This is a genomic window from Agreia sp. Leaf283, assembly GCF_001422485.1.
In the GTDB taxonomy this organism is placed as follows: Bacteria; Actinomycetota; Actinomycetes; order Actinomycetales; family Microbacteriaceae; genus Agreia.
The window spans coordinates 1-57671 of record NZ_LMNF01000001.1 but is presented as its reverse complement, the minus strand read 5'-3'; the positions used below and the strand labels follow the sequence as shown (position 1 = coordinate 57671).

General features: G+C 66.0%; 51 protein-coding genes (1 of these 51 running past the window's edge). 29 read left to right on the top strand and 22 right to left on the bottom strand.

Annotated elements, in window-relative coordinates; translation table 11 throughout:
• Together ASF51_RS00255 and ASF51_RS00250 are read left to right on the top strand one after the other, a co-directional pair.
• Positions 1 to 938: the 3' portion of a sensor histidine kinase gene (locus tag ASF51_RS00255; protein WP_157411943.1), read on the top strand. The gene continues 385 nt to the left of window position 1, outside the view; 938 of the gene's 1323 nt are visible here — the last part of the coding sequence; its start codon lies beyond the left edge, outside the window; the stop codon is at positions 936 to 938.
• Positions 935 to 1954 (top strand): hypothetical protein, encoded by a 1020-nt coding sequence (locus ASF51_RS00250; protein WP_055923586.1) that lies wholly within the window; start codon positions 935 to 937, stop codon positions 1952 to 1954. Before ASF51_RS00255 ends, ASF51_RS00250 begins: the two co-directional genes overlap by 4 nt.
• A 270-nt stretch (positions 1955 to 2224) precedes the next feature.
• Here ASF51_RS00250 and ASF51_RS00245 read toward each other — a convergent pair whose 3' ends face one another.
• From ASF51_RS00245 to ASF51_RS00235, 3 genes are all read right to left on the bottom strand, one after another.
• Positions 2225 to 2467, bottom strand: coding sequence for an acyl-CoA carboxylase subunit epsilon (locus tag ASF51_RS00245; RefSeq protein WP_055923583.1), 243 nt, complete (start codon positions 2465 to 2467; stop codon positions 2225 to 2227).
• 114 nt (positions 2468 to 2581) lie between these two features.
• Positions 2582 to 3187: a hypothetical protein gene (locus tag ASF51_RS00240; protein ID WP_055923580.1), complete on the bottom strand. Its 606-nt coding sequence runs from the start codon at positions 3185 to 3187 to the stop codon at positions 2582 to 2584.
• Entirely contained in the window at positions 3184 to 3579 is a 396-nt protein-coding gene (locus tag ASF51_RS00235; protein WP_055923577.1) for a hypothetical protein, read from the bottom strand. Before ASF51_RS00235 ends, ASF51_RS00240 begins: the two co-directional genes overlap by 4 nt.
• Between ASF51_RS00235 and ASF51_RS18880 the strand changes: the two genes are divergently transcribed.
• Both ASF51_RS18880 and ASF51_RS00230 read left to right on the top strand, forming a co-directional pair.
• Positions 3578 to 3748 (top strand): hypothetical protein, encoded by a 171-nt coding sequence (locus ASF51_RS18880; protein ID WP_157411942.1) that lies wholly within the window; start codon positions 3578 to 3580, stop codon positions 3746 to 3748. The two genes, ASF51_RS00235 and ASF51_RS18880, sit on opposite strands and share 2 nt — an antisense overlap.
• A gap of 74 nt (positions 3749 to 3822) precedes the next feature.
• Positions 3823 to 4638, top strand: coding sequence for an SDR family oxidoreductase (locus tag ASF51_RS00230; protein ID WP_055923575.1), 816 nt, complete (start codon positions 3823 to 3825; stop codon positions 4636 to 4638).
• 93 nt (positions 4639 to 4731) lie between these two features.
• On the opposite strand, the gene ASF51_RS00225 is transcribed toward ASF51_RS00230, so the two are convergent.
• Positions 4732 to 6303: an acyl-CoA carboxylase subunit beta gene (locus ASF51_RS00225; protein ID WP_055923573.1), complete on the bottom strand. Its 1572-nt coding sequence runs from the start codon at positions 6301 to 6303 to the stop codon at positions 4732 to 4734.
• Between the two features lie 161 nt (positions 6304 to 6464).
• On the opposite strand from ASF51_RS00225, the gene ASF51_RS00220 reads away from it, so the two are divergent.
• From ASF51_RS00220 to ASF51_RS00205, 4 genes are all read left to right on the top strand, one after another.
• The gene (locus ASF51_RS00220; protein WP_055923570.1) at positions 6465 to 7295 is read left to right on the top strand and encodes a biotin--[acetyl-CoA-carboxylase] ligase; all 831 of its coding nucleotides are present in this window, start codon (positions 6465 to 6467) and stop codon (positions 7293 to 7295) included.
• Between the two features lie 7 nt (positions 7296 to 7302).
• Complete coding sequence (locus ASF51_RS00215) at positions 7303 to 8070, top strand: PH domain-containing protein (protein ID WP_055923567.1); 768 nt, start codon at positions 7303 to 7305, stop codon at positions 8068 to 8070.
• Between the two features lie 9 nt (positions 8071 to 8079).
• Entirely contained in the window at positions 8080 to 8286 is a 207-nt protein-coding gene (locus ASF51_RS00210) for a hypothetical protein (RefSeq protein WP_055923563.1), read from the top strand.
• 140 nt (positions 8287 to 8426) lie between these two features.
• Positions 8427 to 9563, top strand: a complete 1137-nt coding sequence (locus ASF51_RS00205; RefSeq protein WP_157411941.1) for a 5-(carboxyamino)imidazole ribonucleotide synthase — start codon at positions 8427 to 8429, stop codon at positions 9561 to 9563.
• 7 nt (positions 9564 to 9570) lie between these two features.
• Here ASF51_RS00205 and ASF51_RS00200 read toward each other — a convergent pair whose 3' ends face one another.
• Positions 9571 to 11208 carry a hypothetical protein gene (locus ASF51_RS00200; RefSeq protein WP_055923557.1) on the bottom strand — a complete coding sequence of 546 codons (1638 nt, stop codon included), beginning with the start codon at positions 11206 to 11208 and terminating at the stop codon, positions 9571 to 9573.
• Positions 11205 to 11729: an RNA polymerase sigma factor gene (locus ASF51_RS00195; RefSeq protein WP_255354411.1), complete on the bottom strand. Its 525-nt coding sequence runs from the start codon at positions 11727 to 11729 to the stop codon at positions 11205 to 11207. The genes ASF51_RS00200 and ASF51_RS00195 overlap by 4 nt, the downstream gene beginning before the upstream one ends.
• 165 nt (positions 11730 to 11894) lie before the next feature.
• Here ASF51_RS00195 and purE point away from each other — a divergent pair, with 165 nt between their 5' ends.
• Both purE and ASF51_RS00185 read left to right on the top strand, forming a co-directional pair.
• Positions 11895 to 12395 carry a 5-(carboxyamino)imidazole ribonucleotide mutase gene (purE, locus tag ASF51_RS00190; protein ID WP_055923551.1) on the top strand — a complete coding sequence of 167 codons (501 nt, stop codon included), beginning with the start codon at positions 11895 to 11897 and terminating at the stop codon, positions 12393 to 12395.
• On the top strand, positions 12392 to 13747 hold the full coding sequence (locus ASF51_RS00185; RefSeq protein WP_055923548.1) for an LCP family protein: 1356 nt from the start codon (positions 12392 to 12394) through the stop codon (positions 13745 to 13747). The genes purE and ASF51_RS00185 overlap by 4 nt, the downstream gene beginning before the upstream one ends.
• Before the next feature lie 68 nt (positions 13748 to 13815).
• Here ASF51_RS00185 and ASF51_RS00180 read toward each other — a convergent pair whose 3' ends face one another.
• Positions 13816 to 14928, bottom strand: a complete 1113-nt coding sequence (locus ASF51_RS00180) for a glycosyltransferase family 4 protein (protein ID WP_369797269.1) — start codon at positions 14926 to 14928, stop codon at positions 13816 to 13818.
• A gap of 243 nt (positions 14929 to 15171) precedes the next feature.
• Between ASF51_RS00180 and rfbA the strand changes: the two genes are divergently transcribed.
• The 6 genes from rfbA (at position 15172) to ASF51_RS00150 (ending at position 22558) form a co-directional block, all read left to right on the top strand.
• Positions 15172 to 16038, top strand: a complete 867-nt coding sequence (gene rfbA, locus ASF51_RS00175) for a glucose-1-phosphate thymidylyltransferase RfbA (RefSeq protein WP_055923541.1) — start codon at positions 15172 to 15174, stop codon at positions 16036 to 16038.
• A gap of 89 nt (positions 16039 to 16127) precedes the next feature.
• Positions 16128 to 17312, top strand: coding sequence for a dTDP-4-amino-4,6-dideoxygalactose transaminase (gene rffA, locus ASF51_RS00170; RefSeq protein ID WP_157411940.1), 1185 nt, complete (start codon positions 16128 to 16130; stop codon positions 17310 to 17312).
• A 98-nt stretch (positions 17313 to 17410) separates the two neighbouring features.
• The gene (locus ASF51_RS00165; RefSeq protein WP_055923538.1) at positions 17411 to 18649 is read left to right on the top strand and encodes a hypothetical protein; all 1239 of its coding nucleotides are present in this window, start codon (positions 17411 to 17413) and stop codon (positions 18647 to 18649) included.
• Positions 18639 to 19574, top strand: coding sequence for a glycosyltransferase (locus tag ASF51_RS00160; protein WP_055923535.1), 936 nt, complete (start codon positions 18639 to 18641; stop codon positions 19572 to 19574). Before ASF51_RS00165 ends, ASF51_RS00160 begins: the two co-directional genes overlap by 11 nt.
• Positions 19575 to 19576: 2 nt before the next feature.
• Complete coding sequence (locus tag ASF51_RS00155) at positions 19577 to 21604, top strand: acyltransferase family protein (protein ID WP_055923532.1); 2028 nt, start codon at positions 19577 to 19579, stop codon at positions 21602 to 21604.
• Positions 21605 to 21943: 339 nt separating this feature from the next.
• Positions 21944 to 22558: a hypothetical protein gene (locus ASF51_RS00150; RefSeq protein WP_157411939.1), complete on the top strand. Its 615-nt coding sequence runs from the start codon at positions 21944 to 21946 to the stop codon at positions 22556 to 22558.
• A 37-nt stretch (positions 22559 to 22595) separates the two neighbouring features.
• Here the strand turns inward: ASF51_RS00150 and ASF51_RS00145 are convergent, their stop codons facing one another.
• The 7 genes from ASF51_RS00145 to ASF51_RS00115 all read right to left on the bottom strand — a co-directional run bounded on the left by ASF51_RS00145 (position 22596) and on the right by ASF51_RS00115 (position 29746).
• Positions 22596 to 24050: a cell wall-binding repeat-containing protein gene (locus ASF51_RS00145; RefSeq protein ID WP_055923526.1), complete on the bottom strand. Its 1455-nt coding sequence runs from the start codon at positions 24048 to 24050 to the stop codon at positions 22596 to 22598.
• Between the two features lie 58 nt (positions 24051 to 24108).
• Positions 24109 to 24963, bottom strand: a complete 855-nt coding sequence (locus tag ASF51_RS00140; RefSeq protein ID WP_200926066.1) for a glycosyltransferase family 2 protein — start codon at positions 24961 to 24963, stop codon at positions 24109 to 24111.
• A complete protein-coding gene (locus ASF51_RS00135; RefSeq protein WP_055923523.1) occupies positions 24960 to 26108 on the bottom strand; it encodes a glycosyltransferase family 1 protein in 1149 nt (382 codons plus the stop codon). The genes ASF51_RS00140 and ASF51_RS00135 overlap by 4 nt, the downstream gene beginning before the upstream one ends.
• A complete protein-coding gene (locus ASF51_RS00130) occupies positions 26083 to 27663 on the bottom strand; it encodes a DUF2142 domain-containing protein (protein ID WP_055923520.1) in 1581 nt (526 codons plus the stop codon). Before ASF51_RS00130 ends, ASF51_RS00135 begins: the two co-directional genes overlap by 26 nt.
• The gene (locus tag ASF51_RS00125) at positions 27660 to 28025 is read right to left on the bottom strand and encodes a DUF2304 domain-containing protein (RefSeq protein ID WP_055923517.1); all 366 of its coding nucleotides are present in this window, start codon (positions 28023 to 28025) and stop codon (positions 27660 to 27662) included. The genes ASF51_RS00130 and ASF51_RS00125 overlap by 4 nt, the downstream gene beginning before the upstream one ends.
• Entirely contained in the window at positions 28022 to 28726 is a 705-nt protein-coding gene (locus ASF51_RS00120) for a glycosyltransferase family 2 protein (protein WP_235497088.1), read from the bottom strand. Before ASF51_RS00120 ends, ASF51_RS00125 begins: the two co-directional genes overlap by 4 nt.
• Before the next feature lie 78 nt (positions 28727 to 28804).
• Entirely contained in the window at positions 28805 to 29746 is a 942-nt protein-coding gene (locus tag ASF51_RS00115; protein WP_055923511.1) for a glycosyltransferase, read from the bottom strand.
• Between the two features lie 38 nt (positions 29747 to 29784).
• Here ASF51_RS00115 and ASF51_RS00110 point away from each other — a divergent pair, with 38 nt between their 5' ends.
• Both ASF51_RS00110 and ASF51_RS00105 read left to right on the top strand, forming a co-directional pair.
• The gene (locus tag ASF51_RS00110) at positions 29785 to 30528 is read left to right on the top strand and encodes a glycosyltransferase (RefSeq protein ID WP_055923509.1); all 744 of its coding nucleotides are present in this window, start codon (positions 29785 to 29787) and stop codon (positions 30526 to 30528) included.
• A gap of 58 nt (positions 30529 to 30586) precedes the next feature.
• Entirely contained in the window at positions 30587 to 32626 is a 2040-nt protein-coding gene (locus ASF51_RS00105; protein ID WP_162236907.1) for an acyltransferase family protein, read from the top strand.
• Here the strand turns inward: ASF51_RS00105 and ASF51_RS00100 are convergent.
• Both ASF51_RS00100 and ASF51_RS00095 read right to left on the bottom strand, forming a co-directional pair.
• On the bottom strand, positions 32623 to 33510 hold the full coding sequence (locus ASF51_RS00100) for a glycosyltransferase (protein WP_055923504.1): 888 nt from the start codon (positions 33508 to 33510) through the stop codon (positions 32623 to 32625). The genes ASF51_RS00105 and ASF51_RS00100 overlap by 4 nt on opposite strands.
• Before the next feature lie 19 nt (positions 33511 to 33529).
• Positions 33530 to 34606 (bottom strand): glycosyltransferase family 2 protein, encoded by a 1077-nt coding sequence (locus ASF51_RS00095; protein WP_055923501.1) that lies wholly within the window; start codon positions 34604 to 34606, stop codon positions 33530 to 33532.
• 97 nt (positions 34607 to 34703) lie between these two features.
• Between ASF51_RS00095 and ASF51_RS00090 the strand changes: the two genes are divergently transcribed.
• From ASF51_RS00090 to ASF51_RS00045, 10 genes are all read left to right on the top strand, one after another.
• The gene (locus ASF51_RS00090) at positions 34704 to 35954 is read left to right on the top strand and encodes a glycosyltransferase family 1 protein (RefSeq protein ID WP_235497087.1); all 1251 of its coding nucleotides are present in this window, start codon (positions 34704 to 34706) and stop codon (positions 35952 to 35954) included.
• Positions 35951 to 37183 carry a glycosyl transferase gene (locus ASF51_RS00085; protein WP_082479416.1) on the top strand — a complete coding sequence of 411 codons (1233 nt, stop codon included), beginning with the start codon at positions 35951 to 35953 and terminating at the stop codon, positions 37181 to 37183. The genes ASF51_RS00090 and ASF51_RS00085 overlap by 4 nt, the downstream gene beginning before the upstream one ends.
• Positions 37176 to 38102, top strand: a complete 927-nt coding sequence (locus tag ASF51_RS00080) for an NAD-dependent epimerase/dehydratase family protein (protein ID WP_055923492.1) — start codon at positions 37176 to 37178, stop codon at positions 38100 to 38102. The genes ASF51_RS00085 and ASF51_RS00080 overlap by 8 nt, the downstream gene beginning before the upstream one ends.
• Positions 38099 to 39109: a glycosyltransferase family 2 protein gene (locus ASF51_RS00075; RefSeq protein ID WP_055923489.1), complete on the top strand. Its 1011-nt coding sequence runs from the start codon at positions 38099 to 38101 to the stop codon at positions 39107 to 39109. The genes ASF51_RS00080 and ASF51_RS00075 overlap by 4 nt, the downstream gene beginning before the upstream one ends.
• Positions 39110 to 39230: 121 nt before the next feature.
• On the top strand, positions 39231 to 41531 hold the full coding sequence (locus ASF51_RS00070) for a cell wall-binding repeat-containing protein (protein WP_055923486.1): 2301 nt from the start codon (positions 39231 to 39233) through the stop codon (positions 41529 to 41531).
• 50 nt (positions 41532 to 41581) lie between these two features.
• A complete protein-coding gene (locus ASF51_RS00065) occupies positions 41582 to 42955 on the top strand; it encodes a polysaccharide biosynthesis protein (RefSeq protein ID WP_055923483.1) in 1374 nt (457 codons plus the stop codon).
• The gene (locus ASF51_RS00060) at positions 42952 to 43827 is read left to right on the top strand and encodes an NAD(P)-dependent oxidoreductase (protein WP_082479415.1); all 876 of its coding nucleotides are present in this window, start codon (positions 42952 to 42954) and stop codon (positions 43825 to 43827) included. Before ASF51_RS00065 ends, ASF51_RS00060 begins: the two co-directional genes overlap by 4 nt.
• Positions 43828 to 43839: 12 nt before the next feature.
• A complete protein-coding gene (locus ASF51_RS00055; RefSeq protein ID WP_055923476.1) occupies positions 43840 to 44613 on the top strand; it encodes a hypothetical protein in 774 nt (257 codons plus the stop codon).
• Between the two features lie 116 nt (positions 44614 to 44729).
• Complete coding sequence (locus ASF51_RS00050) at positions 44730 to 45641, top strand: ABC transporter permease (RefSeq protein WP_055923474.1); 912 nt, start codon at positions 44730 to 44732, stop codon at positions 45639 to 45641.
• A 3-nt stretch (positions 45642 to 45644) separates the two neighbouring features.
• Positions 45645 to 46832 (top strand): ABC transporter ATP-binding protein, encoded by a 1188-nt coding sequence (locus ASF51_RS00045; protein ID WP_055923471.1) that lies wholly within the window; start codon positions 45645 to 45647, stop codon positions 46830 to 46832.
• Between the two features lie 47 nt (positions 46833 to 46879).
• On the opposite strand, the gene ASF51_RS00040 is transcribed toward ASF51_RS00045, so the two are convergent.
• The 6 genes from ASF51_RS00040 to ASF51_RS00015 all read right to left on the bottom strand — a co-directional run bounded on the left by ASF51_RS00040 (position 46880) and on the right by ASF51_RS00015 (position 55457).
• Positions 46880 to 47944, bottom strand: coding sequence for an NAD(P)-dependent oxidoreductase (locus ASF51_RS00040; RefSeq protein ID WP_055923468.1), 1065 nt, complete (start codon positions 47942 to 47944; stop codon positions 46880 to 46882).
• Between the two features lie 98 nt (positions 47945 to 48042).
• Positions 48043 to 49254 carry a hypothetical protein gene (locus ASF51_RS00035; protein ID WP_082479414.1) on the bottom strand — a complete coding sequence of 404 codons (1212 nt, stop codon included), beginning with the start codon at positions 49252 to 49254 and terminating at the stop codon, positions 48043 to 48045.
• Positions 49251 to 50477, bottom strand: a complete 1227-nt coding sequence (locus tag ASF51_RS00030; RefSeq protein WP_055923461.1) for an acyltransferase — start codon at positions 50475 to 50477, stop codon at positions 49251 to 49253. The genes ASF51_RS00035 and ASF51_RS00030 overlap by 4 nt, the downstream gene beginning before the upstream one ends.
• A 19-nt stretch (positions 50478 to 50496) precedes the next feature.
• Positions 50497 to 52410: a rhamnan synthesis F family protein gene (locus tag ASF51_RS00025; protein WP_055923459.1), complete on the bottom strand. Its 1914-nt coding sequence runs from the start codon at positions 52408 to 52410 to the stop codon at positions 50497 to 50499.
• A 36-nt stretch (positions 52411 to 52446) separates the two neighbouring features.
• Positions 52447 to 54306 carry a rhamnan synthesis F family protein gene (locus ASF51_RS00020; protein ID WP_055923455.1) on the bottom strand — a complete coding sequence of 620 codons (1860 nt, stop codon included), beginning with the start codon at positions 54304 to 54306 and terminating at the stop codon, positions 52447 to 52449.
• Positions 54307 to 54404: 98 nt separating this feature from the next.
• Positions 54405 to 55457, bottom strand: coding sequence for a glycosyltransferase family 2 protein (locus tag ASF51_RS00015; protein WP_055923453.1), 1053 nt, complete (start codon positions 55455 to 55457; stop codon positions 54405 to 54407).
• A 96-nt stretch (positions 55458 to 55553) separates the two neighbouring features.
• Here ASF51_RS00015 and ASF51_RS00010 point away from each other — a divergent pair, with 96 nt between their 5' ends.
• The gene (locus ASF51_RS00010; protein WP_235497086.1) at positions 55554 to 56486 is read left to right on the top strand and encodes a rhamnan synthesis F family protein; all 933 of its coding nucleotides are present in this window, start codon (positions 55554 to 55556) and stop codon (positions 56484 to 56486) included.
• Positions 56487 to 57671: the final 1185 nt, after the last annotated feature.

Here is a 57671-nt window from a genome sequence, read left to right as displayed (position 1 = left end):
GGTACATCATGGTGGTCTCCATGGCGTGCGCCGTGGTGTCGTTCAACATGTGGCTCGCAGGCTGCTACATCGTGGCGGTCTCCCTCATCTACGCGGTCCTGCGCTCCCTCCCCTCCGGAGGCGAGGCGGGCGCGGGTCTCGCCGCCCTCGACGCGCTGTACGTCTTCATCCTCGGCACTGTCAATCTCGTTCTGGTCACGACACTGCGCAGGGCCGCCGATCGAGTCGACAGGGCGCAGCAGGCCGCGATGCTGCGCTACTCGGTCGCCGTCAAGCAGGATGCGATGGAGGCGGAGCGCCTGCATGTCGACGCCCTGGTGCACGACCGAGTGCTCACGACCCTGCTGTCGGCAGCCAAGAGTTCGAGCGCCATGGAGCGGGACCTGGTCGTCGGGATGGCGCGAGACGCGCTGCGGGCGCTCCACTCGTCGGGCGAAGCGGGCGACCCCGGCTTCGAGGTGCCCTTGGGCGAGCTGGCGGAGCGCCTCGCGAATGCGGCGAACGTTCTCTCGCCGGGCTTCGACTACGCCCAGCAGTCCATTACGGGGCAGTCGGTACCGAGCGATGTCGCGGAGGCGGTCTTCTCGGCGGCCGTGCAGGCGATGGTGAACAGCCTGCAGCACGCAGACGGCGCCGAGGCCGCGTCCGTACCGGTGTCGATCGAGCGCACGGTCTCACTGCATCCGCTGCAGGGAGAGGGGTTCACCGTGCAGGTCTCTGACACGGGCGTGGGTTTCGATCCGGCCGCCGTGCCCCAGGAGAGGCTGGGGCTCCGGGTGAGCATCCGCGAGCGGGTCGCCACGGTCGGCGGCGCGGTTCAGGTGCACTCGGTTCCCGGCGGCGGCGCGTCGATCGTGATCGTGTGGCCCGACCCGAACCGTGAGACCACGGCGGAGCATGTGCGCCGCTCGTTCGACCTGCGTGCGGAGGGCACATGATCTCCTCACCTCGGTTCCTCCTCATCGGGCTCGCGGCCCTGTTCTCCACGTATCACCTCGTGCTCGCGCTCTCCTCCCTCTCCGTACCGCGCGAGCCCGGGCCGGTCATCGTCGCCATGATCCTCTACGCGTCGGTCACCGTCATCAGCCTGTGGGCGCCGACGGTGGCTCCGATGCCCGGCTGGAACGCCGCCCTCAACGTGGCCGTCGGCTTCGTGATCACCATGCTGGTGCTCTCGCAGCTCGACCCGAATGCGGCGAACGGCTACGCAACCTGGTTCGTGGCCGCCATCTTCACCCTGCTCGTCATCACGGTCGTGCGCGGGCAGCCGGTCTTCGCGTGGATCGGCGTCGGCGTCACCGTGCTCTCGGTCGCGGCCTGGACCACTCCTCTGGCCCTGACCACCACCGGTGTCATCGGCGGCGCGCTCTGGGTCGCCATCGCGCACGCCCTCTCGGTCGCGCTCGTGCGGGCCGACCAGGATGCGGCCCAGTATGCGCGCGCAGGCATCAAGGCGGCCGAGTGGCAGGCCAACCAGGAGGCGCTCCTCTTCGAGCGCAGGCGTCGTCTCGAGCAGATGGACAAGCTCGCCGCCCCGATGCTGCGCCGGATCGTCGCCTCGGGCGGTGAGCTGAGCGAGCAGGAGCGGCGGGAGTGCCTTCATCTCGAGGCCGCCATCCGCGACGAGATCCGAGGCAGGCTGCTGCTCACCGATGAGGTGCGCGCCGAGGTGATGGCCGCCCGACGCCGGGGAGTGCACGTGACGATGCTCGACGACGGGGGCCTCGACGCGCTGTCGGAGACCGACAGGCTCACGACGCTCGCCGAACTCGTCGACGTGGTCGACGGCATCGAGGCCGATCGGCTGATCATCCGCACGGGAACCGAGGGGTCGGGCACCGCGGTCTCCGTCGTCGGGCTGAAGGACACGGGCGATGACGGAACGGCGGCGGCGCTCGGAGACGACGACGGCGGAGACGAAGTCACCCTGTGGCACGAGATCCGTCGACCCTGACGGCCTGACGGTTGCGCGCGCCACCCAGGTCGCGCAGGTTCACGCGGCAGACGCAGAAGTGGGGCCGACGGTACTCCATCGGCCCCACAGCTACGAATCCGAGTCAGAGCACTAACCCGAATAGTGCCCTGACTCGCCCCCAGTTCATGCCCGCTTACCCTAGATGGCGATGAACTGGCGATGTTCATCCCGAGGGAGAACACCTAGCAGAGCCATCATGACGCGGCGGGCCCACGGGGCACCAGTCGGCATAAATGAGGACACGCGTCGCTACCCTGCGCGACGCCATTCTCCGGGCCCGGGGTGGATGGGCGTGCGCAGGTCGCGGCGCGACTTCTGCCAGCCGCTCGCCGGCGCTGCGGTCGCCGCGGGCGACGTGTCGCCCGCGTTCGCCAGCGCCGCCTGAAGCACGGCCGTCACGGCGGCGATCTCCTCGGCCTCGAGGTTCGGCGTGGTGATGGTGAAGTCGATCGGCTCGGGATCGGCGGCGTGGCGGGGTGTCGATGCAGTCACGCCCTCGAGGCTACAGGAGGACCCCGAGCGGGGGGAGGGCGATGCTGCCGGGCACCGGGCACCGAGCGCGCCTCTAGCGGGCGAACGCGCCGGCGGCGAAGGCTCGCTCGCCCGCTAGCGGCGCGCTCGGCCTCCTTTCTCGTCCTCCAAGGGGCGGATGCGGAAGGCTTCGGGGTGGTTCGGCGGCAGCTGCGGCACTCCCATCTCGAGAAGTCGCTGTGTCAGACGCCGCGGCGAGACCGCGATCGACCAGTCCCATCGACCGAATCCGTCGCTCTGCAGCCGTAGCCAGTCCTCGCGCTGCTTCTCATCCCACAGGGCCTGCTCGGGGCTTCGGCCCCGAAGGAAGCGGGGATCTTCGAACTTGGATCGGCCGTCGACCTCTCCGATCGTTCTGACTCCGCGAAACCAGTGGTCGACGAAGGCGTGCTCGCCATTCGGTCCCCAGAACTCCTTCTGCAGTTCCGGCTCAGGGAATCTGCAGCGGGCCATCGTGACTCGACTCGCCGACTCCGCGACGGACTCCGCCAGGGGCGTCGAGAAGTCGACGACCCGAACCGCCCGGGCCGACCCCCGGAATCGGCCCAGTGTGTGCAGCAGCGTGGCGAGCTCGCCGCGAGTGGTCAGCTCGGTGTGCAGCGCGAAGTCTGCGGCTGCCACAGCGGTCATGAACGGTGCCACAGCGGCCAGGTCGATGACCGTTCTAGCGGCCCCGGTCACGTGGAGGCCGTCTTCGTCGTTATGCCGGCATGTTCGAATCCGACGGCGTGACGTCGAATTCGAGCATGAGACCTGCCGCCTGCCGCCTTCTCGGTGAGCAGGTGAACCTCGGCAGGCCAGGCGCCGATGATCGGCAGGCGCCAGAGCGCTGCTGCCGAGTAGCCCTGGAGAACCACGTCGGACCGTCGACTCTGGCCGATGCCGAAGACACGAGCTCGATAGCGCTCCTCCGAGTTCCAGCGGCTCCAGTCCTGCTCGGTCGCGTAGACGCCGTGATGAACGCGCCTCAGCTCGCCGCGCGCGGCCTTTCTGCGCAGCGCCGAATCGTCTCCGATGAGGAGAGCGCGGTCGCGGACGAAGAGGAGTCGGTCCTCTGGATTGCTTGGTTGCATGGCAGCAGACTGGCGCGCTGACGCGACGATTCATGTGCTCGGCGGCTGCGGTGTGCACGAGCAACGTCTTCCTCACGCGGGGGAGGAGAGGCTCCCGGGGAGCGGCGTACCGTCGAACGCGCCCTCAGCGGGCGAGCGCGCCGGCGGCGACGGCGCGCTCGCCCGCTGAGGGCGCGCTCGGCGAGCAGGCAGATCGCGTCAAGCCCTCCCGTGCTGACGACGGGTCGCCGTAGCGTCGAATACATGAGTACTTCGAACTTCTCGCCCCGCCGCGCCATCGTCACCGGATCGAACTCGGGAATCGGCAGGGCCACGGCCCTGGCGCTCGCGGAGGCGGGCATGGATGTCGGCATCACCTTCCATTCGGATTCGGACGGCGCCGAGGAGACGGCCGCCATGGTGCGCGAGCTCGGACGCGACGCGCACATCGCCCAGCTCGACACCGGCGACCTCGACTCCGTGCCCGGAACGATCTCCTCGCTCATCGAGAAGCTGGGAGGCATCGACGTCTTCGTCAACAACGCCGGGGTCATGGATGTCGCACCGTTCCTCGAGATGGACCTGGAGACCTGGCGGCACACGATCGCCGCCGACCTCGACGGCGCGTTCCTCTGCATCCAGACCGCCGCGAGGACGATGGTCGAGCAGGGAACCGGCGGGCGCATCATCGGAGTCACCAGCGTGCACGAGCACCAGCCTCGTGTCGGCTCCAGCGCCTACGACGCCGCGAAGCACGGGTTCGGTGGCCTGCTGAAGACGGCCGCGCTCGAGCTCGGACAGCACAACATCACGGTCAACGCGGTGGCACCGGGCGAGATCGCCACGCCGATGAACGACATGACCGACGAGGACGCGTTCCAGACCCACCGGCCCGGCATCCCGCTGGGGCGTTCGGGAATCGCGGGTGAGATCGCCGCCGTCATCGGCTTCCTCGCATCACCCGCGTCGAGCTATGTCACCGGTGCGTCATGGGCCGTCGACGGCGGGATGCTGCAGATGGGTCCGCAGGGCGGGTCGCACATCACGACGGACGACTGGCGGGGCGCCGCCACGGAGTAGCGACATCGTTCCCTGAGCTTGTCGTTCCCTGAGCTTGTCGAAGGGCCCTTTCTCAGGGAACGGGCCCTTCGACAAGCTCAGGGAACGAGCCGGCTACAGCGGGATGTTGCCGTGCTTCTTCGTGGGCAGGCTCGCCCGCTTGGTGCGGAGCGCCCGAAGCGCCTTCACCACGGCGACGCGCGTGGCCGCAGGTTCGATCACGCCGTCGAGTTCGCCGCGCTCGGCCGCCAGGAACGGCGACGCCACGTTGTAGGTGTACTCGTTGGCAAGTCTCGTGCGCACGGCTGCGACGTCTTCGCCGGCCTCCTCGGCCCGCTTGATCTCGCCGCGGTACAGGATGTTGACCGCGCCCTGTCCGCCCATGACGGCGATCTCGGCCGTCGGCCACGCGAGGTTGATGTCCGCTCCGAGCTGTTTGGAGCCCATCACGATGTAGGCGCCGCCGTACGCCTTGCGCGTGATGACGGTGATGAGGGGAACGGTGGCCTCGGCGTAGGCGTAGAGCAGCTTGGCGCCGCGGCGGATGACGCCCGTCCACTCCTGGTCGGTTCCGGGAAGGTACCCGGGAACATCGACGAGGGTGAGGATCGGGATGGAGAACGCATCGCAGAAGCGCACGAAGCGCGCGGCCTTCTCGCCGGCCTCGATGTTCAGCGTTCCGGCCATCGCGTTGGGCTGGTTCGCCACGATTCCCACGGAACGGCCCTCGACCCGGGCGAAGCCCACGACGATGTTGGGTGCATACAGGGGCTGGGTCTCGAGGAACTCGCCGTTGTCGACGATGTGCTCGATCACGGTGTGCACGTCGTAGGGCTGGTTGGGCGAGTCGGGGATGAGCGTGTTGAGCCGACGGTCGGCGTCGGTGATCTCGAGGTCGACCTCGCTGTCGTAGACGGGCGGGTCGGAGAGGTTGTTGTCGGGCAGGTAGCTGATGAGGCCGCGTGCGAAGTCGAGCGCGTCCTCCTCGTCGCTCGCCAGGTAGTGCGAGACGCCCGACACGGTGTTGTGGGTGAGCGCACCGCCGAGCTCCTCCATTCCCACGTCTTCGCCGGTGACCGTCTTGATCACGTCGGGGCCGGTCACGAACATCTGGCTGGTCTTGTCGACCATGATGACGAAGTCGGTGAGGGCGGGGGAGTACACGGCGCCGCCGGCTGCCGGGCCCATGATGATCGAGATCTGCGGAATCACACCGGAGGCCTGGGTGTTGCGGCGGAAGATCTCACCGTACTTGCCGAGGGCGACGACGCCCTCCTGGATGCGGGCTCCACCCGAGTCGAGCATGCCGATGATCGGCACGCCGGTCTTCAGGGCGAGGTCCATGACCTTGATGATCTTCTCGCCCGCGACCTCGCCGAGCGAGCCGCCGAAGATCGTGAAGTCCTGCGAATAGACGGCGACCTGGCGCCCGTGGATGGTGCCCGTGCCGGTGACGACCGCGTCGCCGTAGGGGCGGGACTTCTCCATGCCGAATGCCACGGTGCGGTGGCGCACGAACTCGTCGATCTCGACGAACGAACCCGCATCGAGCAGTTCTTCTATGCGCTCGCGCGCGGTCTTCTTGCCCCTGGCGTGCTGCTTCGCGATCGCGGCCTCACCGCTCGCGGTCACGGCCTCGTGGTACCTGTTCTTCAGGTCGACCAGCTTGCCCGCCGTGGTGTACATGTCCGGCGCCTGTGCAGTTACGTCTTCGCTCACCGGTTCACTCTACCGGCCAGCCATCGCCGCCAACCGTTGGTTGATTGCTACAAAATTGCCGCGCATCCATTGGTTCTCGCCCGTGCGTCCTGCCGGATCGCCGCGACGCTGCGCCTAGGGTGATGCCTATGAAACTGCCCCTCAGTTCCGCTGTCGCCGAGCGCCTCGAGTGGCTTCCCCGCACGGGGTCCACGAATGACACGTTGCGCGAGCACGCGACGGGCCCGGATGCCTCGGGCTGGCCCGATCTGTCGGTGGTCGCGACCGACACCCAGACGCAGGGACGTGGGCGCCTCGGGCGGACGTGGACCGCGCCTGCCGGCAAGTGCCTCGCCGTCTCGGTTCTGCTGCGACAGCCGATCGACGAAGGGTCGACTCTGCCGCCCGACAGCCTGGGCTGGTTGCCGCTCATGGCCGGTGCCGCGATGACCAAGGTCGTACGCTCCCTCATTGAGGGAGAGGTGGGCCACGCGACCCGCGTGCACCACCACCCCGTCGCGTCGCTCAAGTGGCCCAACGACGTTCTCATCGACGGCGCGAAGGTCAGCGGAATCCTCAGCGAGCTCATCCCCGAGACCGGAGTCATTGTCGGCGCCGGCCTCAACATCTCTCTCGACGAGAACGAACTGCCGGTTCCGACGGCCACCTCCCTTCTCATCGCCGGAGTGAGTCACGCATCGCTCGACGCGGCGCTCGCGGGCTACCTGATCAACCTCTCCCGCCTCTACCGCGACTTCGTGCGCTTCGAGGGAGACGCGCTGCGGAGCGGGCTGCACGCCCAGGTCACGGCGCTCTGCAGCACGCTCGGTTCGCCCGTGCTGGCCGAGCTGCCCGACGGCGAGGTGGTGTCGGGCATCGCGCGAGAGATCGACGAGCTGGGCCGCATCGGTATCGATCGGGACTCGGATGGCTGGAGAGTCGTCGTGGCCGCAGGGGATATCACCCACCTGAAGGTTTAATAGGCCCATGCCCGCCTCGAAGCAGCCGCGTCCGAGCTTCGGCGCGCTCATTCACGGCTCCGACGCGCCCACCGAGCTCATCGCGGCCGACGGTTCCGGGCCGCTGCCCCCGGCCCCCGCGCCGTCGGCCCCTGCGCCGTCGGCGTACGGCGAGACGGTCGCGACCGAACGCATCCGGCCCCCGCATCGGGCGGGGTCTCGGGCCAAGGGCGCACCGGATGCCGCGGGTGCGGCCGACGAGGCTGCCGAGCCCGAGCGGGTGGTCGCGAAGTTCCGAGCGCACGGTCGACGCCTGTTCTTTCCCACGATCCTCCTGATCGCCGTCGCGGGGGCGACGGGGTACTTCTCGAGCTGGTTTCCCGTCGAGTGGCAGAACTGGGCCGTCCTCGCGGCGGGCGCGCTGCTGGCGGTGCTCTTCTTCCTCGTTCCCACGGTGCGGTGGCTGAGCACCCGCTACGTGATCACCACGAGGCGCATCATTCTGCGCCGCGGCCTGCTCGTGAACACCCGGAGCGAGCTGATGCTGGTGCGCGCCGGCGACATCACGGTTCGCAAGTCGCTGCTGCAGGCCATGTTCCGCTCCGGCGATGTGCGCATCGGCACCGGACCGGGGGAGTTCGCCGTCCTCCGCGATGTTCCCCGTGCCGATCTGGTGTCGGAGGTGATCGGCGACCTGCTCGAGTCGCAGCACGTTCCCTCCCACGCGGTGCGGTTCCACCGACCGGATCAGGACAATCCCTGGTGGGACGAGCAGTCGCAGCCCCGATCGGAGTAGCCTCGGGACATGCTGGAATTCAAGGGCGAGAAGCTCGAACAGGTCTGGGTCGGCAACGAGCACGTGGCGAATATCCGGGAGGCCTCGGGCCACGGTGAGGGCCCGTTCATCATCGAGGCGGTCGACGGGGTCGAGATCCATCAGGCGGCAGACCTGCACCTCGCCGAGCTCTGGGTGGCGCAGCACTCCGACGACATCCTGGGGCGCCCGAACTAACCCGCCCGTTCACTGACCCGCCCGTTCACTGAGCCGCCCGTTCCCTGAGCCGCCCGTTCCCTGAGCCGGTCGCCCGAACCGGCCCGCGCGTTCCCTGAGCCTGTCGAAGGGATCAACAGCGAATTCGTTAAGCTGTACGCGTGGACTATCGCGTAGGTGTTATCGGTGGCGGTCAGCTGGCTCGAATGATGATTCCCGCGGCGGTGAACCTCGGTCTCGACCTCAGGGTGCTCGCCGAGAACGAGGGGTCGTCGGCGGCACTGGCGGCCAGCGAGGTGGGAGACTACCTCGATCGCGACACCGTGCTGGCGTTCGCCGACACCGTCGACGTCGTCACCTTCGACCACGAACACGTTCCCCAGCCGATCCTGCGCGCGCTCGTCGAAGCGGGCCACGCCGTGCACCCCGGCCCGGACGCTCTCCTCTACGCGCAGGACAAGATCCTCATGCGTGAGAAGCTCGAGCAGCTGGGCGTTCCGGTTCCGATCTGGTCCGCGGTCTCCGACGCAGACGAGCTCGCGTCGTTCATCGCCGACAACGGCGGGCACGCGGTGGTGAAGACTCCTCGCGGCGGCTACGACGGCAAGGGGGTGCGCGTCGTGACGCACGCCGACGAGGTGGCCGACTGGTTCCTCGCCCTCGCCGAAGACGGCAACGGGGGAGCGCTCCTGGCAGAGGAGCGGGTCGACTTCAGTCGAGAACTGGCCCAGATGGTGGCGCGTCGACCGTCAGGAGATATGCAGCTCTGGCCGGTCGTCGAGTCGATCCAGCGAGACGGCGTGTGCGCCGAGGTCATCGCGCCCGCCCCGCGCAGCGCGGGCCGGGTCGCCGACGTGGCCGCCGACATCGCCACCAGCATCGCCGAGGGACTCGGGGTGACGGGCGTCTTCGCCGTCGAGCTCTTCGAGACCACCGACGAGCGCCTGCTCGTGAACGAACTGGCCATGCGTCCGCACAACACGGGCCACTGGTCGATCGACGGGTCGACCACGAGCCAGTTCGAACAGCACCTGCGTGCGGTCCTCGACCTGCCGCTCGGCGCAACCGGATGCCGTGACACCTGGTCGGTCATGGTGAACGTGCTCGGCGGCCCGGCCGAAGGATCCCTCGCCGACCGCTACGCCGCCGCTTTCGCCGACCAGCCGACGGTCAAATTCCACAACTACGGCAAGGCGCCTCGACCCGGCCGCAAGGTGGGCCACGTCACCGCGGGCGGCGACGACCTCGACCAGGTCGTGTTCGAGGCCCGTGCCGCCGCGGCTTTCTTCCAGAACTGACCCGAGGTCAGCCGACGGATCGCAGGGTGAAGCCGTCGAAGTAGACGAGATACCCGCCGGCATAGAACCACCAGAACGCGTCGGTAGGAGTGCTCCAGACCACCGCCCCGGTCTGGGCATCGACTGCTGTTCCGACGCCGTCGACGATGTCGTAGTTCAGGGCGGTGCCGTAGGCCGAGGAGAAATGCCGCGGAACGGCTGAGTCGGCCAGTCTGGCGCCGGTTGCCGAGTCGAACCGGCAGGGGCGGTCGACGTCGTTGCCGATCGTGACAGCAGAGCCGTCAGGAGACAGGTGAACCGCGAATTGTCCATACGCACCCGGAAGGGTGCCGCAGTCTGTGGCGTCCGTCTCCCACACCGTCTCACCGGTGAGGCCATCGACGAGGCTGATGCTCGAGGGTGAGCCGATCACGAATTGTCCGTTGCCCACCCGCGGACCGATGTCCACGGGATCGCCCGGGCGAACCGAGGACGTCAGCACTTCGCTCACGCTCGATTCCGGCCCCACTGCTCGTGTCCACAGTTCGTCTCCGTTGTCGTCGAAGCCGTTCAGGGTGCGCGGTACCTCCGTCTCGTCGTAGTCCGACGGGCGGATCGTGTAGCCCGTGAAGAACTCGTAGTCGGTCCGCTCATCGCGGAGCGAGACGGAACCGGAGGTGAGGTCGAGAACGGCTGATGCATAGCGAGTCTGGCTGATCGGAGCGTAGGTGAGTGACGTGAATGTCATCTGGTTGGTGACCTCCCGGGCCGAGACGTCTGTTCCCTCGACACGAGTGCTCCAGATCGGATTCTGAGCATCGCGCGGGTCGAGGCGCTTCACCATCCCGAAGGGCGCTTGGTTCCCGTCGTCGTCGAGCTCGCGGAATGTGGCGATGACATCCCCGGAGTCGCCAGGGACGGGACTCACCTCGTAGACGTGCTCGTTTCCGCTGCTCGGGGTGAACGGTGCCACCGTCTGACCGGTCGCCAGATCGAGTACTTCGCTGGGGCCCGATCGATCCATCTGGGAGTCGACCAGCACGCGACCCGATGTGCCGAGCAGAGACGTATCCACGTATGCCGAGCCCTGACCTTCGATCTCGGTGTCCCATTTCCACTCTCGGGTCCACAGCAGTCCGCCTGACGAGGTGTCGACGAGCGAGAGGGTCATTCCGTCGTTCGTCCGGAGGCATCCCGGGTTGTCGTCTGCACGAATCGGCCCGACCTGTACAAGCGCCAACCCGTCGGCGACTGTGTAGGCCTGTCGATCCTGACAGGGCTCCGCCGAGTGCGGCATCTCGAGGGTCCACCCCGAGCCGCTCGGAGGAGAGGGCACATCGCGAGGCGCGATCGGGTCGCCTGTCACCGCCGGGCCCGATGAGTCGATCTCATCGGGCGTCGAGGGGGTCGTTGGCACAGGCGACGCTGTCGGCCCGGTGGTGCTGGTCGGCGTGGCGGGCGGGGCAGCCGCGGGTGCGCCGAAGAGGTGGTCGCGATTCAGCGCGAGGGCGGCGGAGCCGGAGGCGACGACACCCGTGATGATGAGTCCGGCCAGCAATCCACGGAGGTGCCTCGTGCGACGCTTCGGCTCCGCCTCGACGTTCTCGATGAGAAGGTGCCGGATCGCAGCACTGCGCTGGGGATCGAACTTCGGTGTCTCAGTCATTTCGCACCTCCCGAGGCGATTGCGGTTCGTTCTATCTCTTCGGTCGTGAAGGCCGATAGTCGTTGTTTGGCGCGGGACAATCGTGATTTGACCGTGCCGACGGGAATCCGGAGCGCGACTGCCGCCTCGGCCAGGCTGAACTCTTCGAGCACGCACAGGGTGATGATGTTCTGGTCGTTCGCAGACAGCTGAGCGAATGCGCTGCCGACGCTCCGGCCGCGGCGGGCGGAGTCGATCTCCTCGTCGACGCGGTCGAAATCGTGAGTGCCATCGGGCTCGGCCGGAGGAATGCGATCGATGACGGCCTTGTAGCGCCGCATGCTGCGGACGAAGTTGTGCGACACGTTGTTCGTCGTCACGAGCAGCCACCCGATCAGCGTCTCGTTGACGAGCGTCACGGTCTTGCGTCGCCGCCAGAGCTCGAGAAACACCATCGCGGTCACGTCCTCGGCGTCATGAGATGAACGCATGAGTCGCAACGCCTGACCGAATACGCGATCGCGATGTCTGTCGTACACCATGGCGAAAGCCCCCGAATCGCCACCGCGAGCCAGCTCCCAGAGGGCCGGCTCGTTCACTAGTTCTGTGCCCATACCTCATAGTGTCCGGTCGGTGAAAAAAGGTTCCATTGCCGCTGGTGCGTGCCGCAACGGCTTTCTTGCAGAACTGACCTTTACCATGGGCAAATGCCCGCTCTTATGCCTCTCGTCGGTGTCGTCATGGGGTCGGATTCCGACTTCTCCGTGATGGCCGACGCCGTCGCCGTGCTCAGCGACTTCGGTATCGCCCACGAGGTGCAGGTCGTCTCGGCCCATCGCACCCCCGAGAAGATGATCGACTACGGACGTACGGCACGAGAGCGCGGGCTCAAAGTGATCATCGCCGGCGCCGGTGGCGCCGCCCACCTTCCCGGAATGCTCGCGGCGGTCACGACCCTCCCTGTCGTCGGCGTGCCTGTGCCCCTCGCCCGTCTCGACGGCCTCGATTCCCTGCTGTCCATCGTGCAGATGCCCGCGGGCATCCCCGTCGCCACCGTGTCGATCGGCGGCGCGAAGAATGCCGGCCTCATCGCCGTGAGCATCCTCTCGACCTTCGACGACACCCTCGCGGGCAAGCTCGGCGACTACCGCGAAGAGCTCACCGCCCTTGTCGAACAGAAGAACCAGGACCTGCAAGCGCGCCTATGACCACTGTCAACGCACCCATCCGCTATCCGGATGTGGCCTCTCCCAAAGTCATGACCGCCCGAGCCTGGGTGCTGGTCGTGCTGAACTTCGTGCTGCCCGGCTCCGCCCAGGTGCTGGCCGGCAGCAGGCGCCTCGGCCGCTTCGGCCTGGCCTGCACCCTCGGCCTCGTGGGGCTCGCCATCGTGGCGGGTCTCGTCTATCTCATCTGGCCCCAGGTCATCTTCTCGATCTTCACGAACGAGTGGAGCCTGTGGGCGGTGCAGATCCTGCTCATCGCCTATGCCGTGCTGTGGGTGATCCTCGCCCTCGACACCCTGCGTCTGGTGCGCCTCGTGCGCACGCGGCCAAAGGCACGCGGCTGGATCGCGGCCTTCACCACCGTGCTGCTCGTGCTGTTCGCCGGCGGCGCGGGCTACGGCGCCTACCTCGTGAACGTGACCCGCGACACCGTGGCCTCGATCTTCGCGGTCCAGGCGAACGCCGAGCCTCCCGTCGACGGCCGCTACAACATCCTTCTTCTCGGAGGCGACGCCGGTGCCGACCGCGACGGCCTGCGCCCCGACAGCATCACCGTCGTCAGCATCGAGGCCGACACCGGCCGCGCCACGATGATCGGTGTGCCGCGCGACCTGCAGCAGGTGCCCTTCCCCGAGGGCTCGCCTCTCATCGGCTCCGACTACGACGAGAACGGCACGGGCGTCTACGACTGCGGTTCCGACTGTCAGATCAGCTTCCTCTACCCCCGCGTCGAGGCCTACGACCAAGACCTCTACCCGAATGCAGAGGCCGAGGGCTCGAGCCCGGGTGTCGAGGCCACGAAGGACGCGGTCGAAGGCGCGCTCGGCATCACCATCCAGTACTACGTGCTCATCGATATGCAGGGCTTCGCGCAGCTCATCGATGCCCTCGGCGGCGTCGACATCAACGTCACCGAGCGCCTGCCCATCGGTGGCGACGAGAACCTCGAGCAGGTCGAGGGCTGGATCGAGCCCGGCCTGCAGCACATGGATGGAACGACGGCGCTCTGGTACGCCCGGTCCCGCCACTCCACGAGCGACTACGACCGTATGAGCCGCCAGCGCGAACTGCAGACGGCCATCCTCACGCAGTTCCAGCCGGCCAACGTGCTGTCGAAGTTCCAGGGCATCGCCCAGGCAGGCGCCGACGTGGTGAAGACCGACGTTCCGCAGTCGACCCTGGCGTACTTCCTCGACCTCGCGCTCAAGACGAAAGACCTTCCGATCGACAACGTCGAACTCGTGCCGCCGCTGATCGATCCCGAAGATCCCGACTGGGCCACCGTGCGGCAGTCCGTCACCGACGCCCTCGTGCTCAGTTCGTCGAAGACGTAGTAGCGGCGACGGCGGCCTCGGCCGGCCCGGCCTGTCAGCGGTCGGCCGGCCAAAGATAAGCCGACCGGTTACAGGTCGGCGTGCAGCTGCCAGACCTTCTCGGCCGAGTCGCGCCAACTGAATGCGCGGGCGCGGTCGTAGCCGCCCACGGAGAGCCGTTCGAAGAGCTGGGTGTCTCCGAGCACGCGGGTGATGGCCGAGGCGATCCGCTCCGGGTACCCGGCCGGGTCGTCGCGCGCCACCGAGACACTCGCTCCGGCCGTGACCTCGCGCAGCGCGGGCACGTCGGAGTGGATGACCGGCGTGCCGAAGTTCATGGCCTCGATCACGGGGAGGCCGAATCCCTCGGCGAGGCTGGGGTAGACGAAGAGCGAGGCGCGGTCTAGTAGCAGCGCCAGGTCGAAGTCGGAGACGAATCCGAGGGTGCGCACGCGTTCGGCGGGCAGCCCCGCCTCGGCGACGACGCGGGCGACATCGAGATCGCCCCAGCCGTCGGGACCTGCGATGAGCAGGGGCAGATCGGGCACGCCGGGGCGCGCGAGTGCTGCAATCAGGGGAGCGAGACCCTTGCGGGGTTCCAGCGTGCCCACAGTGAGGATGTACTCGGCGGGCAGATCGAGCTCGGATGCGCGCTCGTCTGCATTCTCGGGAACGACGAGCTTGGAACTGACGGCGCCTCCGATGACACGCACCCGGTCGCCGAAGTTCACGAATTCCCGCAGCTCCGCGGCGACAGCGTGGGTGGGGACGACGATGGCGTCGGCGTAGCGCCGCGCCCGCTTGGCGAGCCCCTTGTGCCAGGCGACCCCGTGTTTGGTGAGCGTCTCGGGGTGGGTCCACGGAACGACGTCGTGGATCGTGACGGCGACCTGCTCGCCGATGGAGTTGACGCGGTCGATCTTGCGGAGAGGGGCGAGCAGGCTGGTGGCATGGATCATGCCGCGGCCCTTCGCCCCGGTCGAGAATCCGTGCTGCCAGGCGCGCGCGAGCTCGCGACGCGGCAGAGACAGTCGCGTGAGACCACCGAGTCCGGGCAGCCGGGACAGGGTCTCGTCGTAGGTCTCGTCGGGCACCTTCGAGATGATGCCTTCGACATCGCACCCACGAGGTGCCGTGGCGATCAACTCACGTGTCAGTTCTTCCGTATAGCGACCGATGCCCCCCGGTACTGTCGCCACCATCTGATCAATGATCACCCTGAGGGTTGTCATCAGTCTCCAAATACTTCCCGAGTGCGCTGCAGAGTGCAGCCCACCGGACACCGTCGCACGGGTTCGAATTCCGCTCGGGACCTGCGACAGGTCTGAGAAACCGGGTGGACAAGCCGCGGGGCGGAACGAACAAAACGACGAACTGTCCGTGGCTCCGACCCTATCAGCCTCCAATGAGGCTTCCTGAGAGGCCGCCCGGTAGACTTCTCGACCATGCGTGGAATCATTCTCGCCGGCGGCTCCGGCACCCGGCTCTGGCCCATCACGAAGGGCATCAGCAAGCAGCTGATGCCCATCTATGACAAGCCCATGATCTATTACCCCCTGTCGACCCTGATGATGGCGGGCATCAACGAGATCCTCATCATCACGACGCCGGAGTACAACGAACAGTTCAAGTCGCTGCTCGGCGACGGCAGCGAGCTCGGCATCCGCCTCGAGTACGCCGTGCAGCCCTCGCCCGACGGCCTGGCCCAGGCCTTCATCATCGGCGAGGAGTTCATCGGCGACGAGAGCGTGGCCCTCGTGCTCGGCGACAACATCTTCCACGGAACAGGCCTCGGCTCCAGCCTGCGCAACAACACGTCGTTCGATGGCGCCCTGATCTTCGCGTACCACGTGGCCAATCCGCGCGCCTACGGCGTGGTGGAGTTCGACGACGCCAACGTCGCCGTGTCGATCGAGGAGAAGCCGGTCGAGCCGAAGAGCAACTACGCCGTTCCCGGCCTCTACTTCTACGACAACTCCGTGGTCGAGATCGCCAAGACGATCGAGCCCAGTGCCCGCGGCGAGCTCGAGATCTCCACGGTCAACGAGCGCTACCTCAAGCAGGGCAACCTGCGGGTGCAGGTTCTCGACCGAGGAACGGCCTGGCTCGACACCGGCACATTCGAGTCGATGGTTCAGGCGACCGAGTTCGTTCGGGTCGTCGAAGACCGGCAGGGCTTCAAGATCGGTTGCATCGAGGAGATCGCCTGGCGCGCCGGCTGGATCTCCGACGAGCAGCTCCGCACTCTTGCCGCGCCCCTCGTGAAGAGCGGATACGGCACCTACCTCAACACGCTTCTCGACGCACGCTGATCGGGCGCTCGTACTCGGGGATGATCTTCAGCTTCGACACGCGTCGAATGTAGCTTTCTATGTGTTTGCTCTGAGATGATTCGCAGACCATGCACCAGAACCACAGCGCGTTGTCGTCGCCCTCCACAGTGTCGAAAGACGACGCTGCCATCCTGTTCTCGAGGCCGTTTCACGCACCGCACGAGATGGAGAATCTGCGCGAGGTCGTGCGCGGCGACCATGCTCATGGCGACGGTGGTTTCACCCGCTCCGCAACCCGGCGTCTCACCGACATCACCGGTTCCCCGGCAGCGTTGCTGACCACCTCCGGTTCGCACGCGCTCGAACTCGCCAGCCGGCTCCTCGACCTGGGCCCTGGCGACGAGGTGATCCTTCCGAGCTTCACCTTCCCCTCGGCAGCCAACGCCATCGCCCTCACCGGCGCCACCTGCGTGTTCGTCGACGTCGACATGCGGCACGGCAACATCGACCCGCAGCAGGTGGCCGAGGCCGTCACCCCCAGAACCAAGGCCATCTCCGTGGTCAGCTACGGCGGGGTCGCCGTCGACTTCGAGGCCATCTCGGCGATCGCCGAGGAGCACGGTCTCGCCATCATCGAAGACAACGCCCACGGCCTGGGCGGCTCCTACCGTGGCAGGGCGCTGGGCACATTCGGCGTGGTCGGCGTGCAGAGCTTTCACGACACCAAGAACGTGCACTGCGGCGAGGGCGGAGCGATCCTGATCAACGACCTGTCCCTGATGGACCGTGCGGAGATCATGAGAGAGAAGGGCACAGACCGGGCCCGCTTCCTGCGCGGCCAGATCGACAAGTACACGTGGGTCGACATCGGATCGAGCTACCTTCTGAGCGAGTACAACGCCGCTGTCCTCGACTCGCAGCTCGAGTCATTCTCGAGCATCCAGCAGAAGAGGCACGCGGTCTGGAACAGCTACGCGACCCGGCTGCCCTCGTGGGCTCACGGTGAGAACGTGAGGCTGATGGACGTGCCGGCCGACCGGCGGCATCCGGCACACCTGTTCTTTCTGCAGGCGCCCGACCACGACTATCAGGTGGCGCTGCTCGCGCATCTGCGGTCGCTCGGCGTCTTCGCGTCATTCCACTACATTCCGCTCGACTCCGCCCCGGCAGGCCTGCGGCACGGCCGTCGCCTGCGCGAGCTCACCCAGAGCCAGAACTTCTCAGACCGTCTCGTGCGCCTGCCCCTGTGGGCCGACATGAGCCAGGGCCAGATCGATCGAGTGATCGAAGCGGTGTCCTCCTTCCACAGGTGAGGCGTCGTCCACGGCACGGAGTCCCCGCCCGGGGTCCGGGATTGCCTCGCTAAGATCGGGGGAGCTTTCCGCCGACGCCCGAGGACGAAGAAACACCCATGAAGACCGTTCTGCTGCGCCTCTCCGGCTTCACGGTGCTGCCTCTGCTGTCGCTCATCACGCCGTTCCTCCTCCTCCCCATCGTCTCGGCCATCGTCGGAGGCGAGGGCGTCTCGAGTGTGATCTCGGGCCAGGCGATCGGCACGTTCGCCGCGACGGCGCTGATGTGGGGCTGGAATGTCGACGGCCCCGTGCTGATCGCGCGTGCCGCCACTCCGGCCGAGAGGGCCACGGTCTACCTGCGCAGCGTGCGCACGCGCATCGTGCTGCTGGTCTTCGCGCTCCCCATCGCATCGGTCATCGCGGCGTTCGTGGCCGTGCCCGAGTTCCGCGTCGAGGCCGTGTCGATGGCACTCGCGACGGCCCTCGTGGGTATGTCGCCGGCCTGGTTCTGCATCGGCCTCGGGCAGCCCAGGCTGCTCGCCTACTACGACACCATCCCGCGGTTCCTCGCCACTCTCGTCTCCGTTCCCCTGCTCCTCGCGACGCAGCAGGTGTGGAGCTATACGATCGTGCTGGCCGCCGCCACGGGGGTGAGCCTCGTCCTCTTCCACCGCCGGTTCTCGCGCGGGGGCGTCTGGCTGCCGACTCCGCTCGGCGCAGCGCTCCGCGACCTGCGATCGCAGGGTCACACCGCCGGCATCAGCATGGCGGGCAGCGCCTACGCATCCACCCCGGCGCCGATCGCGACGGCGACGACCAGCCCCCTCGCATCCGGAAGCCTGTCGACGGCGGACACCCTCTATCGGTTCGGTCTCTTCACGGTCGTGGCCCTGGGCAACGCACTGCAGAGCTGGACCATCGAGCCGGGCATCGCCAACAGGCGGCAGCGGCACGCGTTCGCCCTGTGGTCGCACGTCGGGCTCGGCGCCGCGGGTCTTGTCATCCTGGTGCTGGCCGGTCCGTGGGTGAGCGAGCTTCTGTTCGCGGGTCAGGCGCGGGCCACCGTCGAGGTGTGCCTCTACTACGGCATCGCCTTCTTCTTCCTCTCGGTCGGCACGCCGCTCATGCGCAACGTGCTGATTCCCGCCGGTCGACAGAGGCTCATCCTGCGGTGGACGCTCGTCTCGGCCGTGCTCGGAATCGGCGCGATGCTCGCCGCCGGACTCTCGGGCCACGCGGCCCTGATCGCGCTCGGCATGGCGCTCAGCGAGGCGGTGCTCTGTGGGGCACTCGCCGTGCCCGCGTTCCGTGAACTGCGCCGCGAGAACGAGAAAGAGGAGTCCCATGTCGACTGAGCCTCCCGCCCCGCGCAGTGTCGTCGCGATCGTCGCCTCCTACCGCCCCGACGCCGACCTGGTGGCGACGGCGGCAAAGCTGAGGCAGCAGTTCGACCGGGTGATCGTCGTCGACGACGGATCGCCGGCCGAGTTCTCGGGGCGCCTCGATGAGATCGAGGCGACCGGCGTCACGGTCGTCCGGCGGCCGCAGAACGCCGGCATCGCCGCGAGCCTCAACGCCGGAATTCGGGCGGCCGAGGAGAACGAGCGGCCCGACTTCGTCGTGACCTTCGACCAGGACTCGGTGCCGGTCGACGACTACGCCGAGCGAGCGCTGACCACGTACCACGATGCCCGCGCGGCGGGGCGACGGGTCGGTGTCGTCGTCGCCTCGTCGTACAGCGGGCACGCGGTGCACACCCGCGGAGACGTCGCAGGTTTCACGGTGGCGTTCGACCCCATGCAGTCCGGTTTTGTGATCCCCCGCGAGACCCTCGATTCGATCGGCCATCTCGACGAGGGCCTCGTGATCGACGGCGTCGACAGCGAGTACACGGCGCGGGCACGCGCGGCGGGTTTCGACGTGCTCGTGGGGGCCGGATGCGACATCCGGCACCAGCTCGGACGGCGCGACCCCGCGCGGCTGTTCGGCAGGCCCCTGCGGGTGCTCGGTCGTGAACTGAGCTACAACTACCACTCGCCGCAGCGTGTCTACTACATCGCGCGCAACGGCACGACGCTCACCAGGCGCTACCTGCTGAAGGACCCGTCGTGGGTACTGCGCAGGCTCGGCGAAGAGACGAAGGCGCACCTGCTTCGACTCGCGTTCAGCCCGAATCGGCGCGCCATAGCCCGGGCGATGCTGGCGGGCTACCGCGACTCGGTGCGCGGGCGCACGGGCGTGTTGATCCTTGATGCCGTTGACGATCGGAAGGAGCGGTAGCCATGGGCGGCATGGCACCAGCCGGCCGTCGGGCCGAGCGCCGTCGTGTGCCTTCTCCGGCGATGCGACTCGACATCCAGGTACTCCGTGCCGTGGCCGTCGGAGCAGTCCTCTTCTACCACCTCTGGCCCAATCTCTTTCCCGGGGGATTCGTCGGTGTAGACGTCTTCTTCGTGATCTCGGGTTTTCTGATCACCTCACATCTCGCCAAGAAGATCGGCACGGGCTCACATAAGCTGCTTGCCGGGTTCTGGGCGAATCGTGCCCGCCGCCTCCTGCCCCTCGCCAGCGTCGTCCTCCTCGCGACGATCGGCGGCATCTTCGCGTTTATGCCGGAGTCCAGTTGGAAGGTCGCCCTGCGAAACATCGTCGGGTCAGCCGTCTACGTGCAGAATTGGATGCTCGCCAACGACTCCGTGAACTATCTCGCGAGGGATCAGGCGCCGATTCCCACCCAGCACTTCTGGACGCTGTCGGTCGAAGAGCAGTTCTATATCGCGTGGCCGCTGATCCTTCTGGGTACGGCGCTGGTCGTCCGGCGCTCACTCTCAGGGCGCAGGCCGCTCGAACAGCCTCGCCTTGTGCAGCGTTCGATCACGATCATCGTCGTCGTGATCCTCGCCTCCTCTGTGGTCTATTCGGTCTGGCTGACATCGACGTCGCCCAGCATCGCCTACTTCTCAACACCGGCAAGGGTCTGGGAGTTCGCGTCCGGCGGTCTCCTGGCGATTCTCGTCGCGTCTCCGGCGCTGCGGGGAGCACACCGTGCTCTCCCGAGGTCGATGCGGATCGCGTTCTCCTGGGCAGGGTTCCTCGTGCTCGGCGGCACGATCCTCCTGCTGCCCGTAGATACCGCATTCCCGGGAGTCGCCGCGCTTCTTCCTGTCATCGGCGCGGTTCTCATGATCTGGGCGGGTGATCTCGGCCGAGCGTTTGCCCCCACGCTCTTGGCTCGCGCGCGCGTGATCACCTACATCGGGGACATCTCGTACGGCATCTATCTCTGGCATTGGCCACTGGTCGTCCTGGTTCCGCTGGCGTCGGGTCAGCCGCTCGGAAACGTCGCGAAGGTGGCCATCATCGGTGCCTCCCTCGCACTGGCCGCAGTAAGCAAGGTCCTGGTGGAGGACCCCTTCCGATACGGCCAGTTCTGGACCTTCCGCATTCGACGGGGCTTCTATCCGGCCATAGCGGGCATGGCCGCGGTGTGCGTCGTCTGCGCTGGCAGTCTCTTCTTCATTTCAGCGACGGCGCCCCAGGCCGGTGACGGGGCCCTGCCCGCACTCGGGGCGGGCACCGACGTCGACGCGCCTCTGGTGCCGTCGATAGCAAACCGGGCAGACGACAAAGCGGAGATGTTCGACTGCTTCGATTTCGACGGAACGGGACCTCACGAGTGCACGTACGGGTCGGATGATGCCCCGGTGTCTCTCGCCATCGCCGGTGACTCCCATGCCGCTCACTGGATTCCGGCCCTCATCGATATCGTCGACCAACGGGGCTGGAAACTGACGACCTTCGTCGGGCTCAACTGCGAGGCGGGCTTGTCCGACGCCTGCGCAGGGGGACGCACCGGATTCGATGACATCGTCGCGAACGACTATGACCTGGTTCTCGTCGCAGGGAGTCGACGAGCGGCAGCCACCCAGGAAGCCACGGCCGATTATTGGGGGCAGCTGGTGGATTCGGGTGTTCCGGTGGTGCCGATCGTCGACGTTCCCTACAACCCGGCCTCCGCCTTCGACTGCATCGACGCCAGCGGAGGAGAAACGCGAGCGGCGATGTCGTGCACCACTCCGCTGGCGGCGGCGCTGGATGCCGTTGCCGATCAAACGATGTCCACAGGACTGAAGCTGGGTCTCGATCCCATCGACCTGACCGACGTGTTCTGCGATTCACAGGTGTGCAACTCCGTGATCGACAACATCGTGGTCTACCAGGACTCGCCCGCTTCGCATCTGACCACGACTTTCTCCCACCACATCTCGCCCATTCTGGGTGAGGAGATAGACAAGCGCATTCAGGGCTGACGCAGCGGTGTTGGTGGGTCAGCACGAGTCATTGCGTGGGCGCGCGAGCGGGCTCCCGGCGTCGCCCGCCAACCGTGCTCGCCTGTGTACTCGGCGTCCCAAGCGTGAGAATGTCGGATTCGGCGAGCCTCTATGCTGATCCGTAACCGTCGCGGTGAATCACAGCGTCGACGCCGCACGCTCAGGGGGCCCACCATCATTTCCACCACAGACTGTCTCGCGAACACCGGATCCGCCGACGTCGTGCCTTTTGTCGTCCTCACTGCCGTGCTGCTGGTCGCCGGCGTCGTAGGTGTTGCCGTTGCGCGGAAGCGGGGCAGGTGGGCGATGTTGGCCCTGATGCCACTGCTCGTGGGTGTCGTGCTCTTCGGGGGCGGGTCACCGGCGGCGCAGGCGGCCACGGACTGCGGCGCACCGGTGTCACAGGGGGAGGCGCCCGTCGTGCCCCCGACGATCCCGAAGCCCGAGCCCGAGCCCGCATGCACGCCTATCTCGTACGACTCCGTCGCGCCGGAGACGGGCGACTGGTCAGGAACGGTGTCACCGGTCGAGGGCCTGCAGGGGCTCGTTCAGCCGTGGGACGCCGACGATTCGGACGCCGTCGAGTCGCTCGTCGCGGCAACGAGCATGTACCCCTTGCCGGGAATCGTGACACTCACGGTCGTCGACTACTCCACCGAGGCCGATGTCGCCCCGGTCGAACACACCATCTCGGTGCTGCGTGGAGTATCGCCGGATGAGTACGTCGAATGGGTGACGCTGTCGACCGTCGAAAACACGGTCTTCGTTCCGCAGCAGCTCATCGATGCGGCCGTCGCGGAACAGCTTCCGGAGATCGACGACTCCTGGTACGTGACCTCAGTGGGAATCGTGGTCAACAGCAACTACCTCGACGGGTGCGGGGGCACCGGGCAGGCGACCATCACGCTCGGTGGTCCGATTCCTCTGACGTAGACGGCGCAGCGGATTCTCCGCCGCCTCGTCATGTCATTCAGGGATGCCCGGGAAGGCTCTCGCAGGCGATCCTGTCGCCGTCGCTATCGAGACCCGCAACGTCGCCGTAGGCCGGGTAGTACGTGTCGAACCAGTTCTGCGCCGCCCGCCATGTGGCGAAGTCGCTGCAGTTGACACTGTTTCCCGGGTTGCCCGGGTTGCCGGGGTTGCCCGGGTTGGATGGACCAGGTGGCGGGACACAGTCCACGTGGACCCTCTGGTTCGTGATCGTCGCGCCCCGGAAGTAGACCCTCACATCCGCCGTGGTGTCCTCACCCACGCTGGTATCCGTAACGGTAACGCTGTCGTACGCGCCGGTCATTCCTTCGGTGCGTGCGTCGTCTGTTCCGTCGAGGTTGTAGTCGATGCCGTACGTCCAACCGACCTCGAAGGGGTTCGGATTGGTCACGCTGATGCTCAGTCCGCTACCGCAGGAGTGCTGCACGGATACGCTCGGCGTGGAGGCGCAGGGCGTCATCGTCTCCACTGCTGGGGAGACGGAGTTTGGGCCGCCGAGGATGGCAAGTCGATCCGCGCCCAACGCGTTGATCGAGCCGACGATCGAAAACGGCACACAGGTGCCGGGCACGATGAACAGCGGCGAGCCTTGGTTGCCCGCCAGGGCCGCACCGGCGAGAGCATCGGGAAAGTTCAGCCCGGTGGCAACGAATGCCGTCGTTGCCGAGGTGAATGCTTCGACATTGATGTTGCGGCTCGCCTCGTAGCGATCCGCCCCACCGAGTCGCTGCGATCCCCCGGGAAGTCCGAGCGCAGCGACGGAGTCCTCGATCCCCGTGGTCACGGAGTTGGGTCCGCCGGCGATGACCACGTCGTGTGCTCCGAGCTTCACGATAAGTTCTTGAACCTCGATCGGCGCGGTATCCGCCTTGCCGTTCACCAGCAGCACCGCCCCGTTGTGTGCACCTGCCGCGGCGCTGGCAGACAGCGCGTCGGGGTAGTTCGCTCCCGTGGCCACGTACACCCGCGAAGCCCCGGTGGTGCCGAATGCGTAATCGACGACCATTCTCGATGCTTCGTACCGATCGGCCCCACTGAGTCGAATCGTCTCCCCGAATGTGGAGAGCTCCGCGAAGACGGCGTCTGATACCGATGCCGTACCCCCAACGACGACGATCTTCTTCGGAGTCAGTCTTTCGAGCTCTGCTCGCACCGACTGGGGCAGAGAATCGGGCCGAGTGAGCAGAAGAGGCCCGTGCGAAGCCGCTGCCGCCGGAGCAGCGCTGAGAGCATCCGGGTAATCGGTTCCTTTCGCGATGTAGACCACGTCGACATCGGGTGCATACTCGTGCGCAATGTTGACTGCGACCTCATAACGGTCGGCGCCGGAATACCGGCTGACGCTTGTGATGCTGGCCGTGGCCGAGCCATCGACAGCCAGGACCGAAGCAATCACTGCGAGACAGACGAGCAGGGTGGAGAGAGCGGTTCTCATTGAGTCCTATCGGGCTGGCTGATTTCGTCAGCATACTGGCTCCGACCTCCCGGTCACGTCAGCGGCGGTTGAAGACCCGCGTCACAAGATATGCCCGGGTCGACAGCCCCACGCGCACGGCCAGGCGTACGGGGGCGAGGTACCAGCCGCGGTACTTGCTCGACAGAAAGCGGTAGGCGCTCTCGTGATGCACGAGGACCATCTTCGTGGAGTGCTCGTCTGTGGAGTGCGCGCCCGAGTGCATGACCGTGGCCGACGGGGCGTACCTGTTGCGCCAGCCGGCCTTCGAGAGGCGGTAGCCGAGGTCGACGTCTTCGAAGTACATGAAGAAGCGGTCGTCGAAACCGCCGACGGCGTCGAAGGCCTCGCGGCGGATGAGCAGGCAGGAGCCCGACAGCCAGCCGGCGTCTCGCTCGCGGGGAGGACGCTCGTTGTCGCTGTGGTACTTGCGACTCCACGGGTTCGAGGGCCAGATGTTGGCGAAGAGTGCGTGCCCGAGCCCCATACGCAGCGACGGGATCGCCCGCGCCGACGGGTAGATCTCGCCGTCGGTCTCGACCAGCGGTCCGACAGCGCCGATGCGGGCATCCGATTCACCGACCCGCACGAGCTCGTCGATTGCCCCGGGATGGATCTTGATGTCGGGATTGCTCACGAGAACCCAGGCGACGTCGGACGGCAGGCTGCGAACGGCCGCGTTCATGGCGCCGCCGTAGCCGAGGTTCGCACTCATGGGGAGGTAGGCGACGCCGTAGCGTTCGGCGAGCTCGCGCACGGGACCGCCGGCATCCGGACGGTTGTCGGCCACGACGACCTGCAGCTCGGAGACGCTCGCGTGCTCGAGCGACGCGAGGAAACCGTCGAGTACGCCCTCCGAGCCGTAGCTGACCGTGACGACTCCGGCCGCGCTCACGATGAGGCTCCGGCCTCGGCGAAGGCGCGCGAGTAGACGGCCGCGCATTCGCTCCAGGTGAACTGCGCACTGCGGGCGAGTCCTGCCGCGGCCAGTGTCGCCCTGCGCTCGGGGTCGTCGAGCAGTTCACGCAGCCGAGTCGCGATCGACGCGGCATCGGTCTCGGTGTACTCGACGGCGTCGCCGCCGACCTCGGGGATCGAGAGGCGCCTGGTCGTCAGCACAGTCGCGCCGCTCGACATGGCTTCGAGCACGGGCAGTCCGAATCCTTCGCCGAGGCTCGGGTAGACGACAAGCTCAGAGCCGCCGAGGAAGGCCGAGAGAAGTTCGAGCGGCAGGTAGCCTGCCTCGATGACGGGCCGTTCGTCGGCGGGCAGGCCGGCGTTACGGTCGAGGGCGTCGTTCGCGGCCTCGTCCCAGCCGCGGGCGCCCGACAGCACGAGCACGGGAGTCGTGGGATCCGCGGCGCGGAGGGTCGCGTGGGCCTCGATCAGTGCGGGGATGTTCTTGCGCGGCTCGATCGTGCCGAGGAAGGCGATCCACGGCTGGTCGGGCCGCAGGCCGATCTCTCTCCGTGCCGTGGCGACGGCCTCCGGGGTGGGCGGCGCGAAGACGGCGGGATCGACGCCGAGGTAGCCGACATCGATCGTGCCCTGCGCGCGGGCCACGTAGCGCTGCACCTCGTCGGCGGTTGCGCGGCTGGCGGCAACGAGCCTGTCGGCCCGAGCGTTGGCCCAGCGGATCCAGGTGCGGAAGAAGACGCCCTTCAGACGGGAGTGCGCCTCAGGCGAGCTGAAGAAGGTGGCGTCGTGCAGGGTGACCACCCGCCGAGCCCGCGCAACAAGGGGGAACGTGTAGTGCGGCGAGTAGATTACGTCGGCATGACGGCGGCGGGCGAGCGCCGGGAGACCGGTCTGTTCCCACAGGAAACGACCGCCCCGAAGCGACACGAGTGTCGGAGCGACGAGATAGGTGTGGCCGGGCGCGACCGCGTGCAGTGCAGGGATGTCGTGTCGCTTCGCGACGACCTCGACGAGCTCGCCGTTCTGCTCCAGGCCGGAGAGCAGGCCGGAGATGAACCGGGCGACACCCCCGTGGCTGGGCGGAATCGACGTGGCGTCAAACAGTACGCGCGGCTGAGCCACGGTGCTCCTCCTGCCTGACGACCAGTGCACGGCGATCGGCCGAATGGATGCGCAGGGCGACGACGGCGAGAACGGCGAGCCCGGCGGCGAACAGCGCCAGCGGAACGGCGATGCCGCCGGGCGGAATCCAGGCGGGATCGGTGATCAACTGCTTCCACGAGGTGTCGCTGCCGATCACGTTGCGGCGGAGGGCCTTGAGGAATCCATAGCCCTGGCCGGCGATGAAGCCGAGCAGTACGGCGAGCACCAGGCGGGTCAGGCCGGCGGCCCTCAGCGGCTGCTCTTCGAGGCTCAGGCCGACGAGCGCGGCGACGCCGATAATCAGCATCACGAAGATCGGCAGACCGTATCGGCCTTGCCAGATGAAGCCGCCCGAGGTGATGAACGCGGCCTGGATGAGGGCCGGCAGGAAGACGGCCAGCACGAGCAGGATCACGCCGACCAGTGCCCGACGCCCCCGCAGCAGGCTGAAGCCCGCGAGCAGGATGCCCCCGAGCAGTATCGTCCAGATCACGATCGTGGTGGCGGGCACGGGGGTGTCCATCCACCCGAAGTTGCCGATCATGTCGGCGCCGTTCGTGAACGTGAGGGTGATCATCTTCACGAATCCGAAGAAGGGGCTCTGGCCCACGTCGGGGAAGACCGTCGTGATGACCGTGGTCGCGGGGGCCCCGCCGGTCGCCTCCGTTGCGAGCCTCGAGCTGATCGGCGTCCACGCCAGCGCGAACGCCGCGCCCACAGCGATGATCGCCGCAGACACCAGCACCACCCGATGGCGCAGGAGTCGGCCGAGTTCGCGCCAGCTCAGCAGGAGGAGGGGAACGAGGATCGCCAACGCGATCCAGAGCGGTGAGATCGTGCGCGTGTTCGCGGCGAGCACCGAGACGACCACGAGAATCGTGGCCCGTTCCCGAAGCAGCCGTTCGTCGGCCTGGGTGACGATCGTGAGCATCGCCACGAATGCCGCGATGGTGCCCGAGATCTCGAACGAGCTCGGGTTCACCAGCCCGTTGACGTAGATCACCATGGGGGTGATCGCGACGGTGAGCCCGATGAGAGGAATGGTCGGCCTGCGCCAGGTCGACACGAGCATGAAGGCCAGGGCGAGGATCGCCGAGGAGAGGATCGCGCTGACGATGCGCATCGCGTAGATGCCGACCTCGTTCGAGAAGATGAGCGTCGGCCAGCCGACCATCGCGTAGTAGATCGGGTTGTAGTAGCCCGCCGTGGTCGTTCCCGTGACCAGTTCACCCGGGTCGCCGACGAGCGGCGGCGCACAGTTCGCCGGCACCTCCGGGTTGAACACGAAGCACGTCTGGGCGTTGCTCCACGACACGTAGTTCGGCACCGTCACCTCGTTGCCGTAGCTGCCCTGGGGTCCGACCAGTTCGCCTCGCACGACGGAGGCTGCCTTGATCAGGTGGGCGGGCTCGTCGGGACCCGAGCTGATCGGCGACGCGATCGCCCAGGCCGACGCGAGAAGGGCCAAGGCGATCCAGGCGCCGGCGAAGACGCCCCATCGTGCTCGAGAGGGGCGGGGGGCGATAAAGGTCACGACTGTTCCTTGATCGACCTCTCGAGCTCGTCGATGCGCAACTGCTGGAGGGCAGCCGTCTCGGCGAGCACGCGGGTCTTGGTCTCGAGGTCGGTGAGTTCGGCGCTGTGCTGGATCGACACCAGGAACAGCACCGCCATGCTCACGAAGAAGATGAGGTTCGTCGGCACCGCGACGCCCACCAGGCCCGCCGCCCAGCCGAGGATGTCGGGAAACAGTCCGACGATCAGCGCCAGCGATCCGGCGAGCAGCCACCAGACGGCGTGCCGCTCGCGCAGGCGTCTGCGGCGCAACATCTCGATGACGACACCGAGTGTGAGCAGGGCCGAGAAGACCCCGAGCAGGTATGTGGCGATGGTCATCGGGTCGACGCCTCCGGGGGCAGGATGACGGGCGGCCGAAGCAGGGCGATGAACAGTGCCATGACCGCGCGGCCCAGATAGATCGCCGCCTTGAACGGATTGTGGGAGGGGCGTCCACCCGCGCGAGGCCGCATGGCGACGGCCACCTGGCTCACCCGCAGGCTGGCCCGGCTGGCGATGACGAGCGACTCCACCGTGTCGCCGAGGTATTCCGCGGGGTAGTGCGCGGCGAACAGCCTGACCGCGCGGGGGCCGCTGGCGCGGAACCCCGACGTCGTGTCGGTGAGTCGCGTTCGGGCGAGACGGCTCAGGATGCCGGAGAGCATGAGCATGGCCCACTTGCGGGGGCCGCGAACCTCGTACTCACCGGTTCCGGCGAAGCGCGCGCCCAGCACGAGGTCGCTGGAGTTCAACTGCTCGATGAGGGCCGGGAGTCCGACGGGATCGTGCTGGCCGTCGGAGTCGACCTGAACGACGTTGCGGTAGCCGTGCTCGAGAGCGTACTTGAAGCCGACGCGCATGGCGCCGCCGACTCCGAGGTTGAACGGAAGCGTTGCCACGATCGCGCCGGCCGCAGCGGCCTCCGCACCCGTCGCATCCATCGAGCCGTCGTCGACGACGAGGCAGGCGATGCCGGGGTAGGAGGACAGGACCTCGCGAACGACGTTGCCGACGGCCTCTTCTTCGTTGAGTGCGGGCATCACAATGAGTGTGCCGTCAAAGGGGCGGGGCATCCGACCATCATAAGCGCCCGTGAAGACGGGGGAGCGGAGGCGCGATCAGGCCCGGGCGATCTCTTCGACGGACTCCGGCATACGGCCCTGGCGCCCCCGCACCCCGTCGCGCCAGCCGGCGACGATGAGACGGGCGAGCGTGAGCCTGTTCGGCGAGAGCGCCAGCACGATGGCGAAGTGTCGAGCGTCGAGCGCGGTCTCCTTCATCGACCAGGCCCGGTGACGAGCGCCGAACGCCCGGTTCATCAGAACGCGGTTGCGGGCCAGGTAGTAGTAACGGAACGGGGCGCTGCGCACGAGTGAGACGTCGCGGCCGCCGAGGCGGAGACGCCGCCCGAAGATCGTGGGATGGAAGCGGCCGCCGAGGCTGTGGCTTAGGTGCGTGCCCGCGGCGAGCACCGTCTCGAAGCCGGCGTCGGAGAGGCGCATGAAGTACTCGGTGTCGACGGAGTCGATGAAGAGGCCGGCGCGGAACGGTCCGGCGTCGTGCCACACCGAGCGGGGAATGACCAGACCCGACTGGATCGGCTCGAGCCCCAGCACCACGCCGTTGCGCACCTCGGCCACGCGAGAGGGCAGTCCCTCGACCGAGTGCGGGGCGACGAGGCCGACGCGAACCCCGGCAGCCGCGGCCGCGTCGTGTGCGGCGACGGCGCGCGCGACGTAGTCGCCCTGCAGCGTCGAGTCCTGGTCGAGGGTCAGCACGAATTCCGCGCCGGGCTCGCTCTCGAACGCCGTGTCGACGCCCGCGTTGAGCGCGGCGGCGATGCCCGAGTTCTGACCGAGCAGAACGACCTGGCAGCCGGCCGCCGCGCAGGCATCCAGAATCTCTGCCACCTCTGCGGTGCTGCCATCGTCGACGATCGTGACCGACGCGGTCTGCGAGAGAAGAGAGGTGCACGCGTCGATAAGCGCGGGGCCGGGATTGAAGGCCGAGATCACCGCGACGACCCGGGTCGACGGGGCCGGTCTGTCTGTGCGCTGCACGCGAAGCCTCCTTCTCGTCGGGCGAATACTATGGTGGCATGATCCGGGCGAGCGTGTGCATGGCCACCTACCGAGGCGCACCGTTCGTGAGGGAGCAGATCCTCTCGATCCTCGAGCAGCTGCACGACGACGATGAACTCGTGATCGTCGACGACGCATCGCCCGACGACACCGTCGCAGTCATCGAGCAGATCGACGATCCCCGCATCCGCCTGCACCCCGAGCCGGTCAACCGCGGCTACGTGAAGACGTTCGAGAACGCTGTTCGGCGCGCTCGCGGAACCTACATCTTCCTCTCCGATCAAGACGACGTGTGGACGCCCGGCCGGCTCGACCTGATGGTCCGGCACCTCGGCACCAGCCTGGTCGTCGCCGGCAACTACTCGGTGCTCGGCGAACACGGCCGGATGCCCGCCCGCCGGCCCCTGAGACCGGGTTACGACCGGCAGATCGGCTGGAACACCTTCGCGATCCTCGTGGGCTACCGGCCCTATTTCGGCTGCGCGATGGGGTTCCGCCGGGAGCTCGTGCCCGATCTCGTGCCCTTCCCCGAGATCTTCATCGAGTCGCACGACCTGTGGCTGGCCATTCTCGGCAACGCGACCCGGTCGATCTCGCACCTCGACGAGGTTGTCGTCGAGCGTCGCCTGCACGAGAACAACGTCACTCCTCTGAAATGGCGCCCGCTCGGCACGATCCTCACAGCGCGGCTCATGCTGGCGCGGGGGATGCTGATCGCTCGGCGGCGGGTACGCCGCAGGCCACCGGGTTCGATCGCCTGATGACCACGCATCGCTGCCGATTCCCCGGTCTCAGCGGCTGCGTATACAGTGGCTCACTGTGACTTCCTCCAGCGTGCGCCCCGCGCCGCCCGCGCAGAAAGGGCACGTTAAAGACCTCCGGCTCGACATCCAGCTTCTGCGTGCGGTGGCGGTCGCGCTGGTCGTCGTCTATCACCTGTGGCCGCTTCGCCTGCCCGCCGGGTTCATCGGCGTCGACGTCTTCTTCGTCATCTCCGGCTTTCTGATCACGTCTCACCTGCTCAAGCAGGCCGAGGGCCCTGGCGGCATCAAGGTCTTCCGATTCTGGGCCAATCGCGCCCTGCGTCTGCTGCCCATGGCGTGTCTCGTGCTGCTCGCGACGATCTGGGCCGTCATCGTCTGGATGCCGCAATCGGTCTGGCAGTCGACCCTCCGCAACATCGTGGGCTCGGCGCTGTACGTGCAGAACTGGCTGCTCGCGAGTGATTCGGTCAGCTACCTCGCGCGTGACGAGCACCCGCCCATAACGCAGCACTTCTGGTCCCTCTCGGTCGAGGAGCAGTTCTACATCGCCTGGCCGATCCTGTTGCTCGCGGCGACCTTCGTCGCCGTTCGAATCGTCGGCAAGAAGGCCGAATCGGCTGCGCGCACACGCGCGATCCGACGAGCGATCTTCGGAGTCATGGCAGCGATCGCCCTTCTCTCCTTCGCGCTCTCTCTGTGGCTCACGTCGAGCCAGCCCGACCTCGCGTACTTCGCGACCACGACGAGGGCCTGGGAGTTCGCGGGCGGCGGGCTCATGGCCTTTGCGGCACTCAAGTCGCCCGTCTGGTTCGGCACGCAAGGCGGCCTCGTTGCGCGATCCCTCCTGAGCTGGGTCGCCTACATCACGCTCGCGGCGACGGCATTGCTGCTGCCCGCCAGCGCTCCCTTTCCGGGAACCGCCGCACTCCTCCCGGTTCTCGGCACGATGCTCGCGCTGTGGGTCGGCGACAGCAAGAAGATCTATTCGCCCACGGTGGTCGCGCGCTTGCGCCCGGTCACCTACATCGGCGACATCTCCTACGGCATCTACCTCTGGCACTGGCCCCTCATCGTCGTGGCTCCCTTTGTGCTGGGCGGTGCGCTCACCACCGTGCAGAAGCTCGTGATCGGACTCATTGCGATCGTTCTCGCCGGCGTCAGCAAGGTGCTCGTAGAGGACCCGATCCGATTCGGCTCCTTCTGGCGTTCCTCCGTTCGCCGGGGTTTCTATCCGGCCGCTGTCGGCATGCTCGCCGTGACGCTCATCGCCACCTTGTCGGCCACCATGATCGAACGAGGGGGACTGGCGGTCGCCGCCGTCAGCGCACCGTCTTCCTCCTCCGTGGGAGAAGTCCTCGACGGCGAGGCGCCGTTGGTTCCCACCCTGGCCAATCGATCGACGGATCGAGGCAACATGTACGACTGCTTCGATCTCGATCACACGACGCCCCATGTCTGCGAGTACGGGTTCACCGATGCGCCCGTTCGGATCGCGATAACAGGTGACTCGCATGCGGCGCAGTTCATCCCGGCACTGACTCAGATCGTCGAGCAGAACGGGTGGAGCCTCACGACCTTCGTGGGTGTGAGCTGCGACGCGGCGCTCGATGTCGAGCAGTGCGCGGGTGGTGCCGACTATGCGTCCCAGCTGATCGCGGGTGACTACGACGTGGTGCTCACCTCGGCCTACAGGGATTCCTTCACCGACCCCGTCGATGTGGGCGCCTACTGGAAGACCCTGATCGACGGAGGAGTCAATCTTCTGCCGATCGCCGATGTTCCGTTGAACCCGCAGGCCTCGTTCGACTGCATCGATGCGAGCGATGGCGACCCGGCGGCGGCGCGCCAGTGCGTGACTCCGGCGGATGTCGCGCTGAACTCGGTTCCTGATCGGGTGACGTCACTGGCCGACGAATTCCAGATTCCCTTCATCGATCTGACCGACGAGTTCTGCGACGACGACGTCTGCCGAACGGTTCGCGACCGCACCATCATCTACCAGGACTCGCCCACGTCTCACATCACTGCGACGTTCGGCCGACTTCTCGCTCCTCGGCTCGACGCCGAGATCCGGTCGGCGATCGGCAGGGGCTAGCGGCCGCCGAGCACGTGTCGCAGCAGAGCGCGCCGACCATCCGAATCGCCCGACCGCAGGGCGGCGGGCAGCTCCGACAGCGCGTTGAGTCGCGACGGCACGTGCCGCCGGGCGACCCGGGCGGCGCGGTGCCAGCCGAGGGCGTCGCAGCGGTCCGCGGCCTCGTAGAAGACGTCGCGCTCCTCGGCGAACTTCGATCCGTCGACGCCGCCCTGCGACGACACGCTCGCCGCGTGCCTGCGGTAGTCGAAGACGACCTCGTCGTCGAGCACGAGGCTGCCGCCAGAAAGCACGATCTGCATGATCAGCGTGAGGTCCTGCACCACGCGGCGGTCCTCCCTGAAGCCGAACTCGCGCAGACGAGAGCTGCGCCAGCAGAGCGAGGGGAAGTAGCACCAGTTTCCGCGCAGAAGACTGGCGGCGAGCTCCTCGCCACCGAGGACTCGGGGGCGAGGGCCGCGGGGGCGCAGAACCGTCTTCACGCGGTCGGCGAGCGGCAGCGCGGGGTCGCCGTTCTGGTCGATCACCGATACTCCCGGCTGGAGCAGATCGGCATCCGGGAAGCGGGAGCGCAGCTGCGCGATGCGCGCCACATAGTCGGGCCGCATCACGTCGTCGCAGCCCATGATCACGGCGAAGTCGTTCTCGATGAGCGAGACGCAGCGGTTGAAGTTGCCGCTCACGCCGAGGTTGCGCTCGTTGCGCAGGTAGCTGACGCGAGGGTCGTCGAGCCCGAGCGCCCACTCGCCCGCCGAGGTGTCGGGGTAGACGTCGTCGACGATCACCAGACGCCAGTCGGCAGAGGTCTGCGCGCGCACGCTCTCAACCGCGCTTCGGAACTGATCGACGCGGCCGTAGAACGGCATGAGGATGTCGAGGGTCATGCCGGGCGGGTCTCCGACGTCAATCGTCGACCGTCCAGTCCTTGATGAAGGAGCGGGGAAGTCGGGAACCGGCGTCGCGCAGGCGACCGTCCGAGACGTAGCCGGGAATCATCGCCAGCGCCTGCACGAGGCCGAGGGCCGTCGCCCTGACCTGCACACGGGCATCCGAATCGCCCTTGTTCGCGACGGCCCGCCTGGCGGCCTTGAAAAGGCTGCCGCCCGTGCGAGCGACCGCCGAGACGAGCATGCGCAGCGTTCCGTTGCGGGCGGTGACCAGGATGCGATTGCGCACGTTGTGCCGCAGGAAGAACGGCGACCGGATGCCGCTCGACGCGGCGTGACGGTGCCACACGGTGGCGCCCTGCGCGTACTGCACGCTCCAGCCTGCCCGACGCAGGCGCCAGGCGAGATCTGTGTCCTCGTAGTACATGAACAGCCGCTCATCGAAGAGACCGACTGTGTCCAGCGCCGCTCGTCGAATGGCCGCACCGCCGCCGGAGAATCCGAACACCTCGACCGGGCTGTTCTCGTCGTCGGTGGTGTCGAGCCATGAGCGGTCCCGCCCATTGCCCGAGCGCGATACCTGGTTTCCGGTGCTGTTGATCAGGGCGATGCCCGAGCCGGGGGTCGCATTGCGCGCCACGCGTTCCCATCGCTGGCCGGATGCCGAGACGTACGCCGTCGGGGAGCCGGGTGCGGGAACGAACCTCCCGCTCAGGAGAATGCGGGCGGTCACGGCGGCGACGCGGTCGTTGCCGTCGTCGGCGAGAGGAGCCACGATGGCCGAGAGGAAGCCCGGAGCGGCGACGGCGTCGTTGTTGATCAGCACGATCACGTCGCCCGAAGAATTCGCGATTCCGAGGTTGGCGCCGCCTGCGAAGCCGATGTTCTTCGGGCTGCGGATGATGCGCACATCCGGGTAGAACTGCGCGATCTGGCGGTCCGATCCATCGGTCGAGGCGTTGTCGACGACGACCACCTCGACGTCGACGCCCGGCGTCTTCTGCTGCGAGAGGGACTCGATGCACTCGAGCACGAAGGCGCCGCCATTGAAGTTCACGACGATGACGGTCGCCCGCAACGTGTCGTGCGGCATGGCTTCTCCTCGGTCGATCGGCACATGGTTAGGCTACTAGCTGTTCCGCGGCCGCCGATCGGGGCCGAGCACGAGAACACTGTCGAAGGAGCCCCTCGTGAGCCTGTTCTCTCGCGCCGTCACGTCGCTGAAGTCGGAAGGTCCGCGCCAAGCCGCATCGCGCGTCTTCAACCGACTGGCCATCGATCTGAACACCAACAAGCCCGGCGAGTCGCTGGTGCACCCCGACGACGCCGTCGCCGTCGACTGGACGGTGCCCGCCCTGTTCGAGACCGACCCGCCGCAGCCTGTCACCGAGAACGTCAAGACGGCGTGGATCATCTCCCCTCCCGGCCGCACGAGCGGTGGACACCAGAACGCCTTCCGCTTCATGGACTTCCTCGAGAAGGCCGGCCACTCGGTGACGGTGTACTTCTACACGACGGAGTCGAAGCCGATCGACCTCGCGGCGATCCGTCTGATGCTGCAGACGACCAGCGCGTATCCCGACCTTCGCGGCGAGCTGCGCATCTACGACCAGGCCGTCGGGCTGGATGCCGACACCCAGGCCATCTTCGCGACCGGATGGGAGACCGCCTACCCGGCCCACCGGCATCCGTCGAACGCCCGCCGCTTCTACTTCACGCAAGACTTCGAGCCCGCGTTCTACGCCTCGGGCAGCGACTACGTGCTGGCTGAGAACACCTACCGCTTCGGCTTCCACGGTATCTCGGCGGGAAAGTGGCTGTCGAAGAAGCTCACCGACGACTACGGCATGCCCGGCGACCACTACGACTACGCCGTCGACAAGCAGCACTACTCGTTCACGAACACGTCGCGCCGGGGCGAGGTGCTCTTCTACGCCCGCCCGCCCACATCGCGCCGCGCCTTCGAGTTCGGGCGGCTCGTGCTCACCGAGCTGCACCGCCTGCGTCCCGACATCACGATCAACATGGTGGGCTGGGACATCTCGCCCTACTGGGTGCCGTTCCCCTACGTGAACCACACCGCGCTCGACATCTCGCAGCTCAACGAGGTCTACAACCGCTGCGCGGCCGGGCTCATCCTGTCGCTCACGAACATGTCGCTGCTGCCGATGGAGGTCATGTCGAGCGGAGTCGTGCCGGTCGTGAACGACGGGCCCAACACGCGCGAGATCTTCGAGAGCCCGTACATGGACTACCAGCCCCTGTCACCCGGTGCGATGGCCCGCCGCATGATCGAGATCGTGGATGACGCCCGCCAGGTGGAGCACGCGCGCGAGATGGCGGAGTCGGTCGCGCGCATCGACTGGGCCGACCCGGGAGTGATGTTCATCGAGGCCTTCGACCGGGCCATGGCCGAGGGGCCAAGTACCATGGCACGGTGAGTTCACTAAAGAGGGTCTGGCAGGTTCTGCGCGAACAGGGGCCGCTGGCGTTGTTCGCCCGGGTCGCGCGCGGCATATCGCGGTCGATCAAGCCGATGCCGAACTCCGTGCCGATCCGTCTGCTGGTGAAGACCGAAGACGCCAGCGAGGTCGACTGGAGCATTCCGCATCCGGCCGTCGTCGCCCCTCGCGTCGTCACGGGCGACAAGCTCACGGTCGCCTGGATCATGTCGCCTCCCGGCGAGTCGAGTGGCGGCCACCAGAACATCTTCCGGTTCATGAGCTACCTCGAGGCTGCCGGGCACACGGTCAAGATCTATCTGTACAGCTCGCTGCATCCCTTCACCGTGGCGATCGTCAAGGACATGCTCGCGTCGTCGCCCTCCTACCCGAAGCTGAAGGCGAGCATCGAGGCGCACACCGGCCAGAGCGTGGGCGATGACGTCGACGCCATCTTCGCCACCGGGTGGGAGACTGCCTACGCGTCGTTCCGCGACCAGGCGAACGCGCGCCGCTTCTACTTCGTTCAAGACTTCGAGCCGTACTTCACGCCGGTGGGCTCGGCCTCGGTGCTCGCCGAGAACACCTACCGCTTCGGCTTCCAGGGCATCACCGCCGGAGGGTTCCTCTCGCACAAGCTCTCGACCGAGTACGGAATGACCGCCGCGCACTACGACTTCGGCGCCGACAAGTCGCTGTACAACATCACGAACAAGGGTCGCCGCAAAGAGATCTTCTTCTACGCGAGGCCGGTCACCGAGCGACGCGGCTTCGAGCTGGGCATCCTCGCGCTGGCGCACTTCGCCCGCGAGCGGCCCGACTACGTGATCAACCTCGCCGGCTGGGACGTGAGCACGTACAAGATCCCCTTCCCGTATGTGAACCTTCAAGACCTGCGCATCGACGAGCTCAATGACGTGTACAACCGGTGCGCTGCCGGACTCGTGATCTCGCTCACCAACATGTCGCTGCTGCCCCTCGAGCTGCTCGCCTCGGGGGTCATCCCCGTGGTGAACGACGGCGAGAACAACCGTCTCGTCAGTGACAACCCGTTCATCGAGTACGCCGACCCGTCTCCCAAGGCGCTCGCCCGACGCCTCATCGAGGTCGTCGATCGCGCCGACCTGCCGGAGCACGCACGCCTCGCATCCGAGAGCGTTCAGGGCGCCGACTGGGACGCCGCCGGCGCAACCTTCGTGAAGCTCTTCGAGGACGCCGTCCGTGGCTAGCTGCCTGGTCATCGGGGCCAACGGGTTCCTCGGCTCGCACCTCGTCGACGAACTCGTCTCGCGCGGGCACGAGGTCACGGCCTTCGACCGGTTCTCGAGTCAGCAGGCCGCGTACTCGGCTCTCGGCGTCAGGCAGATCGCGGGCGATTTCATGAATCAGTCCGACGTGACCGAGGCCGTCGCCGGAGCGCAGTTCGTCTTCCACTTCGTCTCGACCACCACTCCGGTGACCGCGGAGAACGATCCGACGCTCGACGTGCGAACGAACATCGCGTCGAGCATCGAGCTCTTCCAGCACTGCGTCGACGCGGGTGTACAGAAACTGTTCTTCGCCTCGACCGGCGGGGCGATCTACGGTGACCAGCCCCGCACATCCTTCTCTGAGACCGTGTCGCCCCTGCCGGTATCGCCCTACGCGATCGGCAAGCTCGCGATCGAGGGGTACCTGCGGTACTTCGGCAAGAAGTACGGGCTCGACTCGATCTCCTTCCGCATCTCGAATCCCTACGGGCCTCGGCAACGGGCGAACAAGAAGCAGGGCGTCATCCCCATCTTCCTGTCCCGCATGGCGAGGGGGCTCCCGCTCATCGTCTACGGCGACGGCTCGATGGTGCGTGACTACCTCTATGTGCGGGATGCCGTGCGCATGATCGGCGACACCGTCGGCGGCGATTCGAACGAGAGCGTCTACAACATCGGCAGCGGTACCGGCACGAGCGTGAGCGAACTGCTCGACGTGGCGCGCAGGGTCACGGGCATCGAACCCGATATCGAGGTGAAGCCTGTTCCCTCGACGTTCCTCGATCGGGTCGTGCTCGACACGGGTCGGTTCACGTCGGAGTTCGGCTACGACGAGTTCGTCAGTCTCGAACGCGGCATCGCCGATACCTGGCGACACGTGACGGGGGAGTCTCGATGACCGTCACTCAGCCCGAGAACGTCGAGCCCGATGTTCTGGCCACCGTCGCGGTGCTCACCTACAACGGCGAGACGTATCTCGAGCAGATCCTGAGCGCCGTGGAGGGCCAGGTCATCGACGGCGACGTCGACATCCTGGTGATCGACTCGGGATCGACAGACGGAACCCTCGGCATCGTCGCGAGGCACCCCGCGGTTCGGCTTCACCAGATCCCGAACTCCGAATTCGGGCACGGCAAGACGCGCAACCTGGCGGCTCGCCTCGCGAGGGGCGAGTTCATCGCCTACCTCACGCACGACGCGATCCCGGCAACGGACGGCTGGCTGCGCGAGCTGCTCGCGCCGCTGCGCGACACGGCCGCCGACATCAAGGCGGTCATGGGCAAGCAGATTCCCCGCCCGGGCTGCTTCCCCCTTCTCAAGTACGAGATCGAGGGTGTGTTCGCCGGGTTCGGGCCGGACTTCGGAACGACGGTCTTCTCCGACGACGGAACGGCGAAAGAACAAGGGCTCATCGATGCCCTCTCTTTCTACTCCGACGTCAATTCGGCCACGGGCACCGCGTTCCTGAGGAATGAGATTCCCTATCGAGACGTGCGCTACTCAGAAGACATGATGTTCGGGCAGGACATCATCGAGGCGGGCTACAAGAAGGCCTATGCTCCCCGCGGAGCCGTGATCCATTCCAACGACCTCACGCTCGACGAGTACGGCAAGCGCATGTTCGACGAGACGGTGGCGCTACGCCAGATCGGCAAACCGATCCCGCCCATGCGCCGTCGCGCCCAGCTGCGCATGACCGTTCGAGGCATCCTCGCCGACAGCATCCGCATCGTGCGCGACGACTACTCCCGGGTGGGTACGCTGCGCTGGCTGCTCGTGAATCCGCGCTTCCACAGGGCGAAGTGGCGCGCATACAGAGCCGCGACGCTTGTCGACCTGAGCGACGACGCAGCGATCCGAGCGGGGTCCCTGGAGCACAGCCGCAAGGTCGATCCGGAGCACTGAGGGGTGTTCGTGAGACCCGATTAGGAATTATCGGCGGCTGCCGCCATGATTCTGCCAAGGGGATCCATTCACTGTGAATATTAGGGGCCGTTCTGTGCGTCGCTTTCTCTCTGCTTCCAGCGTGGCGGTTCTCGCCTGCGCCGTCGTCCTGTCTGCGGGTCTGTCGCCTGCTGCGGCCGTCGACCCCGATCCGGTCGTTCCACCGGTGGCCACGATGGGCGAGTATCCCGCCGAGGCCTACTCGTCCGACGTCTCGTCTCTCGACCCCGGGCTCGTCGATGCAGTCGCCCGCGATCTCGGCGAGAGCGGCGAGGAGTACCTCGCGAACGCCGATGCGGCTGCCGACGCGTCGTACGTGGTCGAGAACCTCACCGATGACGGATACGGCGTCCGCGGCTCGCAGATGGAGGGCACCGAACTCACGGTCTACGTCGACCCCGACGATTCGACGGCCGCAGCCGCCGTCGAAGCGACGGGAGCCACGGTCGCGTTCGGCGATCCGCCGGCTCTCTCGATCGATACCTCCGGCGCCGTTCCCCTCGCCGACCTCTATGGAGGCCAGGGTTGGGGCTACTTCGACACCTCCGGCCAGGGGTCGGCATGCTCGGTCGGCTTCGTGGGCAGAGCCGCTTCTACCAATCAATTCGTCACGGCCGGGCATTGCTATCCTCCCGGAACGACCATCTCCGGCCAGGCATTCGTGCTGAACCAGAGCAGTGCCGGGGCGAGTGTGAGTCAGGGAGCCGATGTCGGCTCACCGGTCGCGTCCTCGTTCCGCTTCGGCGGCGGCAGCGACTCGGGTCTGGTCACCGTTCAGTCGGGATGGACGTTGAAGCCGCAGGTCGTGACATGGGGCGGGGCGAAAGGCGCCGCCCTCGCCTCGGCTCCACTATCGCTGACCGACAGCCGCGCCGCAGTGACGGGAGCGAGCCTGTGCAAGTCCGGCGAGCGCACCGGATGGAGCTGCGGAACGATTCTGGCCGTCGACTACGATCTGTCGGTCGGGGGCAAGGTCGTCAATTCGATCATCGCGGACACCTGCGCCGACCACGGCGACAGCGGCGGTGCCGCCGTTTCCGGTACGACCGCCGTGGGGCTGACGTCTGCCGGCCCGGACACGTCCGTCACCCCGTGCGGCAGTTCCGACTACTTCTCCTCGTACTTCCCCATGGTCTCCAGCGCGAAGAAGACGAGCGTCAACTCGAACCAGCCGGGCTGGGAGCCGCTGGTGACCGTCGCGACGCCCGTCGTGACGAACCCGTCGAACGGGCAGAATGTCAGCCAGGGCGGCAGCCTGCGGGGCACGTTGGCCAAGGCGAACGCGACCAACAGGATCAAGATCGAGATCAGTGGCGACACCGTGCCCACCCGCACCGTGTCCGTCGGGTCCGACGGCCGGTGGCAGCTTCCCATGGGGTCGCTCTCGTTGGGTTCGCACAGCTACACCGCACGCGCCACATGGAACACCTATTCCGAGTCGGCGACCGTCACCGGCTCGTTCACGGTCGTCGCGGCGCCCGCGGTCGATCGGATCGCCGGCGCGGATCGCTACGACGTCGCCGTGGCGATCTCGCAGAGGGCGTTTGCCGGTCAGGCCGGCGTCGTCTACGTCGCGACAGGTGCGAACTACCCGGATGCGCTCAGCGCGGCGCCGGCTGCGGTGAAAGAGGGCGGGCCGCTGCTGTTGACTCGGCCCGGAGACCTCCCCGACGTGGTCCGTGACGAGATCCAGCGACTCCAGCCGACGAAGATCGTTGTGGTCGGCGGGCCGAACTCCGTCTCTCCCGCCGTCTTCGAGCAGCTGCGTACTCTCGCGTCGGACTCGATCCACCGTGTCGACGGTGCCGACCGGTATGTCGTGTCGCGGGCACTGGTGGAGTACGCGTTCACCACGGCCTCCATGGCCTACGTCTCGACCGGAGCCAACTTTCCCGACGCCCTCTCGGCCAGTGCGGCCGGCGGCAAGTCCGGTTCGCCGGTGATTCTCGTGAACGGGGCCGCCTCCTCGGTGGACTCCGACACGATGGCGCTCATCAACGACCTCGGTGTGTCGTCCGTGCGCATCGCCGGGGGCCCGGCATCGGTGTCGCCCGGCATCGAAGCCGGACTCTCCGGTGAGGTGGGCGACGTCGTCCGACTCAGCGGCGCCGACCGGTTCGAGGCATCGGTCAACATCAACCGCGACGCCTTCAAGACCGCCCCTGTACCGACGGTCTATCTCGCCACCGGTCTGAACTTCCCCGACGCCCTCGCGGGCGCTGCCCTGGCGGGAAAGCAGGGCGCCCCTGTCTACATGGTGCGCCAGGACTGTGTTCCCGTCGACGTGCTGTCCGACATCGCCAAGATGGGAACGACCTCGGTCACGCTGCTCGGTGGCACCGCCACGCTCTCTGCGAACGTGGAATCGCTGACCGGCTGCTGAGAGCGCGTATAGGCCAGCCGTGTGGCCGCACGTGAACTAGGGTCGTGGGGATGGATAGTCGAATACTGATCGTTGGCCACGGCACAGCCGGCAAGGCGCTGGCCGCCGATATCACCCAGCGAGGCGGCACCGTCGTGGGATTTCTCGACGACCTGGTCTCCGGCCCTGACGTGCTGGGCACCCTGGCAGATGTCAACGAGGTGGTGGCACGGCACGACGTCGACCTCGCCTACTTCGCCATCCCTTCGGTGGACGCGACGACCGTGCGCGACTTCATCAATTCCGTCGACGTCAGTCGGGTCGACATCGCGATCATTCCCCGCACGCACGAGATCCTGACCAGGGAGACCGTCGACATCAACGACCTGACCGATGTCGACGTGCTCGACCTCGTCGGTCGAAAGCCGGTCAAACACGATGTGCTGTCGGCGCAGGCGTTCGTTCGAGGCAAACGGGTGCTCGTCACGGGCGCCGCCGGCTCGATCGGATCCCGTCTCGTGAAGCAGCTCGCCGGCATGGGGGCAGAGGTCGTCGTCTGCGTCGACTGGTGGGAGAACGGGATCTTCTTCCTCAGCGAAGAGCTGGGCAGTGCCGCATCCGGCATCGAATATCACATCGCCGATATCAAGAACGACCTTCTTCTCACCCAGCTCTTCGAGCGATACCGCCCACAGGTCGTCTTCCATGCGGCCGCGTACAAGCATGTTCCGCTGATGCAGGCGAACCCCATCGAGGCGGTCAACAACAACGTCTGGGGCACGCTCAACCTCATGCAGCTGGCCACTCGGTTCGCGGTCGAGAACTTCATCTACGTCTCCACCGACAAGGCAGTCAATCCGGTGAACGTCATGGGGTCGACCAAGAGGATCGGCGAGATGATGATGCAGGCCATCGCCGCAGACCATCCTGAGACGGCCTTCAACGCGGTGCGGTTCGGCAACGTGATCCAGAGCAACGGCAGCGTCATGCAGACCTTCCGTTCCCAGATCGCGAAACGACAGCCGCTCACGGTCACGCATCCCGACATCACGCGCTTCTTCATGACCATCGACGAGGCGAGCCACCTCGTCATCCAGTCGGCGATCGTGGGAGAAGCCAGCGACATCTTCGTGCTCGACATGGGGGAGCCGGTGAAGATCCTCGACCTCGCGACCAGTCTCATCCACGCCGTCGACCCCACCCTCTCCGTGGAGTTCGTGGGACTGCGGCCGGGGGAGAAGATGTTCGAGGAACTCAGCTACGAGCCGGACAAGGTGGCGGCCACACCGAACAGCAAGATCTTCGTCGTGAGGGATGCCCAGGAGTTCGATACCGCGGACTTCATGAACAAGGTCGGCGAGCTCCTCGCAGCGACGCGATCGTACTCGATCGACTCGATCGAGACGGTGGAGCGACTGCGGTCACTGGGCTTCGCCATCCAATGACCGCCGGGCGCCCCACGCCTACCCGGGTGCTGGTGACCGGCGCGAGCGGCCGTCTCGGCCGCCGCCTCGTCGCAGCGCTTCGGCTGAAGCCCGAGTACGACGTGGTGGCAGTCGGCGGCACGACTGAGTCCGGGGGTGGCGTGCTACCGCGCGTCGATCTCGCCGACGCCGATCTCGTGCGGCGGATGGTCGACGATGCGAAGCCAGACGCGATCGTGCATCTCGGGGCCTCCGTCGGGGCTCGCTGCGACGAGGATCCCGAGATGGCGGCGCGCATCAATGTCGACGGCACCGGCGTTCTGGCCCGTTCGCTCGCCAGCCGTGGGCAGACACGTTTCGTCTTCGCCTCGACCGCTGCGGTCTACGGCGACGGGTTCTCCGGCCCCGTTCCGGAGTCCGCCGTGACCGCTCCTTCGAGCACCTACGGGCGGCAGAAGCTGCGCGCGGAAGACGTCCTGGCTCTTACTGCCCGGGAATCCGATGCGTCTCTCACCTCCGTTGCGCTCCGCATCTTCAACGTGTTCGGGCCAGGGTTCGATGCGTCGCTCGTCGAGCGTCTGCGGCAGTCCACGCCCGACCGTCCTGTCGAGCTCCGTGCGATGGACGAGTTCGTGCGGGACTACGTTCACGTCGACGACGTCGTTGACGCGATCGTGCTCTCGTTGGCGGTCGACCTCGGCATGCCGCATGCCACGGTCAATATCGGATCGGGCATCGGACTGACCTCCCGTCAACTGGTGCAGAACCTGGCGCGCGTCTCTCCGGTCTACTATTCGGCGACGCCCGGGCGGCCGAGCTCGAGCGTCGCAGACATCGGCCGTGCGCGTCGGCTGCTCGGATTCGATCCTCGATCGTCGGGTGCGGTGACGTAATAGGCTGTGGGGGTGATCGGAAGACAGCCACTGGAGACCCTTGTCAAGCGAGTCATCAAGAGGCGACTGCTGGCAGGCAGGTTCCGTTCCGAATCCACGGAGTTCGCCCCGGTCGCAGGAGGCGAGGCGCGAGTCCTCATCTGCCTGTGGAACAGGTCTTCGCGTATAACCGACATCCTCGAGCTTCTCGATTCGCAGGACTTCGCCGCCGGCATCCGGCTGTACCTCTGGAACAACAACAAGAGCGAGCATGAGGTGTATCGCCGGGCCATCGCAGAGTTCACCGCGAAGGGCGCGCTGAAGACGGTCGATCTCGTCAAGACGCCGTACAACCTCGGCTCGATCGCCCGCTTCTACTGGGCGCGCAAGCTCTCTGCCGACGGTGAACCCATCATCGTCATCGACGACGACCAGGACATCGCGCCGACCTTCGTCTCGAAGGCGATCGCCGCCTACCGGCCCGACACCATCTCCGCATGGTGGGCCTGGACCGTCGGAGACTCCTACTGGGAACGACAGAAGGCGAAGCCCGGTGAGCATGTCGACCACATCGGGCCGGGCGGCATGATCTGTTCGTCGCGGATCTTCGCCGACAAGACGTTCTTCACGACGATTCCCGAGAAATACTGGATGCTCGACGACATCTGGCTGAGTTACTTCGCCACCCGACACGGCTACACGCTGGCCAAGCTCGACGTCGACATCGATTTCGTGATGGATGAGACGAATCAGTTCTACAGCCAGGCGAGCCTCAAGCCTGATTTCTACGCCTCTCTGCGGGCCTGAATCGGCGCGAATGGTCGTGCCCGCGCCTTCGACGGTGCACTCATTCGACTGTTGTATCCTCTAAAGCGGCCTACTCACCGGGCTGACGCACTTATTGGCTTGGAGGCCGCAACAAGATGGCTGGCATTCAAGAGTCCCCTGCACAGCGCATAGAACGTCTCGACTCCCTCCCCTGGGAGGGTGCAGGATCTCCGGGCGTCGGAATCGGACGCACCACATCGCAGCTGGTCGACATCTGGCGGCACCGCGAGCTGCTCGGTCTCCTGACCCGCCGCGAGTTGAAGGCCCGCTACAAAGACAGCACCCTCGGCTTCTTCTGGAGCCTCATCAAACCGCTCACGCAGCTGCTCATCTACGCGATCGTGGTCGGGGAGTTCCTCGGAGCGGCGCGCAACGTCGAGAACTTCGCCATCTATCTCTTCGCCGGTCTCACGATCTACCTCCTCTTCAGCGAGGTGGTCGGAGGCGCCACGTCGTCGATCATCGCGAACTCGGGCCTGGTCAAGAAGGTCTACCTGCCCCGCGAGATCTTCCCCCTGTCTGCGGTCGGCTCCGCCATCTTCAACTTCCTCATCCAGTTCGTTATTCTCCTCATCGCCGCGGCGGTGTTCGGCACCCTCACCTTCGGGCCTCATCTTCTCTACGGTCTCGGTGGTTTCGCGGTGGTTCTCATCTACGCGACGGCCATCGGCATCCTGCTGTCTGCGCTGAATGTCTACCTGCGCGACGTGCAGTACCTCGTGGAGGTCGTTCTGATGCTGTTCATGTGGGGCACGCCGATCCTGTACCACTGGTCGTTCGCCACAGACCGCATGCCCCCGTGGCTGGCCGAGATCTATCTCAACAACCCGGTGACCCTCGCGGTGATCGGCTTCCAGGAGGCCTTCTGGGCCCCGACCAGCGATGCGGAACCGCTGCCACTGCTCGCGCTTCGCCTGCTGATCGCCGGCGTCGTCGGAGTGGCTCTTCTGTTCGGTGCGCAGCGCGTTTTCTCGAGGTTGCAGGGCAACTTCGCTCAGGAGCTCTAGAACATGGTGAAGTCAGTACCCGTCGTCCAGCTGTCGAACGTCTCGAAGCGGTTCGTCATCCGCAAGGAGAAGAGCCTCAAGGAGCGCATCGTCAACGCGGGCCGCTCCGCGAAGTTCAGAGAAGACTTCTGGGCGCTCCGGGACATCAGCCTCGAGATCGAGTCGGGCAGCACCATCGGCCTCATCGGGTCGAACGGCTCAGGCAAGAGCACGCTGCTCAAGGCCATCGGAGGCATCATCGAGCCGACCTCCGGTTCGGTCCTGCGGCGCGGACGCCTCGCGGCCCTGCTCGAGCTCGGTGCCGGTTTCCATCCCGACCTGACGGGCCGTGAGAACGTCTACCTGAATGCCTCTATCCTCGGCCTCAGCCGCAAGCAGACCGACTTCTACTTCGACGACATCGTCGAGTTCTCCGGCATCGCGAACTTCATCGACACACAGGTCAAGTTCTACTCGAGCGGCATGTACGTGCGACTGGCGTTCTCCGTCGCCATCCACGTCGATCCCGACCTCCTGCTCGTCGACGAGGTGCTCGCCGTCGGAGACGAGGCCTTCCAGCGCAAATGCCTCGACAAGATCCGTTCGTTCCAGGCAGAGGGCCGCACGATCATCCTCGTGACCCATTCGCTCGGGCAGGTCAACGAGCTCTGCGATCGTGCCGTGCTGCTCAAGGCGGGTTCTGTCGTCTTCGACGGGGAGCCGCAGAAGGCCACGGCCACGTTCCGGGACATCCTCGAAGACAGGCGCCTCGAAGAGGTAGCGGCTCACGCCGACGAGCCCATCAACCAGGGTCGTATTCTCGATGTCACGATGACCGTCGTCGGGCGGGAGCAGGGCGCGGCCGTAGAACCCGGAGACGACATCGAGGTCGCCATGACCTTCGAGCACGACACGGGCATGCCCAACTGGATGGCGGCACTGCAGATCGACAGCGTCTCCGGGCAGGTCGTCTACGGATCGACCACCAAGCGCGCGGGAATCAAGCTCAGTCCCCTTCGAGAGGCTCAGACGGTCACGTTCGTCTTGAAGAACTCGAACTTCGGCAGTGGTAAGTACTTCATCAGCGCATCCCTGATGGACACGTCGGGAGTGCACATGCACGACCTCGTGCAGGTGCTGTCATTCAATGTGCCGTACTACAGCCTGGCGGTAGGTACCGTTCACGCAGAGACCGAGATCGTCGTCGGCTGAGCCGCGACAGCCGGGATGCCGCCGTGATGGCAGCATCCCGGACCGTTCTATACGAGGGCCGGTGCTCCGGCGTCGATCCACTTGCAGAGCCGCACGACGCCGTCGGCGACCATGACCTCGGGCTTCCACGACAGGGCGGCCTCGGATGCACCGATCTCGGAGCTTGCCGCTCGCACGTCGCCGTTGCGGTACTTGCCGTTGATCTGGGGTGCGGGGGCGCCGTAGTAGTCGGCGATCAGACCCGCGATGCGAAGGATGCTCGTGCCTTCACCCGACCCGATGTCGTAGGCATGCTCGTTCGCGCCCGAATGCAGCACGCCCTGCACGAGGGCGTTCGCGACGTCGTCGATGTAGACGAAGTCACGAATGATCTCGCCGTCTTCGTAGACGGGAATCACCTCGAGGGCCTTGGCCTTCTGCGCGAAGAACGACACGATTCCGGTGTAGGGGTTGCTGAGCGACTGGCCCGGCCCGTAGACGTTCTGCAGCCTGAAGAGAACAGGTGTCACGTTGAGCGCCAGGCACCACGCCCGGAGGATGTTCTCCTGCGCCAGCTTCGTCGAGCCGTAGACGCTGGTGGGGTTGGGGGAGACCTTCGACGACTCGAACGGGAGAACCGTGAGTCCGGGGAAGTCCCACTGGCCGGATTCCAACATGGCGTCGGACCGCTGGCCGGGGTAGCTCACGACTCCGTCGGCGTCGACCCAGGCGCCCTCGCCGTAGACGGCGCGGGAGGAGCTCAGCACGATCTTCTCGGGCAGGGCGTCGTGGCGGACCAGGGCGTCGAGCAGTTCCGTCGTGCCGACGACGTTGACCTTCGCGTGCCGTGTGGCCTCGGTCAGCGACTGGCCGGTTCCCGTCTCGGCGGCGAGGTGGATGACGACGTTCGGCCGGACATCGGCCAGCAGCCGATCCCAATCCTCGGCGACGGTCACGTCGCCCTTGATGAACTCGACTCTCTCGTCGAGGTCGGCCGGACGCGTTGCCGTCGGGTGGATCTGCGGGTGGAGATTGTCGAACGCCACCACTCGGTCGAAGTGATCGGGCAATTGCTTCGACAGCGCACAGCCGATGAAGCCGGCACCTCCCGTGACGAGAACGGTTGTGGTCATGAGATCAGAACTCCTAGAACGACGTGTGGTTGCGACCGCCTACGCCAGGTTCTTGGTGTGGGGCCGGAACAAGGGTACTACGTGCCGATTCGAAGGTCTCAAACCGCAGGAGCGCCGGGAATGATCGGCGGAGGAAACCCGAGGTAGCGTTCCGTCATCACGAAGAGAGTCACGTCGGACGGGTGCTGACTGACGATCCGGCGGAAGTCGACATCGCGCGCGGGAACTCCGACGTTGTGCTGGTACATCACCGTGTCGGCGAAGCTCTGCGACATCAACGGTGACAACGACGTCGACGTCGAATCGCTGATGACCAGAAGTCCCTTGTCGCTCTGGGCTCCATCGGTGTGGGTTCTGACGGGCAGCAGCGTGAGGTCGACGATGTTGTCGGGGACGTCTGCGATCGTGGTGCCGCTCTCGAGCGAGGTCACGGTCGTCGGCAGGTGCTCGTAGTCCGGCGTCTTCCAGTCATCAGCACCGGCAGCAACCAGCCCTTGGGCCGCGTACTCATTGTGGTCGGGGCCGCCCGAGATCCCCGAGATCTCGGGTGCCGAGATGCCGGCGAGGGCGGCCTCGTTCGTCGCGAGGCACTGGGTGATCTGATCCCAGGCGACGTACGCACCGTATCCGTTCCAGTGGCTGTTGAGCGGGGTGTAGGTATTCGTCGACTCGGACGCCTCCCTGAGGGCCGTTCGTGTGTCGATGAGGGGAAGCTCAGGGTGGGCTGCACGAAGCTTGTCGAACGAGACCGTGCCTCGGAGGGGCTGGGCCCAGTCAGCCAGTTGTTGCGGATAGACATCCCATTTCGCGGGCGCGATGACCACGTAGAAGGAGCTGCCGCTGTCGGCGGCGATGGTCTGCAGGGTCGAGAAGTAGGTGGCCCACGCGTCTACTCCGGCGGGATCGAGGCTGACGCGTCCCAGCGACTGGGACAGGTCGTTGACCTGTCCGTCGTTCCAGAATGCCCAGCCGTCTCTGCCCGTCACATAGACCGGGTCTGCGTTCTGCGTCGCCGTCTGGAATTGTGCTTCCGACGAATCGAGCAGGGCCGGGTCGAGCCAGGGCTCTGCGACGAGCCCCTGATCGACACCGGGCGAGCAGACCTCGGGAAGGCCGGCGGGTGCGACCTGCTCGGCCACCGCGGCGGGCACCGCTGGTGTCGACTTCGCCTTCGTGGTGATGCCCACGCCGGCCATCACCACGACAGCGATCAGAAGGAGCACGAGCGGAATGTAGCGGTACCACACCAGCAGACCGCTGCGCCCTCGGGCCGCCTCCACCGGGAGCGGTCGAACGCCTTTGTCGCTCATTCTGTGCCCGCCCCACTCTGAACAGCGGATTCGCGGCGTAGCTTGGCGGCGAAGTTCGAGGAGGAGAACCGCTTGCTCACGACGCGACGCTTGAGCGAATCGACGAAGGGCCGGCCGCGATCGATTGCAGCCTCGAGAGGCCTCGGCGTCCAGTTCTTGAGCGACATGGCGGGCTTCTCGATGAGGTGCCAGCTGAAGAACGCCAGGATATGAACCGCGACGACGACGGTCAGGTGGTAGACGAACCAACCACGATCTTGGAGATGGAAGTACGCACCGAACTGCATCACCGGCCAGGCGAAGATGTAGATGCCGTACGACAGGTCTCCGAAACGTTCCCAATTGTTCAGCTTCGTGGCACGGATCGCGACCCACATGAGCACGTAGAGGAAGCAGTACTGTCCGAGGACGTTCCAGCCGCCCTCCGAATACGTGAAGATCGACACGGCGAGCGCGAACACCGCGATCCTGTCGTCGATCCGGATCTTGTCGCCCCAGAGAGCGAACAGCATGCCGAACGCGAAGGGAGCGAGAAGCATCATGTTGTAAGGATTAGCGAGGAAGGCATTCTGCGCGCCGACGGGAACGCCGGACCACTGCAGGCTGTTCAGCACGATGATCAGGACGGCGATGCCGGATGCGAGGAACCTGTGCGCGAGCAGCCCGAACAGTCCCATCAGCCCGACGAGGATGTAGGCACGGAACTCGTAGTAGAGCGTCCACGCCGATCCGTTCCAATCGAAGCCGCCGATCGCTCCCAGGGGAGTGGAAGCACCCATTCCCGCGATGTTGTGCTGTCCCATGAACAGCCACATGTTGTTGACGAAGTAGGTGAGCGGCGATTCGCTCGGCGGGTTCCAGAACCCGGCGATGCTGCCGGTGGTCTTGACCCATGCGATGGGCGCCAGAATGAGGCTCGTCACGAGCATCGCCAGCCAGAACGCGGGCATGATGCGCAGGGCTCGACGCCAGAAATAACGGAAGATCGTCGAGCGGCCCATTCGACTCTTCGTGATGAGGAACCCCGAGAAGAAGAAGAAGCCCGAAACGGCGACGCCGCCGATGGATTGTTCCGTGCTGATCGCAGCCCCGAGGTCACGGTTGTCGTAGAAACCGCCGAGAGGACCGGCATGAGAGAAGATCACGAGGAACGCCATGAGCCAACGCAGGAACCCGATGCTGTTGGCTCGAGGGTTGAACGCCTCTTGGAGGGTCAGTGGCATGGCGGGTTGTTGCTCGAATCTAGTGTCTGCGCGAAACGACTGCTCGCCTGAGCCGTCGGAGTGCTCCACGCGCGAGTTGGTAGCCGGGACGGAGAACGATGCCGAGCCTGGGACTACGACGCATCACACGATACTTCAGGATCGCGAGGGTCGGAACTTCGGTGATGTCATGCACGGTCAATGCACGAGGGAACACACCAGCCGCTCGTTCCCTGTGCACCTCACGAAGGAACGCCACCTGCTCCTCCGGGTATGCAGGCATGAGCGCTGCGACGGATTGGAGCTTGTACTCGAGGAAGGCGTAGTAGATCGAGGCGAACTTGATGTTGAGGGTCTGACGGATGTGGAATCCGTCCTGTTGTGCCGCGTACCCCATCAATCGTTCGAGCACGTGGGGCAGATTGCTGTCACCCCAGTTCGAGTCGTCGGGGAAATCGTCGTAGGTGTAACCGCCGTCTGCAATGCGGCGAAGCGCCTGCGGGCGGGCGATGAGCATCGTGCCGTAGGGGGCTACAGGCGTGGATTCGTCGAAGGGCACGGTGATTCCGAGTCTCTTCGCTTCGACCGCCGCAGCCTCCCTGTTCGTGAACCAGGCATGTCCAAGGGTGGGGTACGCCATATGGATGATCGGAGGGAAGACCATGCCGAGCGTCGGATGCTGCTGGAACAATCGGAGGACGTTCGCCGTGTATCCGGGCGAGCCGAGCAGGTTCTCCAGGAGGTGCCGCTTGAACAGCTCGGCCTTCGCGAAATCGTCCTGCGGGCTCCGCTTGGAGTGAAGCTTCACGATCAGGTCGTAGGCATCGCTCTGGATGACGTCTCGACAGCCGATGAAGAATGCGGACTCCGCGCGGCCGCGGTTGCTTTCGACAACCCGCACCTCGCCGACGACCGAGCGTCGCGCGAGTGTCGCCTCGATGATGCTCTTCTTGGAGAAGTCGGTCGTCGTGATGTAGAGGTCGAACGATCCCGGCAGCATCTGGAGCCTGTCGAGGATCTCATCGGTCATGTCCTCGTAATAGAGATGCACGACCGCTGCGATTCTGAGCGGGTTCGACTCGTCATAGCCGAGATCTTCTTCAGGCAGGATCTCGACGAGTGAGAGGTTGGTCGCGAGCACACGTGCCTGCGTCGTGCGGGCGAGATTCGAGTAGACGAGCTCTGTCGGATAGCCGTTCGCAATCAGGATCTCGTCTATCTCTCGCCCGAGAATCGCATTTCTGTCGAGGTAGAGCGGGTCGTGGAAGAACGTGCGCCGCTTGACGATCGGACACCCCGCACGGAGGATCATTGTCGCGTTGTCGAAGACCGGGTGGATCGACGGGTAGTCCGACTCGGGATACGCCACGTCGAACGTATAGCCGAGATCGGAGAAATGCTTCGTGAAACGCGACTCGTGGTAGTCGATCGACTCGTTGTAGGACGTGATCATGGGCATCGTCGCCCAGTACGTCACGAAGTCGTCGGATGCGAAGAGCGACTTTCGTACAGCGATCCAGTGCGACTGGATATGCATGGGCATACGCTCGAGATCGGCATTGAAGGGATGGGGAACCACTTCACCGTGATTCGTCACGCCCCAGAAATCCAGGTCGTGCTGCGCATCCATCGATTCGAAGAGCGGATCGAACGACTTCACCGGTCCGAAGAAGGTGTAGTTCATCAAGATGATCTCGTCGTACTCGACCAGGCGCTCCTGGGTGAACTCCGCCATCGCCTCTTTGTAGCCCCAGACGTCGAATCCGACGTTCTCCCGAACCCAGACGGTGTCTGCGACGGTCTCCAGGCGCGCACGATTGTGTGCGTCCAACTCGGAGTTCGAGACCACGAAGATGTGCTCGCTGTGAGATCGGAGGTTCTCGAGCGCGTGGAGCACGTAGTCGTCGACCTGCCCGTCGTGATCGAAGAAGAGGTAGAAGACAACGCGGCGCATGGTGGTCAAATCTACAGGACGATCGGCTGGGTCGACTCAGGCGCGGGTGCGACGTACGACAGAGCGCGCGCGTAGAGCCGACTTCCGAGCGATGGTGTAGACGGGGCGCAGAGCGACCTTGGCCTTCGGGAAGCGCTTCGTGAAGCGGGCCTTGAGGAACTGGAGGGTCGTGGGCTCCGCCCTGGGCGTCACGAGTTCATGGATCTGTTCTGCGGGATATCCGGAATCGAAGTGCTCCGCGATCGCCTGCAGCTTGTACTCGAGGAACGAGTAGTAGATGCTGGCGAAGCGCGTGGTGAGCACTTCTCGGATGTGATACCCCTCGTTGAGCGCCCCGTAGCTGATCAGACGCTCGAGCACGTGCGCGAGAGAGCCATCGGAGTACCCGCCCTCGTTCGGAAAGTCGTCGTACGTGTAACCGGCGGCGGCAATGGCGCGCAACGTCTTCGGGCGGGCGATGAACATGCTCCCGTATGGCGACAGCGGGGTCGAGTCGTCGAAGGGGATCGTGAACCTGAGCCTCTCCGCCTCCTGCTGGGCGGGCCACTTGTTTCCGAACCAGGCGTGTCCGAGCGTGGGGACTCCCATGTGGATGATCGGCGGAAAGACCATTCCCAGCGTCGGGTGCTGCTGGAACAAGCTCAGGACATTCTTCGTGTAGCCGGGTGACGACAGGAGATTTTCGTAGAGATGCCGCTTGAACAGGTTCGCGACGCCCGGAGTGTTCTGCAGGCTCTTCTTCGAGTGCAGTTTGACGATGAGGTCGTACTCGTCGCTCTCGATGACGTCGCGGCAACCGATGAAGAATGCGGAGATATCGCGACCCGCGTTGCTCTCGGCGACCCGGACATCACCGCTGACTCCCCGCCTGCCGAGGGCCTCCTCGATCGAGCGCTTCTTCTCCTCGGATGACGTGGTGATGAAGAGGTCGAAGCCGTCGGGGAGGGTGTCGAATCGATCGACCATCTCGTCGACCATCTCCTCGTAGAAGATGTGAGCCACGGCGGCCACCCGGAGCGGACGCGTCGGGTCGTAGCCCAGATCGTTCTCGGGCAGAACCTCGAGCAGTGAGAAGTTGGTTTTCAGCACACGTGGCTTCGACGACCGGACGACATTGGAGAAGATCAGGTCGGTGGGGTAGCCGCGTTCCTCGATCACGTCGAGAACGTCCTTGCCGATGATGCCGTTGCGATCGAGGTACAGCGGGTCGTGGAAGAAGATTCGACGCTTGATGATGGGGCAGCCGTCGCGGAGGATCTGCACGGCGTCATCGAAGATCGGATGCTGCGAAGCGTAGTTGTGTTCGGGGAAGGCCACGTCGGAGCTGAATCCGAGATCGGTGAAATGCTGGGTGAAGCGTGCCTCGTGCAGGTCGATGGACTCGTCGTACGACGTGATCGCCGGCATGGTGCTCCAGTAGTCGCGGAACGCGTCGGAGAGGAACATCGAGGGACGCACGGCTATCCAGTGCGACTGGATGTGCCGGGGCATCCGCCCCGTGCCCGTTCGCGGATGAGGGATGACCTCGGCATGGTCTGTGATTCCCCAGAAATCCACCGTCTTCGCATCCATCTCTTCGAAGAGCGGATCGAAGGACGTGATCGGACCGAAGAAGGTGTAGTTCATCAGGATGAGCTCGTCGAACTCGGCGAGCTTGTCGTAACCGAAGGTCTCGATCGCCTCCTTGTAGGCCCAGACGTCGAAGCCCACGTTCTCGCGTTCCCACACCGTGTCCGCGAACTCCTCGAGCTTCGCCCGGTTGTTCGGGTCGAGCGAGGAGTTCGAGACGACGAACACGTAGTCGCCCTGCTTCTTCAGACGGGACAGCTTGTGGGTGATGTAGTCGTCGACAACGCCCTGAGGATCGAAGAACAGGTAGAAGATGATTCGTCGCATGCTGGGCCGTGGCTTTCCTTGAGAATGTGATGCGCCGTAAGAATACCCGGCAGTGCCGAGAGGCACCTCCGGTCGGCTTCAGCGCTGCGGCGACGCTCTCACCGACGTCCGAGCGCCCGACGAATCCGTCCCACAGCACGATCGGAGAAGCGGGGCTTCGCAGGCGGCGTCTCCTGAAGGCTGATCATGCGTGCGACGTCTGCACGAAGGCCGGCGATCTCGTGGTGCAGGGTGGAGAGCTCGGTGACGATGCTCGCGTGGACGACCTCGAGGTGGTCCGCGCTGAGCCGCCTGGTCTCGTCGAAGACGCGGGACTGTTCCGCCCGCGCCAGCGTGGCGCGAGTGTCGAGCTCTCTGAAGAGTTCTGCCGCGAGAAGCATCGGTCCGAGATTGTCGCCGTTCTGCAGGCCTTCGCGCAGGAACTTGTCGCGGATCCTCAGGTTGTAGCGCTGGTGGTTCTGAGCATCGGCCACGACGCTGTTGCCCTCGTCGCCCATCGAGGTTTCGCGGTGGTGCCAGTAGGCGAGCGGCTTGCCATCGATGAAGCCGACGCTGAATCGGCTGACGAGTCGGAGCGTGAAGTCCCAGTCGGCCAGCACCGGCAGGGTGTTGTCGAAGGAGCCGATCTCCGCGAAGACCGATCGGCGCAGCAGCAGCGCGATGGGAGGGACGTAGTTCTGCTTGAGCATCTCGAGGAGAGAGACCGTGTTGAGGTCTGTTGCGAGAAGCTGGCGGCGGAGTTCGACGATCTTGTGCGGTCGCACCTCTTCGAAGATGAGCTCGGTCCGGGTGCCGACCGCCGCGTCATCCGGCGTGGTGTCGAGGTGTCGCACCGTCTGCTCGAGGAACTCCGGATGCCAGGTGTCGTCGTCGTCGTGAAGGATGACGTAGTCCGACTCCACCGCAGCGATCGCGTTGTCCATGGCACCCCAGCGGCCCGCCGGAGAATCGTTGTGGATGACCACCACGCGCCCCTCGAGCGCCTGCCCACGCGACTCGATCAGCTGGTCGACCGGTTCGCGTTCTGCAGAATCGTTGACGACGACCAGAACGAAGTCCGTGAATTTCTGCCCGGTGATGCTGTCCAACGCCCGGGTGAGCATGACCGGGCGGTTCTTGGTCCTGGTGACAATGGCGACTTTGGCGTTCAATGCATACTCTCTCTTGTCAGAAGCGACTGACCCCGACTCTAGACCACGGCTTCGATCGAGGTATCCTCTTGGGGGTCCGCATCCGGGAGGCGTGTCGTGTCAGATCAACTCGAAAGCGCACGTCGACGGCGCCGCACCCTGCGCTGGAGACTCGGTGCTCCGATACGTCGTGCCGAGCACTTCGCACGCAGGCTCGTCGCAGACCGCCGTGCGCCGTCGAGGCCCCTGCGGGCGCTCGATTCCATCCTCCCTGCGGTGACGACATCCGGCGATCGTGCAGCTCTCATCAGCGGTGACCGGGTGGCCGTGATCGCGAGCTATGGCGGCGACCAGCGGGTCTCCCGCTCGCTGTCGACGCTGGTCGCGGAGTTCGAGTCGAACGGCTATCGCGTGCTGCTGGTGAGGGCCTCCGAGGCCACGGAGCCGCTGGTGTGGCCGCACGCGGCGGATCGCCCTTCCTTCGTGATCACGAAGCCCAATATCGGCTACGACTTCGGCTCGTGGGCCACGGCGCTCGCGGTTGTGCCGGAGCTCGTGGACAAGCCGTTCGTGATCTTTGCGAACGACAGTCTTCTGGGTCCGTTCGATTCCCTCGCCCCCCTTGTCGCGGACTTCGAGGCCTCGCCCTGCGACGTCTGGGGCGCGACGGACACACTCGAATACCTGCCGCACCTGCAGAGTTTCCTTCTCGGGTTCAAGACGGGCGTTCTGAGAAATCGGGCCGTGCAGACGTTCTGGCGCACCGTTCGCGACCTCGACGACAAGGATGCGATCGTCGTGCGATACGAGATCGGTCTCGGTCGTCTTCTCGCGACGGAAGGCTTCGTCAGCCGTCCGTGGTTCGCTCACGAGCAGATCGTCCCCGAGGGGGGAAATCCGACGACGATCGGAGGGTCACGCCTGCTCGAGGCCGGCTTCCCCTTCGTGAAGCGGATTCTCCTCGACAACCCCGACGTCTTCCCCGACGCCGCCGTAGCCCGCAGCCTCGTGCTCAGCAGATACGGGCAGGACCCGGCCGACTGGGCGTGACGCCCCCGCTCAGTAGGTCTGGGTGGTGCATCCGAGTACGGTTCCGGGTGCGGCGTTGCCGGCGAGGGGCATGGAGGTGACGCAGGTGATGTATTTGCCCTTGGTCGTGATGGGCATGGACCAGCTGTAGCCGTGGTTCACTCCGAGGCCGGGCACGGCGACGTTNCGTCGAGCAGGTCATCAATGCATCGGTCGCCTTCTCGTATGCTCCCACCGGGGCGATAGCCACGGGTGTGTAGGTCTGGGTGGTGCATCCGAGTACGGTTCCGGGTGCGGCGTTGCCGGCGAGGGGCATGGAGGTGACGCAGGTGATGTATTTGCCCTTGGTCGTGATGGGCATGGACCAGCTGTAGCCGTGGTTCACTCCGAGGCCGGGTACGGCGACGTTGAGTTCGGGGCGTGGCACCGAGGCGGTGGTGCTGATGGTGGTGTTGGTGCCGTTGGGGAGATAGACGTCGATCTTGACCTGGTTGGAGCTCGAGAGTGATGTGGCGTCGGCGGCCCAGCCGCTGAGGGCGAGGGTGCCGTTCGTGGCGGTGGCCTTCTCGTATGCCCCGATCGGGGCGATCGAGACCGGGGTGTAGGTCTGAGTGGTGCAGCCGAGCACGGTTCCGGGTGCGGGGTTTCCCGGCAGGGGCATGGAGGTGACGCAGGTGACGTACTTGCCCTTCTGCGTGATCGGCATGGACCAGCTGTAGCCGTGGTTCACTCCGAGGCCGGGCACGGCGACGTTGAGTTCGGGGCGTGGNTGAGTGGTGCAGCCGAGCACGGTTCCGGGTGCGGGGTTTCCCGGCAGGGGCATGGAGGTGACGCAGGTGACGTACTTGCCCTTCTGCGTGATCGGCATSGACCAGCTGTAGCCGTGGTTCACTCCGAGGCCGGGCACGGCGACGTTCAGCTCSGGGCGCGGCACCGAAGCGGTGACGGTGGCGACGGTGCCCTGCCCGTTGGGGTAGTAGACGTCGATCTTGACCTGGTTGGATGCTGCCAGTGACGTGGCGTCGGCGGCCCAGCCGGTGAGCGCGAGGGTGCCGTTCGTGGCGGTCGCCTTCTCGTATGCTCCCACCGGGGCGATAGCCACGGGTGTGTAGGTCTGGGTGGTGCATCCGAGTACGGTTCCGGGTGCGGCGTTGCCGGCGAGGGGCATGGAGGTGACGCAGGTGATGTATTTGCCCTTGGTCGTGA

Bases quoted from the DNA above. Each gene is read 5' to 3' on its own strand.
- ASF51_RS18880 (WP_157411942.1), top strand. From the start codon at position 3,578: ATGGCAGCAGACTGGCGCGCTGACGCGACGATTCATGTGCTCGGCGGC.
- ASF51_RS00030 (WP_055923461.1), bottom strand. From the start codon at position 50,477: ATGCCACTGACCCTCCAAGAGGCGTTCAACCCTCGAGCCAACAGCATC.
- ASF51_RS00225 (WP_055923573.1), bottom strand. From the start codon at position 6,303: ATGTACACCACGGCGGGCAAGCTGGTCGACCTGAAGAACAGGTACCAC.
- ASF51_RS00160 (WP_055923535.1), top strand. From the start codon at position 18,639: ATGTCGACTGAGCCTCCCGCCCCGCGCAGTGTCGTCGCGATCGTCGCC.
- ASF51_RS00120 (WP_235497088.1), bottom strand. From the start codon at position 28,726: ATGCCCGCACTCAACGAAGAAGAGGCCGTCGGCAACGTCGTTCGCGAG.
- ASF51_RS00155 (WP_055923532.1), top strand. From the start codon at position 19,577: ATGGGCGGCATGGCACCAGCCGGCCGTCGGGCCGAGCGCCGTCGTGTG.
- ASF51_RS00020 (WP_055923455.1), bottom strand. From the start codon at position 54,306: ATGCGACGAATCATCTTCTACCTGTTCTTCGATCCTCAGGGCGTTGTC.
- ASF51_RS00075 (WP_055923489.1), top strand. From the start codon at position 38,099: ATGACCGTCACTCAGCCCGAGAACGTCGAGCCCGATGTTCTGGCCACC.
- rfbA (WP_055923541.1), top strand. From the start codon at position 15,172: ATGCGTGGAATCATTCTCGCCGGCGGCTCCGGCACCCGGCTCTGGCCC.
- ASF51_RS00215 (WP_055923567.1), top strand. From the start codon at position 7,303: ATGCCCGCCTCGAAGCAGCCGCGTCCGAGCTTCGGCGCGCTCATTCAC.
- ASF51_RS00165 (WP_055923538.1), top strand. From the start codon at position 17,411: ATGAAGACCGTTCTGCTGCGCCTCTCCGGCTTCACGGTGCTGCCTCTG.
- ASF51_RS00230 (WP_055923575.1), top strand. From the start codon at position 3,823: ATGAGTACTTCGAACTTCTCGCCCCGCCGCGCCATCGTCACCGGATCG.
- ASF51_RS00235 (WP_055923577.1), bottom strand. From the start codon at position 3,579: ATGCAACCAAGCAATCCAGAGGACCGACTCCTCTTCGTCCGCGACCGC.
- ASF51_RS00040 (WP_055923468.1), bottom strand. From the start codon at position 47,944: ATGACCACAACCGTTCTCGTCACGGGAGGTGCCGGCTTCATCGGCTGT.
- ASF51_RS00150 (WP_157411939.1), top strand. From the start codon at position 21,944: ATGCCACTGCTCGTGGGTGTCGTGCTCTTCGGGGGCGGGTCACCGGCG.
- ASF51_RS00180 (WP_369797269.1), bottom strand. From the start codon at position 14,928: ATGGTGGCGACAGTACCGGGGGGCATCGGTCGCTATACGGAAGAACTG.
- ASF51_RS00210 (WP_055923563.1), top strand. From the start codon at position 8,080: ATGCTGGAATTCAAGGGCGAGAAGCTCGAACAGGTCTGGGTCGGCAAC.
- ASF51_RS00025 (WP_055923459.1), bottom strand. From the start codon at position 52,410: ATGCGCCGCGTTGTCTTCTACCTCTTCTTCGATCACGACGGGCAGGTC.
- ASF51_RS00110 (WP_055923509.1), top strand. From the start codon at position 29,785: ATGATCCGGGCGAGCGTGTGCATGGCCACCTACCGAGGCGCACCGTTC.
- ASF51_RS00060 (WP_082479415.1), top strand. From the start codon at position 42,952: ATGACCGCCGGGCGCCCCACGCCTACCCGGGTGCTGGTGACCGGCGCG.
- ASF51_RS00125 (WP_055923517.1), bottom strand. From the start codon at position 28,025: ATGACCATCGCCACATACCTGCTCGGGGTCTTCTCGGCCCTGCTCACA.
- rffA (WP_157411940.1), top strand. From the start codon at position 16,128: ATGCACCAGAACCACAGCGCGTTGTCGTCGCCCTCCACAGTGTCGAAA.
- ASF51_RS00195 (WP_255354411.1), bottom strand. From the start codon at position 11,729: ATGGTGTACGACAGACATCGCGATCGCGTATTCGGTCAGGCGTTGCGA.
- ASF51_RS00185 (WP_055923548.1), top strand. From the start codon at position 12,392: ATGACCACTGTCAACGCACCCATCCGCTATCCGGATGTGGCCTCTCCC.
- ASF51_RS00145 (WP_055923526.1), bottom strand. From the start codon at position 24,050: ATGAGAACCGCTCTCTCCACCCTGCTCGTCTGTCTCGCAGTGATTGCT.
- ASF51_RS00065 (WP_055923483.1), top strand. From the start codon at position 41,582: ATGGATAGTCGAATACTGATCGTTGGCCACGGCACAGCCGGCAAGGCG.
- ASF51_RS00220 (WP_055923570.1), top strand. From the start codon at position 6,465: ATGAAACTGCCCCTCAGTTCCGCTGTCGCCGAGCGCCTCGAGTGGCTT.
- ASF51_RS00250 (WP_055923586.1), top strand. From the start codon at position 935: ATGATCTCCTCACCTCGGTTCCTCCTCATCGGGCTCGCGGCCCTGTTC.
- ASF51_RS00095 (WP_055923501.1), bottom strand. From the start codon at position 34,606: ATGCCGCACGACACGTTGCGGGCGACCGTCATCGTCGTGAACTTCAAT.
- ASF51_RS00045 (WP_055923471.1), top strand. From the start codon at position 45,645: ATGGTGAAGTCAGTACCCGTCGTCCAGCTGTCGAACGTCTCGAAGCGG.
- ASF51_RS00050 (WP_055923474.1), top strand. From the start codon at position 44,730: ATGGCTGGCATTCAAGAGTCCCCTGCACAGCGCATAGAACGTCTCGAC.
- ASF51_RS00035 (WP_082479414.1), bottom strand. From the start codon at position 49,254: ATGAGCGACAAAGGCGTTCGACCGCTCCCGGTGGAGGCGGCCCGAGGG.
- ASF51_RS00100 (WP_055923504.1), bottom strand. From the start codon at position 33,510: ATGACCCTCGACATCCTCATGCCGTTCTACGGCCGCGTCGATCAGTTC.
- purE (WP_055923551.1), top strand. From the start codon at position 11,895: ATGCCCGCTCTTATGCCTCTCGTCGGTGTCGTCATGGGGTCGGATTCC.
- ASF51_RS00200 (WP_055923557.1), bottom strand. From the start codon at position 11,208: ATGACTGAGACACCGAAGTTCGATCCCCAGCGCAGTGCTGCGATCCGG.